Below are 57671 nucleotides of genomic sequence, written 5' to 3' on the forward strand. Positions count from 1 at the left end.
TGGCCGGTCGGCTTGCAGCCACGTAAAATAATTCGCTAAAGGGCCGTTGCTGAAAAGCCGGTTTTAAGCGTCAACTACCGGTATAACCAGCGAGATCACCATGCCAATTCGTATTCCAAATGCCCTTCCAGCCAAAGAAGTTCTGGTCAATGAAGGCGTGATGGTGATGGATGAAACAACGGCATCGCGTCAGGATATTCGCCCGTTGCAAATTGCTCTGCTCAATCTCATGCCCAATAAGATCAAGACTGAGACACAAATTGCACGGCTGATCGGCTCAACACCTCTGCAGGTGGATTTGACCTTGGTGCGCATCGGCAACCACGTCGCCAAGAACACTTCGGAAGATCATTTGCTCTCATTTTACAACACTTGGGAAGAGATTAAAGACCGCAAATTCGACGGCTTTATAATCACAGGTGCCCCGATAGAAAAACTTCCCTTTGAGGATGTTAACTACTGGTCTGAATTACAGGAAATATTTGACTGGACGACGACCCATGTGCATTCCAGTTTCTTTATCTGCTGGGGTGCAATGGCGGCTATCAATCATTTTCACAATATTCCCAAGCACACACTGGAGAAAAAAGCTTTCGGTGTTTACCGCCACAAAAACCTTAATCCGGCATCTCCTTATCTGGCTGGTTTTTCCGACGACTTTTCAATTTCGGTATCGCGCTGGACGGAAGTAAGGCGCGCAGATGTACCGGCAGATAGCGGATTGGAAATTCTGATGGAATCGTCAGACACCGGTCTTTGTCTGCTGCATGAGAAATTTGCCAACCGGCTCTATATTTTCAACCATATTGAATATGATTCAACGTCACTGTCCGATGAATATTTCCGTGATCAGGAAAGCGGAACACCTGTTGATTTGCCTGCAAATTATTTTCCCAATGACGATCCGACGACAACGCCGCAAAACCGCTGGCGCAGCCATGCCTTTTTGTTGTTTGGCAACTGGATTAATCAGGTTTATCAAACAACCGAGTTCGACCTTAATGACATCGGGAAAGACCGCTAATGAGCAACGAAGTTACAGTTCGCCGGATTAAAAAGGCTGATTTTGAGGCCTGGAAAGCGATGTGGACCAAATATCTCGAATTTTATAAGTCGAGCGTAAAGCCGGAAGTCTATCAATCAACGTTTGACCGCTTTTTTGAGAACGGAGAATTTGAACCCAATTGCTTTGTCGCCGTTCAGGATGATCAGTTGGCTGGCTTGGTTCACTTCATGTATCACCGGCACAACTGGCACATTGCCAACACCTGCTATTTGCAGGATTTATATGCCGATGAAAACCGGCGTGGCACTGGCATTGGCCGTAAGCTTATTGAAGCTGTCTATGAACAGGCAGACAAAGACGGTGCGGCCTCTGTTTACTGGAACACGCAGGATTTCAATACCGAAGCACGCAAACTGTACGACCGGATTGCCAAACTGACACCATTCATCAAGTATCAGCGCTGATAGTAGCGCTTATTGCCCTTGGCACATCACGTCATAATTACTATGTGACATGAAACGGCGAGGGAAAAATGACGAACGCACCGACAAAAGATGATGTACAAGGCGCATTGGCGGCCATAAAGCTCCCTGACGGGTCAGCGCTGGGCGGCTCAGACAACCTCTCGGATATATTTATCGCAGACGGTAAAGTCTTCTTTTCGATTTCCTGTGATGCGGCAGATGCGCAAAAGTTTGAGGCTGTCCGTGTTGCCGCAGAAGAGGCCGTCAAAGCACTGCCCGGTGCAACCGGTGCAATGGTTGCGCTGACTGCGGAAAAAAAGGCAGGCACACCAAATCCTGCGCCTAAACCGGCACCAAAGCCAAAACCGCAAGCCGGACCGCAAAATTCACCTAAAGCAGGTGTCGAAGGCGTCAAACAGATTATAGCGGTTGCCTCAGGTAAAGGCGGTGTCGGCAAATCGACCACAGCCATCAATATTGCTCTTGGCCTTCAATCTACCGGTCTTAAGGTGGGGGTTCTGGACGCCGATATTTATGGCCCTTCACTGCCAAGACTGCTTGGCATTACCCATAAGCCGGAAACGATTGACGGACGTATATTAAAGCCGATTGAAAAGTTCGGCTTGCAGGTGATGTCCATCGGCTTTCTGGTTGAAGAAGACACACCGATGATTTGGCGCGGACCAATGGTGATGTCCGCGCTGACACAGATGCTGCGCGAAGTTGCATGGGCAGATATTGATGTGCTCGTCGTCGATATGCCCCCTGGCACAGGCGATGCACAGCTAACAATGGCGCAGCAAGTGCCCCTTGCCGGGGCGGTCATTGTGTCGACACCGCAGGATCTCTCCCTGATTGACGCGCGCAAGGGTCTGAACATGTTCCGTAAGGTTGATGTCCCTGTGCTCGGCATTGTTGAAAATATGAGCTACTTCATCGCGCCGGATACACAAGTACGCTATGATATATTCGGGCATGGCGGCGCAAAGGCGGAAGCCGAAAAGCTTGGCCTGCCCTTCTTAGGCGAAGTGCCCTTGGTGATGAAAATCCGCGAGCTTTCAGATGCGGGGACACCAATTACGGTTGAGGAGCCCGACGGCCCTCATGCCGAGGCCTATATAAACATTGCAAAAGCAGTTTATGATGAGATGAATAACGGAGCCGGCAAACGCGCCGCACCCAATATCGTGTTTGAATAAACCAGACGCAAAAACGGCGACCCGATGGTCGCCGTTTTTGGTTTTAGAACTATCGTCTTCGTTCCGGTATTAAACCCTGCGGTGCAAATCGCAGCACCAGCAACATAATGACACCCATCGCCATGAGGCGAATATGCGCCGCGCTATCCAAAAGGTGCAAGCGAAGCGGATTGCTTTCATCCATGGAAGACGTGATCAAATCCATGAACCACAGCCCGATTGGCTCGGCCTCGACCCAGAAGAACCAGATAATGAAGCCGCCCAGCACAGCGCCCCAATTGTTGCCCGACCCGCCGACAATAACCATGGCCCAAATCAAAAACGTAAAGCGCAGCGGCTGGTAGGATGACGGCGTAAATTGACCGTCAATCGTTGTCAGCATAGCGCCCGCAATACCAACCACGGCCGACCCAAGAATAAAGACTTGCAGGTGACGCCCTTTGACGTCCTTACCCATCGCTTCAGCAGCCGTTTCATTATCGCGGATAGCGCGCATCATACGGCCCCAAGGGGAGCGCAGCGCGGTTTCAGACAGATAAAGCACAATCAGCAGCACAATCGCGAAAAGACCGGCATAGCTCAGCTTCACAACCATTGATGACAGCTCGATAATCGACATGCCCCAATCAGCCGCCAACTCCTGAAAATAAGCAGATTGCTGAATGTCCACCTCATAGGGAACAGGGCGCGGCAATCCGATTACGTTTTTCACACCGCGTGTCAGCCAGTCTTCGTTCTTCAACATCGCAATGATGATTTCGGAAATGCCAAGCGTGGCAATCGCCAGATAGTCAGAACGAAGGCCTAGCGAAATCTTGCCGACAATCCATGCTGCGCCGGCAGCAAACAAACCGCCAATCAACCATGCAAAGATGATCGGCATTCCAGCGCCGCCCAGAAAGCCGGTCGCCGCCGGGTCCACCGCTTCGATGGCATCAGCAGCAGGGTCCCAAAATGCACGTGTGGCAAAATAACCGGCCACAGCGACTATTGCGATCAACACACGGCGTTTGGTGCCGCGCATGTCATAATAGCACCAAACGATAAGTCCCACGGTCAGCGCTGCAATTAAAAGCCCTACAAGCAGGTTCCCGCCGCCGACAGACCATGCAGCGGCAACAGGAGGCGAAGACACCAAAACGGCCGCAAGACCGCCCAATGCGGCAAAGCCCATGACACCCACATTTAATAGCCCCGCATAGCCCCACTGGATGTTCACACCGAGCGCCATGATTGCGGAAATCAAACAAAGATTGAGAATGGAAAGTGAAAGCGACCAGCTTTGAACCTGGCCGACAATCACAAACAACAAGGCTGTTACGGCAAACAAACTGATATTGCGAATACTAATGGTCATATTGTTTGCCCCTTAAATATACCTGTCGGTCTGACAAGCAGAACAACCACAAGAATGGCAAATGAAACGGCGAACTTGTAGTCGGTCGACAATAGCTGCACCAGTCCGTCAGGCACCCAATCGCCCGGCGTAAGATAGCCAATGACCTTCTTATAGGCGAAAGTTACCGCGATTTCCGAAAACGCGATAATAAATCCGCCAACGACAGCACCAATAGGACTGCCCAATCCGCCCACAATCGCGGAGGCAAAAATCGGCAGCAATAATTGCAGATAAATGAACGGCTTGAAGGTTTTGTCCATGCCATACATTGTGCCGGCAATTGTTGCCAGACTTGCGGCCAGAACCCAGGCGATGACAACGACCCGCTCGGGGTTCACACCGGAAAGCAAAGCAAGGTTTTCATTGTCTGAATAAGCGCGCATGGATTTTCCGGTCTTGGTCTTATTCAAGAACCAGAACAGCGCCGCCACACACAAAATCGCGACAAGAATAGAGATGCCTTGCGTTGTACGGAACGCGATACCTTCATCAAGGCCGGACCATCTTTTGAAATCTCCGGCTGTAAAGATAAACCGAACACCATCTGCAACATTTTGGTCTTCCGGCCCGATCACAAAGCGGATCAAACCATTATAAAAGAACATCACAGCCAATGAACCGATCAGGAAAATAACCGGCGGTGACTTTTGCTTACGGTAAAATTTATAAACAAGTCTGTCGGTTCCCAGCGCCAGCAATACGGCGACCAAAATACCGACCGGCATGGCGATAAGCGCCGTTGGCAAAAAGCCGCCGGTAATACCAACGCTCTGTAGCATCCACATAACAAGTATTGTTGTCATGGTGCCGAAAGCCATCAACTCGCCATGCGCGAAATTTGAAAACCGCAGAACGCCGTAAACGAGTGTTACGCCAAGAGCGCCGAGTGCAAGCTGGGAACCATAGGCCATTGCAGGAATGACAAGAAAATTAAATAAAACCGCAAGCGCGTTTAAAATATCCATATCACCCACCCAAAAACGCTTTGCGCACGTCCGGGTCTGCAAGCAATGCTTCGCCCGTATCCGTGTAAAGATTACGGCCCTGTGCCAGCACATAGCCCTTATCTGCAATATTCAGTGCTTGTTTTGCATTTTGCTCAACCATCAAGATGGCAATCCCCGTGCGGGCAATTTCAATAATCCGGTCAAACAACTCATCCATGACAATAGGCGAAACACCCGCTGTCGGTTCATCCAACATCAGCACTTTAGGCTGTGTCATCAAAGCGCGGCCCACAGCAACCTGCTGGCGTTGTCCGCCGGATAATTCACCGGCCGGCTGATTGCGTTTTTCCTTCAAAATAGGAAAGAGATCAAAAACCTGCGCCATCGTGCCGGAGATATCATCATTGCGAATAAACGCCCCCATCTCCAAATTCTCTTCCACGGACATGGAAGTGAAAACATTGTGCGTTTGCGGCACAAAGCCCATGCCTTTTTGCACCCGTGCCTGCGGCGTAAGCGCTGTAATGTCCTCACCATCCATGGTGACATTGCCTTCGCGAATATTCAGCATACCGAACACGGCCTTCATCGCGGTGGATTTACCAGCGCCGTTCGGCCCGACCACAACTGCCACTTCGCCCTTTTCAACGCCGATAGTGCAATCATGCAAAATATCAGCGCCGCCATAACCACCGGTCATGTTTTTTCCTAAGAGAAAGCTCATGCGTTCACCTCTTTGGCCGGTTTGTTTTTCAAACCTGTGCCCAAATAAGCCTCAATGACTTCCTCATTATTTTTGATTTCTTCCGCAGTGCCCTGAGCAAGCACACTGCCCTCGGCCATACAGATAACCGGATCGCAAAGGCGCGAAATAAATTCCATATCGTGTTCAATCATACAAAATGTGTAGCCGCGCTCTTTGTTAAGGCGCAAAATAGCATCGCCAATTGTGGCCAGCAGCGTTCTGTTCACGCCTGCGCCCACTTCATCCAAAAACACGATTTTTGCATCAACCATCATTGTGCGGCCAAGCTCTAGAAGCTTTTTCTGGCCGCCGGAAAGATTGCCCGCAAGCTCGTCGGCTACATGGCTGATTTCCAGAAACTCGATAACGTCATTGGCTTTTTCGCGGATTGCCTCTTCTTCGCGTCTGACGACGACGGGCTTCGTCCATGCCTGAATAAGGCTTTCGCCCGACTGGCGCGGCGGAACCATCATCAGATTTTCACGCACGGTCAGAGTTGAAAATTCATGGGCAATTTGAAAAGTGCGTAGCAAACCTTGCGAAAAGAGCTCATGAGGACTGAGGCCCGTAACGTCCTCACCATCCAGAAGAACCCGTCCGGATGTCGGCTTCAATGCACCGGCGATGACATTAAAAAGAGTCGTTTTGCCCGCCCCGTTTGGGCCAATCAGTCCGGTAATGGAACCGGTCTCAATGGTTAGCGATGCGCCGTTAACAGCGCGAATACCGCCAAAATGTTTGTGAATATTCTCTACAACGATCAATACAGCGCTCCCCAGACCAATGCGCTAGATACAAGAAATGCCCGGGCTTTCACCCGGGCAATTCCAATGAGTAAAAATACGCTTAGCGGTATTTTTCAGTTGTAATTTTTTCGCCATCAACGAGGATCTGACGGAAGCTACCGCCGCTCTCGCCGTTGCCGATAAACTCAACAGCAGTCGCGCCCACATAGTCGATGTCGCCGCCTGAAGCCAAAATCTCAAGCGCTTTGTCAAGTTCACCAGGAAGGATCTTTTCGCCCGGTGCGTTGGCAACGTCCATTACCTTGTCTTTGAAGTCAGCGCTTTTTGCAGACTTGGCAGCTTGCATTGCAAGCATGATCAAAGCCGCGGCATCATATGATTCAGCTGCATATGTGTCCGTTTTAACGCCTGCGTCTGTCGCAAGCTTCTGGAACATTTCCGCGCCTTCGTTTTCAGAGCCCGCGATTGTACCGTAAGAACCGTTCAAAGGTGCGCCGATTGCTGCTGGCAATGAGTCGCCAACCATACCGTCAGGCAAAACGAATGTTTCAAATGCACCGGCGTCCAAAGCACCTTGAATGATGCCTTTACCGCCTTGGTCGAGATAGCCCGCCACGATCAGCACGTCACCGCCAGCCTGTGCCAAAGCACCGACTTCAGCAGAATAGTCGCCTTTGCCGTCTTCATGCGCAGCTGAAATAGTGATCGAGCCACCCTTCGCTTCAAAAGCAGCCTGAATGCTGTCCGCAAGGCCTTTGCCGTAATCGTTGTTTGTGTAGGTTAGCGCAGCTGATTTAACGCCTTTTTCAACCAGCACGTCGGCCAAAACATCGCCTTGGCGTGCATCTGAAGGCGCTGTGCGGAAGAAAAGACCATCATCTTCAGCATCTGAAAGTGCAGGTGATGTTGCAGAAGGTGAAATCATTACGATGCCGTTTGCACGCGCAACGTTTTGCAAGATAGCGCCCGTCACACCTGAACAGTCAGCACCCATGATCGCTGTTACACCTTCAGCAGTGATCAAACGTTCAGCAGCAGCAGAAGCGGCAGCAGAATCGATACATGTTGAGTCAGCACGTACCGGCATAACTTCGGCACCTTCAAGAAACTTGCCGCTGTCTGTTACTTCTTTCATTGCAAGCTCGGCGCTTGCCGCCATTGTTGGCGTCAATGATTCAATCGGGCCTGTAAAGCCAAGGATAACACCGATTTTAACCGGGGAATGTGCTGCTGAAATCGCAGCAGATGTCATTAGAGTTGTTGCAGCGAGTGCCGCCAAAATCTTTTTCATAATTAGTCTCCCAATATGCAAGCGTTATAAAAACAAAGAGCGGCTTGCTCGCCCAAATCCTTCCAACCAAGTTGCCGCTTTCTTACACATTTCATTTTAATTGAAACGCATTTTCGCACGGCACTTAAATTAGTATACAATATTATTCCTGCATTTAATCAACACAGAAAATCTATAACTGCATAAAAATCTAAACCAAAGACCACATTATGCAAAGAGCTACTATGTGATTTGGTAAACGGCACAAATAACATCAAAACATTCATTCAAAAACGACCAACCCCGCTTCTGTGACAAAGCGGGGTTCGGTATTTAAGTTGCGAATAGTATTATATCTTTAACTGGAAACGGACTGCTCCGCTTCACTGCCAAGGTGTTCTTGGCGCCGTTTACTCAATAGTATCGCGGCAATGACAAGCACGGCACCGGCAATATTTGCCGCCCAGTTTAAAGGCCAGTAGCTACCGACCGCACCTAAAATAATAAGCCCATAGAGCAATGGATTGAGCGGCCCTTCTGCGTAGCGCTGAATAAGCGCGTTGGTTGCATAAATGCCAAACAGCGCAAAGAAGCCAATTTGCAAAATCTCAAGCAGTGAGCCGGAAATGAGCGGTGTATAGGCAAACATCAGCGGCACAATGTATAAGCCTTTGGCGATTTTCCAGCTTTCAAAGCCAGTGGCCATTGGTTTGGAACCGGCAATACCAGCGGCCGTAAAGGCTGCCAGACAAACAGGCGGCGTAACATTACTGTCCTGGCTTAACCAGAATATGATCAGATGCGCGGTGAGCAGAAATGTCGCCTGCATAGCAGGATCAACCAGCAGCGGACGCACTGTAATTGCCAGTTCGAACGGCATCGCTGACATCAGGGCAACGGCTTCCTCATGCAGCATGCCGGTCGCAACCTTAGCCGCGTGCGGGCTGTCAACCAGCATGAACATGGCAGACTTTGCCGGGTCGGCAATGCCTTGAACGAGCTGGTCAATAATGATGCTGTCGGCAAGAATACCTGCCAGAGCCGGCGCTGTTAGAATAGCCAGAATAATATAGGCAGCCGTTACCGGCAGCCCCATGCCAAGCACAAGAGAAGCAAGGCCGATCAGCAAAATCGCAATCACCAGCGACCCGCCGGACCATTGCGCGATCATCAGCGAAAAGCCGTTGCCAATACCGCTTGTCACAATTGCGTTGTTCATAATGCCGATAGACACCAGCAGAATACCGGTCATGATTGATGAGCGTATACCGATCAGCAATGCTTCTGAAATTTTCGCAGGTCCCATATGGACCGGCTCAAAATTAGCCCGTCCGAATATGCGTGCCGCAAGAGAGGTAAACCACGAGACCACAACCAGCGCTGCAATAGCCCAGCAGGCAGCATAGCTCGGCGTCACCCCTGACATAAGCAGATAGATCATCACGGTTAGCGGTAGAATAAAGGCCAAGCCGCCGGACAGTAATTTGGCGCGGTTTACAACCAGATCCACACCCTCTCCAACCTGATGCTTCACCGCTTCAATGCGCACGATAAAGGCAACCGACAGGAAATATAGAAAGGCCGGAATGATCGAAACAGAGACGATTGTTGCATAGGGAATGGACGTATAGCTTGCCATGACAAACGCTCCCGCCCCCATTATTGGCGGCATAAGCTGACCACCTGTTGAAGCAGATGCTTCGACACCGGCGGCAAATTGCGGACGAAACCCGTTGGACTTCATCAAAGGAATCGTGATCACGCCCGTGGAAGCCGTATTGGCAATTGCGGAGCCGGATATTGTTCCGGTCAGTGCTGACGAAAGCACTGCCACAAACGCAGCGCCGCCGCGTATGCGTCCGGCCACAACTTTTGATAATTCAATTACGAAATCGCTTGCGCCGGATGCGACCAGAAAGCCGCCAAAAATCATAAACAGCGTAATATTGGTCGATGAAATATCGGCCAGAATACCGAACATGCCTTCATCATTATACATGGTTCTGAAAAGCACGTCATTGACAGGAAGACTTGCCGCGCGAAACACGCCCGGCAAATACCCGCCAAGAAACAAAATATAGCTTAACGAAATGATGATCAGAATCGGAATCACCCAGCCCGATACGCGGCGCGAAAGGTCGAGCGCGGCAAATATAAGCAAAAAGCCTGCAGCCCAGTCCATTAAAGTAAATTGCCATGACTGCCCTGTCACAGACAGTGTTCGCTCATAGACCCCGTTTTCCGCACCGGCAACCCATAAGGCCGCGGATGCAACCAGCAAGCCATAGGCAAAATCCGCAAATATAGCCCAGCTTCTATCGGCATATTTGCCAAAAGGGCTAAGCGTTACAGATGCCAGAAAAGCAAATCCGGCAAAGTGAATAGCGTTCTGCCATTTACCTGGCTCGTTCAGATAAATATTCGTTGCGATGTGCCAGAGCGCGAACAGAACCGCAAATCCCACTACGGCATAGCGCAGCACGCTTTTATCTGTATTTTCAACAGTCAGCCAGCTTTCACGGCCCTGTAAATTGACAATAGGTTCCTGAATATCAGTTGGGTTTGCCTGACTCATGACCAATACTACTTTCTAGATTGCAGATGCTTTAAAAAAGGCGGAGTCATGCACTCCGCCTTTTGCGTCTCAAACCGGCTTATTGAGCCATTAAGCGCTCTGGAATTTCCAGACCAACTTCTTTGTAGTAACGCGCTGCACCCGGATGAAGCGGCAATGGCAGACCGGCCAAAGCTTTTTCAATCGCCATCGCTTTTGTTGCCGGATGGATTGCGGTCAGAAAACCGAGATTTTCGTACATTGTTTTCGTCAGCAAATAGACGTGATTTTCATCAACGCTATCATTCACAGCAAGAATATTCGGCTGGGCAATTGTGTTGATGTCTTTTTCCTGACCGGGATATGTTCCCGCAGCAATTGTATAAGGCACCCAAAGGTCACGGCCGCCATCCATTTTCGCAAGCTCTTCTTCTGTTACATCAAGAACAGTAAACTTGCCTTCATTGGAAGCCATAAGCTTGGTGATAGCGCCTGTTGGCGGTCCGGAAGGAATACCGGCAACCGCAACTTGACCATTGGCCATCGCATCGGCTGTCGGCCCGTAGCCGGCATACACAAGCTCGAAGTCTTTTTCGACATCAATGCCAAGACCTGAAAGCAGAACGCTGTTGGAACCCAGTGTGCCGGAGTTTTGGCTGCCCATGCCTGCGGACTGGCCTTTTAGTTCGATAATATCGCTAACCGTGCCGGTTTTGGCGTTATCAACGGCTACAACAAATTGTTCAACATTCTGCCAAAGCATCGAGACTGAACGCAAATTTGTTTGAGGTTCTGTAATTGGGCCGGTACCAGTCGCAGCGTAAGAGCCGTACAAGCCCTGTAGAATCGCAAAATCCGCTGTACCCGAACCCATCGCCTGAACATTGGCGCCCGAACCTGCGGAGTTCACAGCTGTCAGGCTGAACTTTTCTGTCGGTAACAGTTTCACTTTCGTCAGCGTGGAAATGGCTGTTCCCACAGGGTGATATGTACCACCCGTTGAAGCCGTATTTAACACATAATCTTTTGTATCTTGGGCGATAGCGACACCGGCAGTAACGGCGATCGCGACACCAGCAAGAATTGCTGTAATCGATTTCATGAATTTTCCTCCAAAAAGATAGCTTATCCCAAAGCTTCACCACTGATAGCGGCCACGTCAGGCTACAGCTATGAAGAAAAATGCGCAAACCGCTGTTAAACCCTGCGGTAATCCGCAGGGTTAAGTTTTCTCCAGAATATCGCTTTTATTCAGTCCCAGCTTCACGATCTTCTCATTCAGCGTGCGCCTGCCAATACCCAGCATTTGTGCTGCGTCATCCATTTTCCCGTCGCTGGATTTTATCGCTTTGGCTATTAACTGCGCCTCAAAAGCAGCAACCGCCTCGCGCAGCGTATCAGGATAGGTTTTATCGTCGTCAACAGCGCCCGACAAAGCCGAAGCAAATGAGCCCCCACCGCGCCGCGCCATCAATATACGCCGTTCACACACATTGCGTAATTCACGCACATTGCCCGGCCAATCATGGCGCATCAGTGCGGAAAAATCTTCCGCTGTGCTCACCGGCACGTCGATTTCATAACTATTGGCGAAGTGATTTAGAAAATGTGTGTACAGCAATGAAATGTCATCACTGCGTGCGCGAAGCGGCGGCAATGTTATCATCACCGTATTCAGCCTGAAGAATAAATCTTGCCGGAACGCGCCGCTCTCTACAGCATCGTCGAGTTTTTCATTGGCGGCCGATATTATTCTGAAATCCGACTTTCTGGTCTCAGTTGACCCGACAGGCGTGAACTCTTTTGTCTCAATAACGCGTAGCAATTTGGGCTGGAGAGGCAGCGGAATGGCACCAAGTTCATCTAAAAACAATGTCCCGCCATCGGCGCGGTCCAGATAGCCCGGAGTACCATCAGACAGACCAAACAATGCTTCCTCAAACTGGGCAGGTGCCAGAGCAGCACAGTTCAGTGTGATAAAAGGTTCAGATGCCCGACGACCCAAATCATGCAAGCCATGCGCGGCCAGTTCCTTGCCGGTGCCGGTTTCACCAATGATCAGCACATTGCTGTCCACATGGCTCAGATCAAACACATCATTGCGCAGACGCTGGATCGGTTCGGACTCTCCTATCAAAATCTTGTCGAGGCCCGTCAATTTGGACAGCCGCTCTTTGAGCCGGTCATTGTTCAGCGTTAATTGGTTGAGTTTTGCAGCATTGCCAAGCACACCCAGCAAACGGCGTGGATCAAACGGCTTTTCCAGAAATGTATAAGCGCCATCCTGAACGGCACTAACAGCCATTGAAATATCACCATGGGCGGACATCAGCACAATCGGCACTTTGGAAATTGGTTTAAGCAGTTGCTGAAACTCTAGACCGCTCATGCCCGGCATTCGCACATCGCATAAAATTACATCAAATTGCTTTTGGCGCAGCGTATCCAATGCCTGCTGTGCATTGGATATCGTCTCAACCTGAAAACCACCGGAGGTGAGCAAATCCCTCAGTGAACTCCGCATTTCACGGTCATCATCAATAACCAGAATATTGCTGTTCAAACTCATGATTGATCGCCCGTATCGCTGTGCGGCAGGTAAATACAAAACACGCAGCCACCTTTACTTAGGTTTTCTGCAGTCATCCGGCCATTGTGATCTTTGACGATCTCCGCTGAAATAGAAAGTCCGAGCCCCATACCTGTGCCCGAGGCGCGTGTCGTGTGAAACGGCTCCTGCAGTTCATCAAGCTTCTTGATACCGATCCCGTGCCCCATGTCACGAACAGAAACCACAACGTCACTGTCGATAATTTCAGTATTTATATTCAAAGCTTTGTCTTCAACACCATCCATAGCCGCGATACTGTTTTGAATGAGATTTACAACAACCTGCTCCAAGCGCAATTTGTTGCCGAAGACCAAAGCTTTTTGACCGCTTGAAGAGCAATCCATTTTAATGCCCGCGGCATCGATATCGTGCCCGACCAGCGCCATAGCACCGTCGATGACATCGCCAATGTCAAACTGCTCGAATTTCTCCATCCCCGGCTTGATAAAAAGACGCAGCTGTCTGGTTAAATTATCCATACGGTCGATGACATTTGAGAAATTGAGCAAGGTTTTCTCGGATGTTATGTGCCCGCTGATTTCCGCCGCAGCCAGATAATTCCTAAGCGCTGATATTGGTTGACCCAACTCATGCGTAACCGACGCGGATAACTGGCCAAGCGCGGCAAGCTTACTGGACTGCGACAGTTCTTTTTGCGCGTTTCGCAGCTCCTTGTTGGCAATGATCAGCTTATGCCGGTCGGACTGCGACACAGCCAATGCCTGCCGGATACGTTCGGAGCGTAAAAAGACGGCAAACACCAGAAGCAGCACAATAAACAAGCCGAAAATACCGGAAACAAGTGCAGCGCGTTCATATATGCGCCGCTCGTCCTGAAAGAAATGAACATCCCATCCTAGACGGTCGGCAGCGCCCGTTACATGAATAAAGCGCTGGTCACCAATATAGGCCGAATACGGATCGGTTTTCTTCCAATCAAGCAAGTCGAGCGGCTGATTACCGAACTGGCGTTTATTCATAATATTGATGCGCTGCTCCGGCGTAAGCGCAACCAGTGTTTTGTAAAGCCATTGTGAATGCGAGGTCAAAACAACGATACCGGCATCGTTGGACACGATTATCTTTTCACCGGCATCAACCCATGCGCGTTCCAGCCCGCTCATGTCCAGCTTGATCACAATGACCGCGACAGCCGCACCCCACGCATCCAAAATCGGCTCTGATATAAAATAGCCGGGTCTGCCCGTTGTCGTGCCAACGCCAAAAAATTCACCCGTCTGCCCGCGCATCGCTTTGATATAATAGGGACGGAAAGCGTAATTCTGACCGATGAAAGAGCTCTTAGTCCCAAAATTCGAGGCAGCAATTGCAGTGCCGAAACTATCAAGTAAATACACAGCTTCCAGCTTGGCTTTTTCGGCAAAGCCGCGCAATCTCACATTAAGCTGGTCAAGCCCTATTCCCCTTGCGCCTTCGATCACTTTTGCATCGCGCGCCAGCACATAGGGCAAATGTTGAAACCGCTCCAATCCATCGCTGAGTGATTTTTCATACAAGGATAAGCGATTACCGGCCTCCTGTATTTCAATAGAGCGAAAATAGGAAACGGCACCGAGAAACAAAAGCATCGTGGCAGCAACAACAACGACGATCAAAGTGTAATAAACACTTTTTCGCGTCGTGCGTGCAATCTGCATATCGGGGCTGGGAGCCTCACTCACGTGTCACCTGTCATTCACATTGATGAAGACTAGTAAGTGAGCATTTTACCAGCCTTGTAAACACAAGCGCGATGTAAGCCGCTTTTTGTCCTGCGGTTTTCCGCAGGACAAAACATAATCAATCGAAAATTACAGTCAGGATGAATAGCGCTCTAAAATAGCCTTGGCACGCAGTAACATCGGCCGGTCCACCATATTGCCTTTATAAAGCGCCGCGCCGGTCCCGTTGGCTTCAGCCTCTTCCAGCGCTTGAACTACGCCTCTTGCCCAGCCTTTTTCCGCACGGCTAGGCATGAACCCGTCATTAAGGAACGGTACCAGATCGGGGTGAATGGCCGTTGCGCCTTCAAATCCGAATTCGCGTGAACGGGTAATCAGCGCTTCGCGCCCGTTTTTATCCATATTAGCAACGCTATCGAGCAGGCCAAGGGGCGCAATCCCTGCCGCCCTTGCAGCAAATACAATACGCTGGCGCGCATAATGAAGATTTTCCGGTTTTGGCAACATCCCGCAAGCAGTGGCAAAATCCTCTGATCCCAACGACAGCCCTGCAAGGCGCTCGTCGGCAGAGGCGATCTCAAATGCCGCTTCAAGCGCGGCAGGTGTTTCGATAAGTGCAATCAGTCGCACACTACCAACGCTCATTTGCCGTTCAACCTCAAGCTCTTCCACAATCGCAGCATATTGGCGCACCATTTCAGGGCTGGTCACTTTGGGCAGATAAAGCGCAGATAGTCCCGGCTGGACAGCCATTTCCATATCGCGGATGGCACGGCGCAAATCTGCATTGATGCGTACAATCAAGTCAGAGGGTCCGGCTTTCAACTGAGGCCAGTAAGTGGAAAGCGTGCGGCGCGCTTCATCTTTCAAACTATCCGGCACGCTGTCTTCCAGATCAAGAATGATGGCATCAGCATCACGGTTTTGAGCCTTATCTAGAAAGCGCGGAACATTAGCCGGAACGTAAAGAAGAGAGCGCCACATCACGCAACCACTCCCTTGGCACGCAGACGTTCAATTGCTTCTGCCTCAAAGCCGGCATCGGCAAGAACCGTATCCGTGTGCTGGCCAAGCGCAGGCGCGGCTGAACGCAGACCAGCCGGTGTTTTTGAAAGGCGGGGAACAGGCGCATGAATGGCCGCTTGTCCAAGCTCCTCATCGGGCACTTGCGTGTAAATCCCTCTTTCAACGAAATGAACATCGTCCGTGATATCAGAGATATCATAAAGCGGGGCAACGGTGACGCCCGCTTCAGTCATGATGCCCATGACCTCATCACGCGAGCGGCAGGCAAACCATTGACCGACAATTTCATCGACCTCACTACGGTTAGCCACACGGTTTTCATTTTTGGCAAAGCGCGGGTCTGTAATCATGTCCTCACGCCCGATTGCACGGAACAGACGTTCGGCCATGGATTGCATGGAACCCGATACAACGATCCAGTGGCCGTCAGAGGTAACATAGGCATTGCGCGGTGATGAAGTGTTCGAGCCGTTTCCAACACGGGGCTTTGGTTTTCCACTTAAAGAAAAATCAAGCGCTTCCGGCCCAAGCACAGAAGTCATTGCATCCAGCAGTGACAGGTCAATGACCTGCCCTCCCCGTCCGGCATTTCGCGCGTGCAAAGCCATGGAAACCGCATTAGCGCCATATAGACCGGTAATCATGTCGGCAAGCGCCAATGGCGGCAACAATGGTTCGCCGCCCGCCGGACCGTTACGCGCGGCAAAGCCAGACATGCCTTCGATCAATGTTCCGAACCCCGGCCGATTGGCGTAAGGGCCGACCTGCCCGAAACCGGAAACACGTAATATAATGAGATCAGGATAGCGCTTGAGCAGATCATTCGGGGCAAAACCCATTTTCTCGAATGTGCCCGGTCTGAAATTCTCGATTACAATATCGGTGGAGGCAATCAGCTTTTCCAGAACGGCTGTGGCACCTTCCGCTCTAAAATCGAGCGCCAGCGATTGCTTGTTTCTGGCATAGGCTTTCCAGAATGTGGAGACACCTTGCTGCCGCCAAGCTCGCAGCGGGTCACCGGACGGCAATGGCTCTATTTTTGTCACTGCTGCACCAAAATCTGCCAGTTGCAGCGATGTCATATTACCGGCCACAAGCCGCGAAAGATCAAGCACCTTCAAGCCGGAAAGCGGGCCGTTATTATCTTTGCTCCACTGCGTATTCTGCCAACTCATGCCAACCGCTCGCCGGTTTGCGCATCAAACACAAATGTTCGTTCTGCCTGAATGTGAAGCCCGACTTTGTCTCCTGGCTCCAATGCGGCATCCTCAGGTAAAACAGCGACGATATCGTGTCCCGCAAATGACAGCGTCGCTTCAACGACTTCACCGGTTGGCTCAACCAGAACAACTTCAGCGGGCATTCCATTCGGATCGAGCATGATTGTTTGTGGTCTGACACCATAGGTCACCGCTGTGCCTTCAGGCAGATCGAGCGGCTGGGCAAGCGGCAATTGCGTACCATCCTCAAGCACAACATGGTTCGCCGTTTTCCCTGTCGTTTTTGCTGCAAGAATATTGATTTCAGGTGAGCCGATAAAGCTGGCAACAAATTGCGAAACCGGCTTTAGATAAAGCTCTTTCGGGGTGCCAACCTGCGCAATACCGCCTTCGTTCAGAACAACAATCCTGTCGGCCATTGTCATCGCTTCTGTCTGGTCATGGGTAACATAGATCATCGTTTTACCCAGCCTTTGATGCAGCTTTTTAATTTCCGAACGCATGCGCACACGCAGCTTCGCATCAAGGTTGGACAATGGTTCATCGAACAGAAAAGCTTCCGGATCACGCACAATGGCCCGCCCCATGGCAACACGCTGGCGCTGACCACCGGACAGTTCACGGGGCAAGCGGTCCAAATAATCCGTCAGGCCCAATATATCTGCGGCGTGGTGCACTTTTTCAGCGATTTCTTTTTTGCTGGCTCCGGCAAGCCGCAAGGCGAAGCTCATATTGTCCGCAACCTTCATATGCGGATACAAAGCATAAGACTGGAAGACCATCGCAAGGCCCCGCTGTTTGGCAGGGATACGGTTCGCGACCTTGCCATCAATAATAATCCGGCCTTTGCTGATGTCCTCAAGCCCCGCAATCATACGGAGCAATGTGGACTTGCCGCATCCTGACGGACCGACAAGCACCACAAATTCTCCCTCATGAATTTCTAAATTAATGCCAGACAGAACTTCGGCCTTGCCGTAACTCTTACCGACATTGTCGAATGTAATCTGGCCCATTTCTTAGCTCTCCATGATTTCAAAACGGCGACAGGACATTTTGCCCGCGGCACCGATACGCAAGCCGGCCATCCCTCTTTGGTGACGCTGATCAGTGGCGTTCAGTATGGTTTTACCGTTGATAGACAAAGACAGTGCGTCGTCGATTGCGGATAATGACAATGTTAACGAAGCGTCAGGCGCGGCATCAAAGTCCGCTTTCGCCAGATAGGTCGTGCCAAAGTCCTCCGCGATAATCACCGCCTGACCATCCACAATACCGCCCGCATAATAACGCGACGTTCCGCTGGCACGCGCAACAACCAGATGATGGCTGCCGGAGATCGGTGTGATTTGTGCGCTCACGGATTGATCGGTTGCGAAATGATGACCGGTCCACAAATCCGCATCACTATCGGTTTCCCCGATAATGCAACCGTCTTTTAATGACCACTTACCGCGATTGAATGTAAAACGGCTGATGCTGCCCCATTCTTCCGCCTCAATAGCAGGGTCGATAATTGTATGTCCCGTCCCTTCAATCCGCAGACGTTGCAGCTCTACATACATCAATGTGCGCGTATCGCCCTGCTGGCATAATTTGATACCAATCTCGTCAATAGCTTCATCGCCTTCAGGCAAAGTGAAGTTGATATCCTGCCAGTCATCGGGAAGCTCTGCCCAAATGCCAAGCTCTTCCTCAAGCCCGGACATAGCGCGCCGGATATAGGGCACAAACTTTATACTGCGCGGACCTTCTATCGGCTGTGAACCGCGCAGCGTCAGTGTTACTGACTGGCCGCTGGCTGTTACAGGTGAGAGCATTGGCCGGTAGCGGTTATCATCAAAATCGGATTCCCGATAAAACGGCTTCCAGAACACACGGCCTTTATCAGTTCCGGCCCATCTGTCGATCTGAATAGAGAGAGCATTCGCACTCAAGCCTGGCATTGTGCGCAAACGGTGAGAACCTTCTGCGCGAATGCCATGCGATGCACCCGGCAATGAAAAATCAAAATCAATGCCGCGAAGATAAGCCAAATCGTTCCAGTTTTTCGGCACGCTGTGTCCGCTTTGCCGCAATGCGAGCACCGTCAGGTCACGGGCAAAGCTTGGCATATCGACAATGTTCATAGCGCCGGTAACAGCGGAGGTGATCAAAATATCATTGATAGGCCGGCGGTATTTGTCCCAGTCTTTTTGAATACCCTGCAAAATACCCGCGATACTGCCCGCATTACCGGCATTACAATCGGTATCCCAGCCGCACATCGTTGTGATTTCAATCGTGCGGGGCATATCGCCCTGGCCATAAAGCAGACCAAGACAAACAACGCCCGCATTCGGGATGACATGGCAAACGCCTGTCCATTTATCGTAGCCAAAGTCCCGCTCGAGCATGGCAAAACACGAGCGCCAGTCATCAGGATGCTCCTTATGCCACGCGGTTACCGCATCAAGGACACGGGCATAGGCTGTCCCATCGTTTACATAAGAACGGGCCACATTATGCACGTCATGAATATCTGCCTGATCAAAAGCGGCGGCAGTGGCGGCGGCGACATAGGCCGCGCCTTCAAGCGCTTCGCCATCATGGGAAACACTTGCAGCAATCTTTGCCATCTTGGCAGCTTTGGCCGGAGCACCGGGATTGACCCAGCCCCAGCAATCGCTGAAAATCTGGCCGCCGATCTGCTCGGCTGAAATTATTCCGTTACGTTCAATCGAGCCGGTTTCAGGTGGCACAATGCCTGCTTGTAAATGTTCATACGCAGTTTGCTCTGTAGAAATGCCAAAGCCGCCCCACCACAACATGCCATGTCCGTCAGCAATGTAATTAAGCCAGTTTCGTCCGGCACTTTCGGGCGTCAGCTCCCCCTCATCCCATAAAGGACGCACAAAATAGAACGGCCCGTTCGTGTCATCATCCGCCGCAAAATTCCGGTAGTCGCGCACATAGCCGGTCAACTCACCATAAGTATCGCGAATACGGTCATGGTCCCAAGCCGTTGGCTCAACAGGCGCACCCAATCGAACCCCTGCGGCTTTTCCTATTATTCCTGCATAGATTTTTTCGCGCAGTTGATCCGGTGTCATTCGGCAGCCTTTTGTGTTTGTTCATTTAGTCGGCGGCGTGTCATTGCGGTTTGCTCCGCACGCGCCATGTCTTTACTGTGAATCTGAATCACAGCTTGCGTAAACTGGTCGGACAGATGTTTCAGGTTCATCTTATTTGCAGAATCAAGCAGTGCGGCATCTTCTGCATCAATAATGGTTTCGCCATGCAAAGCGCCCAATATTGAACCGGCCATCACGCCGATGGAATCCGTATCACGACCGGAGTTGATACCGTCTTCGACAGCCTTTTTGAAATTGCCGCCCGTCGTTATGCAAAACCCTAAGGCAAGCGGCAGTTCTTCGATCGAGAAAAGCCGTGATGGTTGGTAGGCGTGGCTGGCGCGGCCTGCCTTTTCCGGCTTATGCACAAGATCATCGCCCATAGCGGAGAATGGCGCTATACAGGATTGAAATTCGGCGGTCACTTCGTCCGCATCAGCACCCTTGCGGCGCAGATTTTCCGCTGCATCGGCAATGGCAGCGATAGCATCCCGCGTACCGTCATGGGCGTGGTCATGTGCCACGCGCACAATGTCTTCAACGGTTGTTCCCGGTATAAAAGCCTGAGCGATTGCGGCAGCTAATACACCGGCTGCTTCAAGCCCGTAGCTTTGCTGATGTCCCATGGCAAAATTGATAGCTTCATCATAGGCCGCTGTGGGATCACCGGCATTAACGATACCGATAGGCGCGATATACATCGCCGCACCGCAGTTCACCATATTGCCGACACCGCCCTGGCGGGGATCACAACCTGACAATTGGTGGCGCTGGAATATCCACTTTTCCGGATAGAACAACCGCTCGATCAACGGTGCCTCACGTTGTAATTCAGGCACCCAATAACGCTCCCAAGTTATTTCACGAACCATACCGTTGCCCATGTCCCAGGCATCCAGATGCCGCAACTCACGTTGGTAAATCCGCATCAAGGCAAGTGTCATCGCTGTGTCGTCTGTGACAATGCCGTTACCGCGAACACGTCCCTGCCGCGCCGCTTCGCTTTGCCCGTCACGGTGCCACTTGGTGCGCAACGATGTCACTCTGCCATAACGTTCACGGATCTGGGCCGCCGAGAGCTTTTCAACAGGTGCGCCCAAGGCGTCGCCATAGGCGACCCCATGGACGACTGCGCGGACACGGCCCCGCAACGCGGAGCCGTTCTGATTTTCAGTCACATTCATTTAAGTGCCTCTCGAGCATATTCAGTCATTGCCTTACCGCCTGCATCCATCCAGCCTTGAACAAATGCGTCCCAGTCTGTTTCTGTGGAAAGCTCGCCGGACACGAACCGGAAAACGGATGTGCGGTAATAGGTTTCAGCACCGTCGACTGCCGCGGCCAATTCTGCAGGCCACACAAAGGCATTGTCCGGACGGAAATGTGTAACACCCTGATCCAAGGCTGACTGGGCCAACGGTGAAAGCGCATTGATCGGAGGTGTATATTCTGAAGGATCGGAAATGATAAAGCGCGGATACCATGCACCGAATTTCTCGGTCGCTGTCAGCGTATCACCCTCGCGCGTGTAATGCGTGCCTTCAAATCCGAGGCGATCAAGAAATTGACCATCAGGGCTGGCCACAAAATCAAGAAAGGCCATCACAGCTTCAGTCTGTTCGGTAGTTACCGGAATGGCAAAACCGCGGCTTTCTTTGGACACGTCCACGGCCTGCAAACCGGCTGCAGGTTCCAACAAGGTCAGTTCCGCACCGGGGTTAACCTGCGCCATTTTGGTTTCATAGATTCCGATAACCGGACCGGCTGTGCCCATCACGACACCGACTTGTCCGGTATAAAACTTATCTTCTTTGACTTCCCAGTTTGATGTCACAAATTCCGGATCAAGAATGCCATCGGCAAACAATTTTGAATACCAAGCCAGTTTCTCGCGCTCGGCATCGCTGACACGTGAGTTTATCCATTCACCGGCATCATTCTTCATCCATGTTGCTTCGACACCGAAAGCAGGGTCAAAAACAGCATCCAATTCGCTTGTATTGTTCGGCGCGATAATGCCGTATTTTACAGTTGTGTCACCGATTTCAGTACCCGGAATAGCGCGCAGCAACGCGTCCCAGCTTTCCAGATCGGTTGGCGCAGGCTTGCCTGTAGCCGCCAGCAAATCCGCCCGCATGACCGCTGCTTTGGTGCGTGGCGGGTAAACATAAAGAAGGTAAGGATAGTTTGCCAAACGCGCTTCATTGTGCGGCCACAACGCATCTTTTAGATATGTTGTTTTCTCAATCAGCGGGTTCAGATCCTGCAAAACACCTTGCTGCGCAATTTGCTCGTCACCGCCCTGAAAATAAATCAGATCGGGAATATCGCCGGACAGCAGCATAAGATTAAGTTTCTCGGCATATCCTTCTGATGGTAGATCAACAATTGTAATATCGATATCGTGGCCCTGACTGCGAAGGCCCTCTTCAATTCTTTCAATGTGTGCAACATCTTCCGGATTGGATGTCAGCAAATCCTTCATCACAATTCGTATATCGCCACTGGCTGCAAACGCTGCAGACGGCAATGCGGCAAGCATTGATAAGGTGGAGATCGCAGCCAGCAAAGTGCGGCGTGTTAATTTGAATTTTTGCATCTTGGTTCCTCCCTTTGATGCGGTTACTTAACGGCGCCGGACATGGTGCCTTTGGTGAAATAGCGAAGAATTAAAGGGTAGATCGCAAGCACCGGCAGGATGGTGAAAAGGATCATGCCTGCGCGAAACGACTTGAAATCAATCTGGCTTGCGCCGGTGTAATTGTTCATGGCCTCCAGCCCGACAATCGCGGCCTTATCGCCAACCAGAACGAACTGGCGCAGAACCACCTGCAACGGCCATTTGTCCTGATCATTGAAATAGATCATCGGGCGCAGGAAATCGTTCCAGTGATAGACGACGTAGAAAAGTGTGATTGTTGCCAGTGCCGGCTTTGCCAGTGGCAACACAACACGCCAGAAAATCTGGAACGGATTGGCGCCATCCAGTTCGGCCGCTTCAATCAGTTCATTTGGAATTTCTTCAAAGAACCGGATGAGAATAATCAAGTACCATGCGTTCACCATTTTAAAAATGATCACCGCCGCATATTCATCCAAAAGGCCCAGCCTGCGCATGACGAAATAATCAGGAATGATGCCCGGCTCAAAGACGATCGTCACAAGCACCAAAATGAAAATGGTTCGGCGAAAAGGCAGGTTTTTGCGCGACAGTGCCCATGCCATTAACGCGGTACACGTCACATTGAGAACCGTTCCTGTCAGCGTAATAAAAAAGGAATTGATCAACCCGCGCTGCACGGCTGGATGATTTGCAAGCAATGTCCAAATATCAAATGATAAGCCATCGGGAATGACCGCAAGGCCGCTCATTCCCGGTGCATTGGCCGGCTCGGTTAGCGATATTGCCAGAAGGTTTAATATTGGCTGGACAGTGATCACGACCAGTGCCAGCAACACCGATACGATGATGACACTTTCCGCGCGTTCCAGACCTGTACGGTTTTGTGATGCCATTACCAGACTCCTTTTCCGGTAAGACGTTTGGACAGAAAATGAGCACTCAGCATCATGACCATGCCAATCACGCCTTTAAACAAGCCTGCCGCGGTCGCCAGACTGAACTGGCCACCCGTGATGCCAAGACGAAAGACGTAAGTGTCGATGATATCGATTTTGTCCTGAATGGCGTCATTGGTGAGGTTGAAAACCTGATCGAAACCGGCATTCAGAAACAGCCCGACATTTAAAATGAAAAGCGTTGCGATGGTCGGCACGATACCCGGCAAAGTGATGTGGCGCATTTTGTGCCAGCGGCTGGCACCATCCATTTCCGCAGCCTCGTAAAGCTGAGGGTCAATGGACATGATCGCGGCAAAATAAAGTAGTGAATCCCAACCGGCACTGCGCCAAGCTTCGGACCACACAAGCACCCAGCGGATAGAGCCGGAATCGGTCATATAGCCACGGCGTTCCAGACCAACCAGATCCCGCAGATCATTGATCGCACCGTCAGCAGGCGATAACGCGCCAATAAAGATGCCGGCTATCACAACCCATGACAGAAAATGTGGAAGATAAATCACCGACTGCACACTTTGGCGAAAACGGGGACTGCGCACTTCATTGATCAACAGCGCAAGCAATATTGGAAGCGGAAATACGAAAGCGATCTTCATCGCCGAGATGATCAGCGTATTCAGCAACACTTCGACAAATGCAGGTGACGCAAAAAGCTGAACAAAATGCTTCAGGCCAACCCAGACATTCGGACCAATAATGCGTAAATCCTCAAAAGCTAACTTGGCCTCCCAGATCGGGAGATAATGGAATACCGCGAAGTAAATCAGTCCCGGAGCCATCATAAGATAATAAGGCCACCACTTTTGAAAGTTATCCTTAAATTCGGCAGTGCGCGGCTCGCGGAAATCATCCGACCAGTCTTCATTGAGCGCACTGCCTACAGCCGAAACCACCCGACTGGGAACCTTCCCATGATGCGGCGAATTTATTTTGTCATAGGTGTGCTGCGCCATAATAGTTTAATCCATCAATGCCGGTTGTGGCTCGTTTACACGTGCAGGCAATGTACCGCGCTCATAAAGCGTGCAAGGTAAAGTCATGCGATCGCCCTGCCCGCCTTCAATGCGCTGCATCAGCAGGCGAAACGCTTCATCACCGATTTGCCGCGAAGGTTTAGCAACTGTGGTAAGTGCCGGCGTGGTCACCTCGCCGGCGGCAATGCCGTCGAAACCCAAAACAGCGACATCATCCGGACAGCTCAAACCTTTGTTACGTAAAGCCTGCATGGCACCAAGCGCCATCAGATCATTGGCTGCAAAAACGGCCCTTGGCACGGCATGTGTCGCCAGAATGCGTTCAAGCGCCGCGCGGCCGCCATCAACATTATACTCGCCATTCTCGACAATAAGACCACTGCAATCAACATTACGCTTGGCAGCCCAGCGCCGCACCGCCTGCAAGAATCGCTCGCTCGCACTTCGCTCATTGTCGCCAACAAGAAAAACAGGCAGCCCAAGCCCGCTGGATGCCAAACGATCCAAACCGAGCGCCACCCCCTGCTCAATATCACTGGACACAGACGCCATATCAGGAAACCGGCTTGCCGAAGACCCGATAAGAACAATCGGGAGATTGAACTGTTCGATATCCTCCAGCCCGTCACGCACAGGATTTATGATTGCGCCATCAACCCGCGACTTTACAAGTGCCTGCAAATGCTGTTTCTCGCGCACAGGATCCCAATCAGAGCTAAAAATCAAAATCGACGTGCCTTCGTTGACAGCAGCATCCTGCGCGCCGCGCGCTACATCGGCCCAAAACGGGTTAGCTATATCAGGGATCACAAGTGCCACCACGCCAGTGCGGCCGGAGCGCAAGCTACGGGCTATCTCGTTGCGCTGATAACCGGTTTCGGCGACAATCTCCGCCACTTTCTTTTTGGCATTTTCAGAAATATTCGGTGCGCCCGACAACACACGCGACACTGTACTCTTTGACAGGCCGGATAGACGTGCGACGTCTAAAATTGTCATATTTTGCGGGCGTTTCGTCATGTTTTTCTGAGCCCTCCCCGAACTCGATGCACCATCGTTAGCACATCTATGGGAAGGTTCCCAGTCTTTTTTACAATTTTGTCACATTCCAATCTGCAGACGCCTCTGCGCCCTTATATTTATACCTAAATAAGAACCGGAATTTCTAAAAAACACTGGCATCAGCCGCTGCAAAACATCGCTTCAATGAAAGCAACATCTTGCCAATTGTCATGAAAAGTCTAATGCTATTGTCATGACAGACTGGCCTCCTTTAAAATCAAGTTTGAAGCGCCCGCACTACCGTTCGCTCATGAGCGCCATCGAAACAGCGATTAATAATGGCGCTCTTAAACCCGGTGAACGTTTACCCACACATCGTGAATTATCCTATCAATTGGGCCTTAGCGTACAGACGGTGAGCCGTGCCTATGCACGGTTGGTGGAAGCCGGACAGATTGTCGGTGAAGTCGGGCGCGGAAGCTTTGTAAGGCGCGCCGAGGGCGACGATCCGCTTCCGTTTCCATCGCAGCGTGTTATGCGCGGCACGCTTGACTTGGCATTGCTTAGACCGGTCGTTGGCGACATTCACAAGGCCGCGATGAAAACTGCTCTTCGCAGTTTGGCAAGGGACATGCCGGAAGAGTTTCTTGCGTCATTTCGCGCTTCAACGCTTGTAAGCAGGCACACGGCCATAATGGACAATTGGCTGTCTTTGTGCGGAATAAAAAATCAGGATCAGGTTATTATCCCTACAAATGGCAACACCTCGGCGATGACAGTTGCATTGATGAGTGTTGCACGCAGCGGCGACTTGATCGTTACGGAAAAAATGGGGCACCATACCCTGCCCGCACTATGCCGAAGCTTGGGCCTGCGCCTTGCCGGACTTGAAATGGACGAACAGGGCATCATACCGGCGGCACTGGACGCCGCCTGTCAGGCCGACACTGTAAAAGCCCTGTATATCATGCCAAATACGGGCGTTACCGCCAATTTTATGAGCGAAGAAAGACGCCGCGTGCTTGTATCAGTAGCAAGACGCCACGAAATATCAATCATTGAAAATGACGGCTGGGGGCCGCTTAATATGTCCGCCGTGCCGCCTCTTGCAACCCTTGCCCCCGAACGCTGTTTCTATTTTACAAGCCTGACCAAATGTCTTGTTCCCGGCCTGCGTGTCGGCTTTCTCGTAGCCCCCAGACAAATTGCAACATTGGTCGAAGAACGGCACATGGTGACCAACTGGACGGCGACCCCTTTAATGCTGGAAATCGCTGCATTGTGGATACGCGAAGGCACGGCCCTGACGCTTTTGGAGTGGCAGAGAAACGCTTTGATGGCACGCGGCCAGATTGCACGAAATGTATTGAGTGACTTTGATATCAAGATTGCACCATCATGCCTGATGGCATGGTTGCCATGCGCAGATATCGGCTCTGAAGCACGCCTTGTCGAAGGGGCCCGCAATCTAAATATTCACATCGCGCCAGGCTCAACCTTTTCAATCGGGCCCCTTGCCTCAAAACCGGGTGCACGGATTTCACTTGGCTCAAAAAGCCCCGAAGAATTGCGTCGAGGTCTCGAAATCTTGAGCGGTCTACTCTCGTAAATAGTGACCGGCCTTACAAAATACTCACATTGTAATGATTTAATATAATCATTGACTCTACTTTGTAATGATATCACCTTCGCCTGAAGTGCCCTGCCTTAACGGCATGGGCTTCTTAAATTCGAAAGTGAGGAATTATTAAATGCGATTGAACCAGAAAGCCGTTATTGCAGGCATTACCCTTTTTGCATCTGCGAGCACAGTTCACGCAGATACTTGGCGCTATGCACACGAAGAAGCCGCTACTGAAGTGCAAGGCGTGTTTGCTCAAAAATTCAAAGAAGAAATCGAAGCGAATTCCGATCATACATTACAGTTGTTCCCATTTGGCACACTTGGCGAAAGTGCGGACATCATGGAACAGGCGCAGGCCGGAATTTTGCAATTCGTCAATCAGTCACCAGGCTTTACAGGTGCATTGATTCCCGAAGCGCAGGTATTTTTCGTCCCTTACCTCTTGCCGCAGGATGAAGAAACGCTTCAGGAATTCTTCCGCAATTCCAAAGCCATCAATGAACTTTTCCCGCCTCTATATGCCGAGCAGGGCTTGGAACTGCTCACAATGTATCCGGAAGGCGAGGTCTGCATGACCACGAAGGAACCGGTACGTTCTCCTGCAGATCTGGAAGGCGTGAAGTTTCGCGTTATGACCAACCCTCTATTGGTTGAAAGCTACAGCGCCTTTGGCGCCACGCCGACACCACTGCCTTGGGGCGAGGTCTATGGCGCAATGCAAACGGGCATTATTCAAGGTCAGGAAAACCCGCGTTTCTTCCTTGATTCAACAAAAATGTATGAAGTCACAGACGTGATTACATGCATCGGCCATAACAACTTCACCACTGCCGCCATGGCAAACAAGGAGTTTTATGACGGTCTGAGCGATGAAGATAAGACAGTTATTCAAAACGCCGCAGAGGCCGCTTTTGAATACATTCTGGATTATCAGCAGGAATTGGGCGAAAAAAGCTTCGACAATATCCTAGCCGCAAAGCCCGAGATGGAAATCAACATTCTGTCAGAGGAAGAGCGCAAGCCATTTATGGCAACGTCCGAACCGGTTGAAGCCGCTTATATCGAAATGACAGGCGACAAAGGCAAGGAAATTCTCGAACAGATGAAGGCTGATTTGGAAGCTGCTGAGGCAGCGGCAAAATAACCAGCACGCCGGACTGTTAAAAAGCCAAGACACAGGCCGTTTTCAAATACGGCCTGTGTCCTTCACATCTAAAGAGTCATAGCACTGGAATTGCCCGTGAAGCAGGAACCACAAGCACCGAATCAAGATCAAATCGGTATCAGCAGTGTGGATGTCGAGCCCGATGTTCTGGCCGACACGACCTCAGCACTGCCCGGTATTTTGGGCGTTATAGATATTGGTATAGCCCGTCTGGAAGCCATAATGTTGGCAACAGGTGTTTTGTTGATGGCTGCCAATACAGTCGCCAATGTTATTGGACGTGTATTTTTTGAAAGCCTGTACTTCTCGGAAGAATTAAACCGTATTCTGATTATTCTGATTACCTTTGCCGGTATAAGCTATGCCGCACGTCACGGCCGCCACATTCGAATGTCGGCGATATATGACACGCTGCCACCCAAACCGCGCAAAGCACTGACAATTTTTATCTCGGTCATTACCGCTATTTTTATGCTGGGCCTTGCCTGGTACTCATTACAATTCTTACTCACAACATTCGGACGCGGAAGGCTTCTTTCGGCGCTTCAGATTCCCGTATGGATTACCCTTTGCTGGGTGCCATTGGGCTTTTTGCTGACAGGGCTGCAATACATTCTAACGGCCATTAAAAACATCATTGAGGATGACATTTATCTTTCGACCAATGTGCTCGAAGGATACGACGACGACGAGCGGGAGGTTTAAACCATGGCACTAACAGTATTTGCCGTCATGATTGTGCTGCTTCTGCTGGGTTTTCCGATGATGATCCCGCTTCTTGCCGGCACATTAACAGGCTTCCTGATGATCTTTGGCGACTTCAGCCAGATTGAAACTGCCGTCCAGCAGATAATCGCCGGTATTCGTCCGGCTTCGCTAATTGCGGTACCCATGTTCATTTTCGCCGCTGACATTATGACGCGCGGACAATCAGCTGGCCGTCTGATCGATATGGTGATGAGCTTCGTCGGCCATCTAAAAGGCGGTCTTGCCGTCTCCACGGCCACAGCATGTACAATGTTTGGCGCGGTTTCAGGCTCCACACAGGCAACCGTTGTTGCCATCGGCTCTCCCTTACGTCCGCGCATGTTGAAAGCCGGTTATAATGACAGCTTTATTCTGGCTCTGATCGTTAATTCGAGTGATATTGCCTTTCTAATTCCGCCATCGATTGGCATGATTATTTATGGTGTCGTTTCCAACACCTCTATTGCCGAATTGTTTATTGCCGGTATCGGTCCGGGACTTTTGATCCTGCTGTTGTTTTCGATTTTCTCGGTGATCTACGCGATCCGCAACGATGTGCCGACCGAACCCAAAGCTGCATGGGCCGCCCGTATTAAAGCCGTGCAAAAAGCGCTTTGGCCAATGGGCTTTCCCGCCATCATCATCGGCGGTATTTATGGCGGCATCTTCTCGCCAACAGAGGCCGCCGCAGCCTGTGTGCTCTATGCACTCTTGTTGGAAGTCGTGATTTTCCGTTCATTGGATTTGAACGGCGTTTATGAAACAGCGAAGTCGACCGGCTTGATTACCGCAGTTGTGTTTATTCTGGTTGGTGCCGGTGCGGCCTTCTCTTGGATCATCTCATTTGCTCAGATTCCGCAAGCTGTTCTGGGTGCTGTAGGAATTGACGAGATGGGCAGCATAGGCGTTTTGTTTGTGATCTCTGTCGCATTCTTCATTGGCTGCATGTTTGTCGACCCGATCGTTGTAATTTTGGTCCTTGTGCCGATCTTTGCGCCGGTTGTTGAAGCCGTTGGCCTTGATCCTGTTCATGTCGGCATCATCATCACGCTGCAGGTTGCGATCGGGTCTGCGACGCCGCCGTTTGGCTGCGATATTTTCACCGCCATTGCTGTATTCAAGCGGCCTTATATCGAAGTCATTCGCGGCACGCCTCCATTCATCATCATTCTACTTTCAGTATCGGTAGCGTTAATCTTCTTCCCGCAGATCGCATTGTTTCTGCGTGACCTAGCCTTCAATTGAGGTTTCCATGTTTTCGAAAATTCTGCTCCCCTTCGATGGATCCGTTCAATCCGAAGCCGCGCTTAACAAAGCCATTGAACTGGCCAAACTGTGCGGTGCAAAGCTGATGATTTTGACGGTCTACAGGCATCATTCGATGCTTGAGGCATCACTGTCGATGGTGCGCGGCGCAGAGCACGACACCCCGGACAAAGCGCTTGAGGCCAGTGCAAAGGAAATTGCAAATTATGGCCGTAAGGTTGCCGTTGATGCCGGACTGGAAAAGACGCGGGCATTTGTGCGCTCAGGCCAGCCTTCGCGCGCAATTGTCGCCTTTGCAGACAAGCATGAAGCTGATTTGATCGTGCTCGGCTCTCGCGGCAATGGCGCCATTGACGGCTATCTTCTTGGTAGTGTTTCACACAAGGTAACAGGATTAGCTAAACAGCCAGTGCTCGTGATTTGACGAAAGAAGAGGTTAAACTATGTCACAGATAGAAATTCTGTCGCCTCAATGCTTTTCATCAAATTCAGATATACCGCGATTGGGTATAATTGTCCTTGCCACTGATCTGACAGTTGAGCGTGATGCCCGGCAATTAATTGCACCGGATGAAGCGGTGGTGCATGTCTCGCGTATTCCGTTTGAAAACCCGACAACGCCTGCCAGCTTGCAGGCAATGGGTCCAAACCTGACCGCCGCAGCTGATTTGCTTGTGCCGGGTGTGGACTTGGCGGCAATTGCATTTGCCTGCACATCCGCCTCGGTGACGATCCGCAATGAAGTCGTCAGTCAGGCCATTGCAAAAGCACGCCCGCACATCCCTGTTGTCACACCGTCATCGGCAACCTTGGCTGCGTTTCAGGCACTTGGCGTGCGCCGCATTGCCTTGCTGACCCCCTACCTTGTCGAAACAACCGCACCCATGGTCGGCTATTTCGAGGAGCAAGACATACAGATCGAAAAAGCGGCCTGCTTTAATATGGCGGACGACCGCGAGATGGCGCGCATTGATGATGAAACAATGATTGAAGCGGCCGTTTCAATTGACAGTCCGCAGGTAGATGCTGTGTTTCTGTCCTGTACCGCTTTGCCGGCACTTAATGTCATCAATGCCATTGAGGCCCGTATCGGCAAACCTGTAGTCAGTTCCAATCAGGCGACACTATGGGCACTGAGGGGGCTAGTCGGTTTGCCGCCTCCAGAACCGAGAATTGGCAGACTTTTTGACAAGTCCTGGCCAAAGAAAGTCAACGCGCCATGACCAATCCATTTGTAACACTGGCCGATATTGAAGAAGCTCACGCGCGTATATACAAACGCATCCGACGAACATTTACCAACACATCCCAATCTCTATCAAAGAAAATTGGGCACCCTGTTTACCTCAAATTAGAACATCAACAAATCACCGGTAGCTTCAAGCTGCGCGGCGCGACGAATGCTGTTTTGTCACTAAGCGAAGAAGAGCGCGCACGTGGCATTATCGCCGTTTCAACCGGCAATCACGGGCGCGGATTGGCTTATGCGGCAAAATCAGCCGGCTCAAGAGCGACCATCTGCATGTCTGAACTTGTGCCGCAAGCCAAACTCGATGGCATTGCCGCTCTGGGCGCGGATATTCGCATTATTGGCCGCTCCCAAGATGAAGCACAAAATGAAGTTGATCGGCTGGTTGCCGAAAAAGGTATGACGATGATTCCGCCTTTTGATCATCCTGCCGTGATCGCAGGACAAGGCACGCTTGGCCTCGAAATACTTGACGATGCTCCCGATGTCGAATGCGTACTTGTGCAATTATCAGGCGGCGGCCTTATTTCCGGTGTCGCCGCAGCCATAAAAGCAAAACGGCCTCGAACACGCATTATCGGCATTTCAATGGAGCGTGGTGCCGCCATGCACGCATCACTCAAAGCCGGACACCCTGTCGAGGTTGAGGAGCTGCCAACGCTGGCAGATTCTCTTGGCGGCGGCATTGGCCTCAATAATCGCCTGACCTTCGCAATGACACGCGCATTGGTTGATGATGTCATCACATTAAGCGAGGCGGAAATCGCCGATGGTATTCGTCACTGCTACAGTCAGGAAGCGCAAATTGTGGAAGGGTCGGGCGCTGTCGGAGTCGCCGCAATCCTCGCTGGAAAAATCAACGCCGCCGGACCAGTGGTCACAATTCTCAGCGGCGGCAATATCGATCTGGCCCATCATCAACGCATCGTTTGTGGAGGAGACAATGAGTAATATCGCTATACTTCACGAAGAAGAGTTACGCGCCGCTGTCGATATTAATTTAGAGACAGTCGACTGTATCGAAACCGCCTTTCGCACGCTCGGCACCGGCAGCGTGGTCATGCCGCCAGTGCTATCCATGCACCTGCCGGACGTAAATGGCGAAGTGGATATTAAAACGGCCTATATACCCGGCTTTTCCGGCTTTGCCGTTAAAGTGTCGCCGGGCTTTTTTGATAATCCCAAACGCGGACTTCCATCAACCTCTGGCTTGATGATTGTCTTTTCAGCAGTAACAGGACAGGTGCAGGCTGTTCTTCTGGACAATGGCTATCTGACAGATATTCGCACTGCCGCCGCTGGCGCAGTTGCTGCCCGTTCCCTTTCAAGAGAAAACAGCGCTCATGTCGCTATTTTAGGCACCGGCGTACAGGCGTTGTTGCAATTGCGCGCATTGTGTCTTGTTCGCCCCATTCAAACAGCAACAATTTGCGGACGCTCCCAAGAAAAAGCAGAAAAGCTTGCCCAAACCGCTTCAAACTTGCTCGGGATAAAAGCCACCGCATCATCTAACTTTGAAGCATCTGTATCCAATGCGGATATAATCGTGACAACGACCCCGGCGACAGAGCCGATTATCAAAGCCGAGTGGCTTCGGCCTGGTCAGCACATTACAGCGATGGGATCAGATCAATCGAATAAAAACGAACTTGAAGCCGCTTGTTTGAGCCGCGCGGATATCTATGTGCCTGACCGCCTTTCCCAATGCCGTAAAATGGGTGAACTGCGCGCCGCAATTGAAGCAGGCGCGGTAAACGACGATCGGGAAATTGCAGAGCTCGGCGACCTGCTCGTTCGCGATACGCCCGCGCGCGCCAACTCAAACCAAATCACAATTGCAGACCTGACAGGTATGGGCATTCAGGACACTGCGATAGCAACACTAGCCCTTACAGCATTAAGAAAGGAATCGGTTGTCACATGACTACTTATGAAAAGAATTTTACGACTGCCGAATATCAACGGCGTATCGTCAAAACCCGTCGCGCAATGGATGCTGCAGGCCTTGATGCGATCGTCATTTGCGATCCGTCAAACATGTCATGGCTGACCGGCTATGATGGCTGGTCATTTTATGTGTATCAGGGTGTTGTCCTGACAATGGAAGGCGAGCCTGTCTGGTGGGGCCGTGCGATGGATGCTCTGGGGGCGAGACGGACAGTCTTCATGGAGAATGACGACAATATTCGCGGCTACGACGACACATTTGTCCAAAATACTGAAAAGCATCCCATGGAAGAACTGGCACGTCTGCTGTGCGAGTTTGGACTGGAGAAAGCCAAGATCGGCGTTGAGATGGATAATTATTATTATTCAGCCACGGCGCATTTGAAATTACTGGAAGGTCTGCCCGACGCGAAAGTCACGGACTGCTCCGGACTGGTCAACTGGCAGCGCGCTGTAAAATCTGAGCGCGAAATTGAATATATGCAGCGGGCGGCCAGAATTGTCGAAGCTATGCACGAAACCATTCGCGAAATGGCCGAACCCGGCATGCGCAAGAATGATCTGATTGCTGAAATTTATGCCACCGGCATTCGCGGCGCGGATGGCTATTGGGGAGACTATCCGGCGATTGTCCCCATGGCCCCGTCAGGCTTGGACGCGACAGCCCCGCACTTGACGTGGGACGACCGGCCAATGGAAGTCAATGAAGCCACATTTTTTGAGATTGCCGGTGCGCACCGCCGCTATCAATGCCCGCAATCACGCACATTGTTTCTTGGCGAGGTTCCCGCAAAATACCGCAAAGCCGAAAAAGCTGTCCTCAATGCAATAGAAGCCGGACTGGCACAGGCAAAACCGGGCAATCAGGCGCAGGATATCGCCAATGCGTTTAACGCCACCTTGAATAAAGCCGGTTTTGAAAAAGACAGCCGCTGCGGCTATGCAATCGGTATAAGTTATCCGCCGGATTGGGGCGAGCGGACAATCTCCTTCCGGCGCGGCGACACCACAATTTTGGAACCGGGAATGACATTCCATTTCATGCCCGCCCTATGGCTGGATGATGGCGGTCTGGAAATCACTGAGCCGATTTTAATCACCGAAGACGGGCATGAATGTTTCTGCAACACACCGCGCGAAATATGGGTGAAGAAATGACGACTAATCCGATTAGCGCAACTGTGCCGTTTGATCAGGACGGCATTCATCACGGATTCCTGCGCTTGCCGTATAGCCGCAATGATAGTGCGTGGGGATCGGTTATGATCCCCATCACGGTGATTGCAAATGGCAAAGGCCCGACCGCACTGTTAACCGGCGGAAACCACGGCGATGAATATGAAGGTCCGGTGGCCTTGCAGGAATTGGCCGCATCACTTCGACCCGAACAAATTACAGGTCGTGTCATCATTTTGCCGATGATGAACCAGCCCGCCTTTTCTGCCGGCTTGCGTTGCTCGCCGATTGACGGCGGTAATATGAACCGCAGTTTCCCCGGACGTCCCGATGGTACAGTGACGCAAAAAATTTGCCATTACATCGCCAGTGAACTGGTGCCTTTGGCTGATATTGTACTGGATTTTCATTCAGGCGGTAAAACGCTGGATTTCCTCCCTTTCGCAGCCGCGCATATTCTGGATGACAAAAGACAGGAAGATGATTGTATGGCCGCAATGCAGGCATTCAACGCCCCCTATTCTGTACGGATGCTGGAAATCGACAATGTCGGCATGTTCGACACGGAAGTGGAGACGCAAGGCAAGGTTTTCGTTACCACAGAACTTGGCGGGGCAGGCACATCAACGGCCCGCAGCGTGGCAATTGCGAAAAAAGGAATTCGTAATCTGCTGATCCATGCCAAGATTATGGCAGGCAATCTCGACATTAGCGACACAATCCAACTGGATATGCCTGATGAAAGCTGTTTCGTATTTGCTGAAAAAGCGGGTCTTGTGGAATATCTGGTTGACCTTGGCGATACGGTGGAGAGCGGGCAGCCAATTGCGCGGGTGTGGGCAAGTGACCGCACCGGCACCCAGCCCGAAACACTCATAGCGAAAAGGGATGGCATTCTGACAGCGCGCCATGTTCCGGGCCTCATCAAAATCGGTGATTTTGTCGGCCTTGTTGCAGTTCCTTTATGACTGCTTTGCGGAGCCGCTAACTTAGCGGCTCCGCCTCCGGTTAGACACTGCCGGCCGTTTCAATCACCAAAGCCCGCACAGGACCATCGGGATGTGCGACATGCTCATCACCGTCTTCGGCATGGAAAATGTCACCCACTTTCAAGCGCAGTATTTCTTCTTTTCCCTCACGGCGCACATGCATATCGACTTCACCATCCAGAACGACGAAAACTTCCGGCCCGTCATTGATGTGCCACTTGTATGACTCGTCGGTCCAATGCAGCCGAACAGTTGCATCCTTGATATGCTCAATATCGAGTGCGTCCCATGCGCGCGCTCCGGTGAAGTCTCCAGCAACGATCTTTTTCATTTTTCTTCCTCTGCAAATATGCGCTAATATTGCCCCAACAGCGCGGCGCGGAAAACTTGCGATCCGACGTAATGAAATTGCAAAACGCAGGAATTCACATTGGATCGGACCGATAAGAGAATATTGGGCTTGCTTGGCAAGAATGCGCGGATGAGCTTTGCGGCGCTCGGGCGCGAAATCGGCTTGTCGCGTACAGCAGTTCAGGACCGCGTCAACAGACTTGAAACCACCGGTATTATCCGCAGCTACGATACAAATTTTTCCATACATGACGCAGGCATGATAAGCGCGCTTCTATTTATTAAAATTGCAGTGCGCCCTTGTGATCAGGCGCTGGAATGGCTCGCATCCTTGGAAGACGTTCATGAAGTGCTTTCGCTTTCAGGGGAAATTGACGCTGTCGCCCGATGCGTCGTCGCTTCGACAAATGATTTAACCGCGCTGAATGACAAGATCGGAGCAAGCCAATTTATTGCAAGTTCCACATCAAGCTTGGTCTTGGCCAGACGTTAGCGCTGGGCTGCCGAAGCTTTAAGCTCAATCATGCTTTTTGAATGTGCGTTTAGTTGAACGCTGACCTTTCACCCGCATGGCAAGTTTGACGAGCCGCCTGAACGACTCGCATTCCATGTGAGAGGGCGCGGGACAGTCGGCCACATGGCGCAGTGTATCGCGTAACGCAGACAATTTCTTGATCTGGGCATCCAGTTCATCAGCTTTTTGATGCAGCTCCGCGCGCGGCAATTCCGGTTTGCCTGTGCTGGAAAACATTTTTCCTATTTCATCGAGTGAAAAGCCCGCAGACTTTCCCATGGAAATGAGAGCCAGTTGCAGCAGCACATCAGACGAAAACTGCCGCCGCAGCCCATGCCGCCCGATAGAAGATATCAGTCCTGTTTCATCATAATAACGCAAAGTCGATGGCGGAACTCCGGTGCTGGCAGACACTTCTCCAATATCCAAAATTTTCATACTTGACCTCAACTCAACTTGAATTCGTATCCTGCTGCTTAGCACAAGAAATTGCAAAGGAAACGAGAGATGGCAGACGAACAAATTACAGCATCAAAAGACACTGATTGGCCGTCTATTGTCACGCTTTCGCTTTCCATTCTCACGGCGTCGTTAGGAACAACGATTGCCAATGTCGCATTGCCGACATTAACGCAATATTTCGCGGCGCCATTCCACCAGATACAATGGATTGTTATCGGCTATCTTGTCGCCATGACCATTACAGTCGTGCTTGCCGGAAGATTGGGCGATCTGTTTGGCTTAAAACGCATGCTTGTTCTGGGCATGGTTATCTTCTCCGGCGCGTCTTTGCTGTGCGCTCTAGCGCCCGATCTTTGGCTACTGGTTGGCGCCAGAATGTTGCAGGGCATTGGAGGCGCCTTCATGATGACCTTGACGGTCGCACTTATGAGCCAAATTGCCAGCACCTCAAGCATAGGCCGGGCCATGGGCTTGCTCGGAACGATGCTGGCCGTCGGCACGGCACTGGGGCCGTTGCTTGGCGGCCTGCTTATCCAGACAACCGGTTGGCGGGCATTATTTCTTGTATTGCTGGGCCTCGGATTGTTGGCAACAATGATGACTATCTATTGCCTGCCTCCTCAAGAAGAGCGCAAAGACGGAAACACACCGGACAGAAAATCAAAATGGTTCGATCTACCGACAACAGCCATCATGCGAAATCTTGCCAACATCGTTGCAAACGCGGCAGTTGCCGCGGTCATGATGACAACACTGGTTGTCGGCCCGTTTTACTTAGGGTTTTCGCTCGATCTATCAGAAGCGATTATCGGGCTGGTTATGGCCGTAGGTCCGGTCATTTCAATCTTTAGCGGCGTTCCATCAGGAAAACTGGTGGACGTGCTCGGCACGCAGTCCGTTCTGACAATTGGGCTGAGCACCTTGATTCTCGGATCGACAATCTTTGTCATTGTCCCCGACGGGCCCAACATCGCCTTTTATTGCCTCGCAATCGCAGTTCTGGCGGTCGGATACCAATTGTTCCAGGCCGCAAATAATACCGCTGTCATGGTGAATATGCCGCCTGATGAGCGCGGCACAGCTTCGGGATTATTAAACCTCTCGCGCAATATCGGATTAATCTTTGGCGCATCGGCTATGGGTGCAATATTTGCATTCGGTGTTGGCTCTGGTGCCATTGAAAATGCAACGCAGCAACAAATCACTGATGGCTTGCAGTTAACCTTCGGGCTGGCCGCTGCAATGATAATCATGGCCTTTTGGATGGTATGCAGACAGCGATCGAGACAACAGGCTCATTAGGGCTGAAGTAAAATTTTGCCATTTGCGCCACCGCTTGCCATCAATTCCAGCGCATCGGCAGCGTTGGAAAGTTGGTAGGTTGCGGCGGTGAGAGTATCAAAATCAATTTTGCCTGATTCAATGAGTTTCACCGCTTCCTCAAACTCCTGATTGAACTGGAATGATCCCACCACAACAATCTCTTTGAGCATAATCAGATGTAATGCAACTTCTGCTTTTGATAATTGTATATTACTTAAAATCGATACGGTCCCTTTCTGCCGTATCGCGCGCAAAGCCATATTGAATGCCGGAATCGCGCCGCTTGCTTCAATGACAACATCAAATTGACGGTCGATATCACATTCATCGAATTGGCCGACAACCAGAGCATTCTGAGCACCGGCTTTTACGCCGACATCGGCTGCCTCCTGCCTGATATCACTGCAAGTGACATTGGCTCCCCTTGCGGCCGCGCCCGCAATTGCCAGTAACCCCATGGGCCCGCAGCCGGTGATTAGAACCTTATCGCCTTTGGAAACACCTCCCTTGTTGAGCGCGTGCAAGGCACACGCCAAAGGCTCGGCAAATGTCAAATGGTTGGGATTGATCTCTTTGGCAACTGGGCGACATTGCGCAACAGGATGATCAAACTGTTCGCGGAAGAAACCGTCTAGATGCGGCACGGTGGTCGCAGAGCCGGGAAATTTCTTGGCCGTACAAAGATTGACTTCGCCGCGCTTGCAGGCCCCACACTGACCGCAATTCATGATCGGATTAAGAGCAACAAGCTGCCCTGTTTGTAAATCCGATCCATTGGCGTCCACCACATAGGCACAGGCTTCATGGCCCAGCGTAACCGGATTTTGCAGTTTGAAGCCGGCATTTGAAAAATGCTTGAAATAATGAAGATCGGTTCCGCAAAGGCTGGCAGTTGCAAGCTTCAATCGCACGTGACCGTCCTCAATCGTCTCGGGCAGGCTCGCATTTTGAAGTTCAATCGTTTGAGCCGATGTAAGCTTTGTCGTCAGATAAGTCATAAAGGGCTCCTAGAATCCAATTGCATAGCCGCCATCAACGGGAATATTGACGCCGTTAACATAGGCTGCCTGCGATGAGCCGAGAAAATAAACGGTGTTTGCGATGTCTTGCGGGGTTCCAAACTTGTGGGACGGAATACGCCCTTCTATTTTTTCCCGTCGCGCAGGATCTTTGGCCAGCACCGCGCGCGTCATATCCGTATCGATAAATCCCGGACTGACAGCATTGCAGCGAATGCCATATCGTGCGGCGTCCACTGCGACGCTTCTCGTCAAACCAACCACTGCTGTTTTGGCTGTCACATAGGCGGCGGCAGAAGGAAGCGCCATCAGCCCGCCCATAGATGAGATATTAACGATGGCCCCGCCGGTATCCTTGTGTAGATCAACATAGCGCCCGCACGCTAAAAACATCGCATTCACATTGAGGGAAAGAACCTGATCAAGCTCTTCAGCTTTTACATCCCACACCGGCTTTTTTAGATGCATACCGGCATTGTTGACGAGTACATCAATGACACCAACATCCTCATAGATTTTGTCGATATATGATGCATCCGTGTCAGCGCTCAAATCACACTGGTGAAAGACAACATCTTTATCCAGCGATCCGAGTTCTCCTTCACTACGGGCAACTACATGGACTTGATAACCTGCCTCTAAAAAGCGTTTGGTCTGAAACAAGCCCAGCCCTTTATTGCCTCCGGTGACTACTGCAATTGCCATATTATTTTCCCCCAACATGGTGGCGATATGCTTTGTTCAAAGCATCCAGACACCAACTGTTTGATTTGTTCTTTTCAAAAAATACGGGCATGATCTCGCAAGCATCATCCACAAAGCCTAAGAACCAAGGATCACGCGGGCGCGTCCATGCATTATCAATTGTTGAAAATGCGCCTTTTAAAAAACCGCTATATTTCGGATCATTTTGCAGATTGAGCCATGTGTGGCGGTTCGCAGGTTGCCCTTCATTTTCGATGTAAACGCCCGACTGCACGTCTTGCGAGGAAATCCACTGGGCAAATTTGATAGCTTCCTCTGCGTGCGCGGTTTTCGAAGACACGCCAATGCCCGCACCGCCAAGAATGGCCCGCCGGGCCGAGGCTCCCAAGCTTACCGGCATATCAAAATAGCTGAGTTGCTTGTCTCTAAATCCGGGCCGTGCATAATTGATATAGCCGAACAGACAAGGCGAACAGGCGAACTCGTCTGTGGTGCTTAAAACCTCCATCACCTTGATAGGATTCCATTGGCTCGCTTCAGCGGGGCCTAAATTATAGAGCGCACGCATAATCGAAAGAGCATATTCGCCGTTATCATCAGAGACAAAATTGTCAGAGCTGTAGGGAAGCGCGACTTCTCCTTTTCCTGCCACCAGTGTCATCAGCATATCGAAGGCATCGACGGGAAGAAGCGGCGTCACAGCACGAAACTTTGCCGCGTCGTCTCTTAAAAAATCTTCCCAATAAATAGGCGTCGTTGCGCCCAAATCCGTGCGCCGGACAGCCATTTGGCAAGAAGCATCTATTGCATAGGACCAGCATTTGTCGTTCCAGAAATAGCTTTCGGCAGAACCACCCAAAGAAGCGCTTGCATCTTCACGCTTGGGAAGCGGGAGCAAAGAGCCCGTCTCTGATATTTGCCCCACATGCGGATGATCAAGAACAATGAAATCATTGGCTTCGGCAAGCGCTTCAATGGAAGCATCGGCAAATGCCTGAAGAGACCTTTTTGACCACTCGATTTCGACTGCCGTCAGTTCCGCATATTTTTCAGAAGCCGCGACAACACAATCATATCCGCGCGGATGATCCCAAGTTATCCCTTTAAGTTTAATGCTATGGCTCACCATAAATTCCCATCATTTAGTCAGATTTTCCAGCCTGATGCGCGGCTGTTTTCATCATTTGCTCACTTGCTTTGATTTTCAAGTGTAAAAATAACTTTGAAATTTGCAAGTAAAATGTTAGATACCGGCTCAGGCAAATTTGTCAAACATCAAAATTTGCAGACTTGTGAATGAAGAGAGCAAAACATCCATCGGGAGGAACACCATGCTCAAAACAACCAGAAGAACTTTAGCCAAAGGCGTTTTGGCGGCCTTGTTTGCCGCATCAGCAAGCGCAACGGCACTGGCCGCCGATTATGAGATTCGGATTGGCCACGTAACATCGGATAAGGAGCCGGTGCATCAGGCAATCGAGCAGTTTTCCAAGAATGTCGAAGAAATGACTGACGGGCGCGTTACATTTCAAATTTTTCCGAACGCGCAACTTGGCAGCAATCCGGAAGTTTATGAGCAAATGCGTGCAGGCGCACCGATTATTACGGTTTCGGACCCGGGTTATCTGAGCGACTTTGTAGCGGATTTCGGCGTATTGGGCGGCCCTTACCTGATGGAAGACCCGCGCGATTTCTCCAAGCTGATCGCTTCCGATCTCTACGCGGACATGAAGGATAGTTTGCGCGCTGAATCGGATATCGAACTGCTGTCATTGAATTGGCTGTTCGGTTCACGTCATATGCTTTCTGACAAAGCCATCAGCAATCCGGAAGACATTGCCGGCATGACTTTCCGCACACCGCCAAATGCGATGTGGGTGGAAACCTTTGATGCAATGGGCGCACGCCCGACACAATTGGCTTGGGCAGAAGTATATTCAGGCTTGTCCGCCGGTGTTGTCGAAGGTGCTGAAGCACCGCTGCCATCTCTATATGGCGCAAAGCTTTATGAGGTGAAGAAAACCATCTCTCTGACCGGTCACTTCAAGGGCTTTACCGGCCTTGTCATCAACTCAGGTTACTTCAGTACATTGCCCGAAGATATCCAGAAAATTCTATCTGAACAGGCTATTGCCGCAGGAGAGTTCATGACAGATTTAATGCTAACATCGGAAGAAGAGTGGATTGAAAAACTGGAGGCTGAAGGCGTAACGTTCAATCGCGATGTCGATGTTGCCGCCTTTCAGGAGAAGACAGCCGAGGTTTATACCAAGTTCCCAGACTGGACACCCGGACTATATGATGAAGTCCGTGCCATTCTGGACAACTAAACGCTCATAGCCCCTGCTGAACTGTCAGGGGCTGCTTTTGGCTTGGGAGCAGCAGAATGAAGTTACTGACACGCATATTTTTGACCGCAGAAGAATACATTGCCTATTGCGCAATGACCGTTCTTGTTTCTTCGGTGCTATGGGGAGTACTGACCCGTTATGTCACCGAAAAACCGGCCGTCTGGACGACAGAATTGTCCGGCATTGTGTTCACTTGGGTCGTTTGCTTGGGCGCTATGGCCGCTTTCAGGCGCAACCAGCACATACGTGTTACTTTACTCGTCGACGAACTGCCCCCGCTTGCCGGAAATATCGTACGCTTTATAGCCAATATTGCGATTTTGCTGTTTCTCCTCAGCGTCACATATTACAGCTATGAAATGATGCTCAAAGGAGCCTCGCGCCCCTCGCCCGTTTTACGGATTCCATTTTCTTATGTCTATTTGGCCTCGCTCATCGCATTTGGCGTAATGTCAATCACATGCCTTTTACAGATTCTGGGCTTTGCCAAAAACACGGATGACGGCCAAACTGTACAGGATGTGGTATGATGGATCTATTACCGCTCATTGTGCTTTTTATTGCAATCGCTATCGGTGTGCCGGTTGCGCTTGCTATCGGCATGGCAGGAATGACATTTTTCATGTTTGCGGGTGCCATGCCGACTGAATTGTTTGTACAGCGCATGATCGCCGTTACACATTCATTTCCCCTGTTAGCAGTGCCCTTATTCGTCATGACAGGCGTTGTGATGAATTTCGCTGGCATCACTTCTCGCATGATGGCTTTTGCAGAATCGCTCACAGGACATTGGATTGGCGGCTTGGCGCAGGTAAATGTCCTGCTCAGCACGCTACTGGGCGGTGTGGCAGGTTCAGCCAATGCCGATGCGGCCATGCAGGCAAAAGTCCTTGTTCCGGAGATGAACAAGCGCGGTTATGACACGGCCTTTTCATCAGCAGTAACAGCGTCATCAGCCATCATCAGTGTGATAATACCGCCTAGCATCGGGCTCATTCTTTATGGCTTTATGAGCGATGTTTCCATAGGTCGCCTGTTTCTGGCCGGCATTGTACCGGGCATAGTCTTGTGTGTGTCAATGATGGCTTTGGTCGCCTTTATGGCCAAACGCCTGAACCTGAAACCAGCCCTTGATGTTAAAACAACTTGGGGCCAGCGGTTGGTCGCATTTCGCGGTGCAAGCCTAGCGCTCATGGTGCCGGTCGGCATTGTCGGCGGCATACGTTTCGGTTTTTTCACACCCACAGAAGCCGGCGCGATGGCCGTTGTGTTTTCAATCTTTGTCGGCATTCTTTATGGCGAATTGAAACCGCACCACTTCAAGCCGATTATGGAGCAAACCATTCAGGCGACCGCAATCGTTTTGCTGGTAATTTGCATGGCCAGCACTTTCGGCTTCTTCATGACATGGGAGCGCATTCCGGTCATTGTCGCAGAAGCAATGTTGGCGCTGACGGAGAACCCTTTTCTGCTGCTGCTTATGATCAATGTTCTTCTCATCATTGTCGGTATGTTCATTGAGGGCTCGGCATCGCTTATTTTGCTTACCCCCATTTTGGTGCCTGTCATTGCAAGCGTTGGCATTGATCCGGTACATTTCGGTATTGTGATGGTTCTCAATCTGACTATTGCGGGCATCACACCGCCGCTTGGCACAATCATGTTTACCACATGTGCTGTGACGGGAATTTCAATCGGTGCATTTGTCCGCGCAGCGCTTCCGTTCTACGCACTGCTGTTTACCATGCTATTGATATTGACCTTTATACCTGCCATTTCCTTATGGCTGCCAAACCTTCAATTTAACTAACTTGCCGCGGAGTTTATATGTCTGACAACAATGGTGAAGTCCGGTTTGAAACCCTTGGCAAGAATGTCGGGCATATCATTATTGACCGGCCCAAAAAACACAACGCGCTAACGCCACTTATGTATCGGCAGATCGGTGAAGCGTGTGACAGAGCCAACAAGCTTGACGAGGTCCATGCCGTGATCTTTTCCGGTGCGGGCGAAAAAGCCTTCTGTGCCGGTTCGGATACCGCTGCATTGGACGAGTATGAAGACTTTTGGGCCTGGCGGAACCGCTATGATTATATCCCGCCGATCAGAGCATTGCGTAAACCGGCGATTGCCGCAGTAAAAGGATGGGCGCTGGGCGGCGGCCTTGAAATTGCATTGGCTTGCGATTTGCGCGTTGTTGCAAAGTCTGCTCAGTTCAGCGCGCCGGAAGTCGCCTTGGGCTGGAACGGTGCCGGCGGTGCCGCACAACATCTAACCCGCATGTGCGGCTATGGTCAGGCAATGAAATATCTTCTGACGGGCGAGCGTTTTAATGGTGAGGAAGCACACCGGATAGGCATGGTGGAATGGCTGGTCGAACCCGGCGAAGAAATGGCAAAAGCGATTGAAGTAGCGCAGTTGATTGCCGGACATTCAAGCCCGGCAACACAAGCGGTCAAATCCAGTGTGCGCGCTGCGATGAACACAAGTGTGGACATGGGCTTGCAAATCGAGAACGAATTGATGTCACTGTGCTTTGCAAAAGTTGAGCAGGCTAAAGGCAAATAGATGGCGACAAAACACCCGATACCCGACGATGACACTTCGGTAGAAAATGGCCGTAAAAAATCAGCGGTGCCCTCTGTCAGCAAAGCACTCGACGTCCTCGAGCTTCTCGCCGAGGCTCGTCCCGGATTAACGATGAACGAAATCGTTGCGGCGCTTAACAGAACGATGGGTGAGATTTACCGGATCGTTGTTTATCTCAGCACCCGTGGTTACATCGAGCAGGATGAAAACACCGGCCGCTATGCACTGACTCTGCGGCTGTTTGAACTGTCGCACAAATACGATCCGACCGAACGTCTGATTAGCAATGGTGTACCCTTGCTGGAACGGATCGCAGCGCGCACCGAACAATCATGTCATTTGGGTGTAAAAAACCGGAATTCGATCCTGATACTAGCATCCGTTCACAGCCCGCGCCCTGCCGGATATTCTGTGCGTACAGGCGCAGTCTTCGATTTGGCCAACACCAGTACCGGAAATGTCATAACGGCATACTCATCGGAAAGCGAACAGAAGCGCTATTTGAGCAAACTGGACAAAAGTGAGCGCGATTCAGCCGTCGAGCGATTGGCCCATATAAGAGAACGTGGCTATGAAGACCGGATGAGTGCACTGGTCAAAGGTGTCAGGAATTTAAGCGTACCAATATTTGATAACCGCGGCATCGTCGCTGCGATTACTTCAGGTTATATCGAACAGGTTGATGCACGATTTACACCGGAAGATACCTTAAACGAAATTATCAGTGCTGCGCAGGAATTATCGAAGTCACTGGGCAGCGCGCCCAAAGATTAGCGGCCGCGCCATCCTTTGCTTAAAATCATATTGTCCTGCCCCAATCGAGGCGCAGCAGAGCTTGTCTTATTCTGCTCGCCATCAATGCGCATCGGCATCGACATCGCTTTGATGTTCAACTCGCCGCGCTTGACATCCTGCAGCATGCCCATGCTTTGCAATACGCCTGAGTTAAGCGTTTCATCCCAGTCCATAACAGGTGCCGCCCAAATATCGGCAGCAATCATTGCTTCCATCCAGACTTCGGTGTCGCCCGCTTCCAGATGCGCCGACAGTTCAGCTTTAATTGCCTCACGGTGTTTAAAATTATCCATTTCTTGAAAGGAGGCTTCGAGCTTGAGGCAGTCGGCCAGCTTCGTCAGATCGTTCATCGCGATCGCAAGATGCCCGTTTCTGGTCCGGTAAACACCATAAGGTGCGGCAAGGAAAGCGTGAGCAGGCGCATTATGTGGCCGCTCCGGCATCTTGCCATCGCCATTCATAAAAGTACTCAACAATTCAAACTGGAGGTCTGCAATCGCCTCTATAAGGCTGGTCTCAATCAACCCGCCCTCGCCGGTGCGCTCACGCCGGAACAATAATGCCAACAGACCTTGGGTTAAGGCGGCACCGGCAAGAATGTCGGCAATCGGCAAGCCGATGGCAACCGGTCCATCATTGGCACCGCCGCTTAACCACATAATGCCGCTGCGCGCTTGCGCCAAAAGATCTTGGCCCGGCAGCTTTTCCCAGGCATTTCCAACGCCATAACCACTAACCGAACCATAAACGATATCCGGCTTGCGCTTCTTTACAGCATCATAGCCAAATCCGAGCCGCTCAATCACACCCGGCCGGAAGTTTTGGATAACAACATCAGCCTCATCAATTAGTGCCCAGACCTGTTCTTTATCGGCGTCGCTTTTTAGATCAACTTCAACGGATTTTTTATTGCGGTTGATTGCGTGAAAAATTGTGCTGTCACCGTCTATCACAGTATCAGAGACATAAAGATATCGCGACAGATCGCCCGTACCGGATTTTTCGATCTTGATCACATCGGCACCGAGGTCTGCCAATCTTAGCGAGGCATAGGGGCCAGCCAGAAACTGGCTGAAATCCAGAACTTTGATACCGCTGAGTGGATTGTTTATCATATTTATTGTCGTCCGCTTTTTCTATATTACCTGCAAAAGGCAATCATGCTGAAACAAGCTTACATCATTTTAGGCTTGCATCATATATAAAACTGAATATCATATACAAAATAATTGAATTTTAGTACTTACTTTTGAAGTCTTCGGATTGCCTACGATGGCCTTAACCGATCCATATCAAAGTACAGATGGAACTGGCTATTATGACGCAAACCCGGGTTTTCATCAGTGGATGTAATAATCCTACGGGCTATTTTGCGTCTTCAAACTCGCCCGGAATTTCCCTGTTTGCGATCGACTTTGAAACGTCAGATGCTGAACTGGAAACACAGTATGAAGACGTTCAAAACCCGACCTTTATGACGGTTCATCCGCAAATCGGGCGCATCTATGCAACCAGTGAAATGCCGCAGCTTGCTGAAGGCTCTGTAACGGCTTTTGATGTAAGTGACGATTGCAAAAAGCTTTTTCGACTTTCCACGCAGTCATCAGCTGGTTCAATCACGGCGCATGTCAGCCTGGATAAATCCTTAAATTATCTGCTCGTTGTCAATCATGGGTGGGACGAAGATTTAGGCGGCCGCGATCAGGCCATGGCGACAATCGCACTGGATGCGCAAACCGGACTGGGGGAAATCTCCGCGACAGTTAAGCACGACGGTACCGGTCCGCAATTGCCCCGCCAGCAACGCTCTCACCCGCACGCCGTGTTGGCAACGCCTGACAATCGCTTCCTGATCGTTACAGATTTGGGTGCCGATGCGATGATGGTATACCGCTTTGATGCAGCGAACGGCTCTGTGCAACATGTCCAGACCACGGCATTAAAACCCGGCTGCGGACCACGGCACTTTGCTTTCTCGCACGACGGCGAACGTGTCCATGTATGCGGAGAATTGGATTCAACGGTTACCACGCTGGCGCTTGATAAGGATAGCGGACATTTATCGGTAATAGGAACGTGCACCACACGCGCGGAATGTGCAAAAACAAGCAACTACCCGTCTGAAATATCACTTAGTCCGTTGGGCAAACACATCTATGTCGCCAACAGAGGTGACGATACTCTCGCACGCATCAACATTGATACAGAAGACGGTGTGCCCAAGTTTGTCGAAACTGTCGACGCTCAAGGCCAAACACCGCGCCATTTCGCCGTTGATCCAAGCAGTCAATATTTATTGGTCGCAAATCAGGACAGCGACCGCGTGAACAGTTTTAAGATTGGCGCCGACGATCAACTTATCCCAATGGATTTCAGCATCAATATCGGAACACCAACCTGCATCGCATTTTACAGATAGAGACCGGTTTCAGGATCAAGTCAGGTATTTACAACTTTATATAAATAGCGGCAAACAGTTTTATATGTGAAACAATGAAGGGCTACCGCTCGATGAAGACGAACACAAAAACCGAAAAAAATGTGACCTATTCAGCACCGGCACTTTCCAAAGGACTGGACATAATCGAACTGCTTGCTTCCAATGCCGAAGGTTTGCGCAAAAGCGATGTCGCCAAGGCGCTGGACAGGTCCATCAGTGAAATTTTCCGCATGTTGGCTGTTCTCACAGATCGGGGATATGTCTCTTTTGATTCAGTGACCGACCGATATTCGCTAACAACAAAAATGTTCGAGATAGCGCATCGCCATCCTCCTATTAGACGACTGTCATCGGTCGCTATTCCAAGCATGCAAAATCTGGCATTGTCGCTCAATCAGTCTGTCCATATGGCTGTTTTGCACAATGACGACATCTTGATCATAGCGCAGGTCGATGCGCCCGGAAACAATGTCACGAGCGTGCGCTTAGGTGCCCGTGTGCCTTTATTTCAAACAGCATCAGGAGCAGCCCTTTTTAATGCTGTGCCAAAAGACCGCCAAGAAATACTCTTGAAAAAAGCAGATCAGGAAATGCCTGATATGGTCGGCTTGTTCCGGCAGAACGTCGATAGCATTACAGCGCATGGATATTGCGAAAGCCGGTCTTCGGTTATCGAAGGCATCACGAACATTTCTGCGCCGATTTACGATTATTCGTCACAAGTCATTGCTGCTTTGACAATTCCCTTCCTGAAGCGCTTGCGCACCAGTCATTATGTTGAACCGCAGGAAAGCCGCAAACAGCTTGTCGAAGCGGCGCAGCATATCTCTCAGCTGCTGGGCGCAGGCACTTTTTCAGAAGATCAAACCAATTAAAAAGCGAAAGAAACCGGGGGAACATGACTGCTAAAACTATCCTTAAAGGAATGACCTGGTCTGACCCACGCGGCTATGATCCTATGGTTGCAACATCGGCGGAATTCTCACGGAAGAACCCAGATTTCGAGATCGAATGGGATAAGCGCTCATTACAAGATTTCGAATCTGTGCCTGTTGAAGAGCTTGCCCGCAAATATGATTTGATGGTGATTGATCATCCTCATTTAGGTTCTGTCGCTAAAAAGAATTGTCTCTTGGCATTTGATGAACATCTAACATCTGACCAATTTGAATCGCTATCTGCCGAAAGTTTGGGACGTAGCTTTGCAAGCTATAACCTTGGCGGACATCAGTGGGCGCTGCCAATTGATACAGCCGCCCAGGTTCAGGCATTTCGGCCCGACAAAACCAATTCGGCAACGACATGGGGCGAAGTGGTAAAGCTGGCGGAAAACGGTGCGGTGGTTTGGCCGCTGCGCTCCCCCCATTCATTGATGAGTTTTTTCACACTGGCAGCCAATCTTGGCACTCCGTGCGCAACAACACCAGGCGACCTGATTGAGCAAAATGCAGGAATGGCTGTTTTGAAAAAAATGCTGGCGGTCACTAGCCACCTCGATCCTGCATGTTTTGAGATGGATCCGATCGCGTCGCTTGATGCGATGGCGGAGGATAGCAGGTTTATCCTCAATCCGCTTACGTATCTGTACAAAGGATATTCCGAGAAGAATTACCGCAAACATATCTTGCAATTCTGCGACATTGCAGCAGCCGGGAAGATTGGTCCGTCGGGGTCAACATTGGGCGGCACAGGCATCGCCATATCAGCGGAGACAAGCTCTCCTGAAGCCTGCGTAAAATACGCATTTTGGATCGCGAGCCGTGAGTGTCAGGAAGATTTATATGTGGCCTCAAACGGACAGCCCGCCAATATAATGGCATGGAACAATCACGCCGTGAACGCTTCTGTAAGCGATGCTTATTTTAATACCCGCCTTACACATGAGGCGGCATGGCTACGTCCGCGTCATGACGGATATATGGAATTTCAAAGCGAAGGTTCGGACATTCTTGAAAGTGCATTCCGCGGCAAGCTGGCACCCGCCGCGGCAATCAAACAGCTCAATAGCCGCTTTGCTCAGAGCTTTAAATAAAGCCTGTTATATCGACGCCATTGCTATCAGTCAGCGATCACATCTTGGCGCTGGCTGCCAAGACCGGCAATGCCAAGCTCGACCACATCGCCTGCCTTCAGGTAACGGGGCGGTTTAAAGCCCATGCCCACACCCGGCGGCGTGCCTGTGGAAATAACATCACCGGGGTGAAGCGTGAAAAACTGGCTGAGATAGCTTATGACATGCGCAACACCGTAAACCATCGTTTTCGTTGAGCCGTCCTGAACCTTTTCGCCATTGACTTCCAACCACATGGATAGATCTTGCGGGTCTGCAACATCATCAGGCGTAACCAGCCAAGGGCCAATCTGGCCGAAATTGTCGCACGATTTTCCTTTGGTCCACTGCCCTGCCCGCTCGGTCTGAAAGGCACGCTCGGAAACATCATTGATGACGCAATAACCGGCGACATGGCTGAGCGCATTGTCCTGATCGACATATTTGGCTTTCTTGCCGATCACCACACCCAGTTCCACTTCCCAGTCGGTCTTTTCAGATCCTTTAGGAATAATGATCGGGTCATTGGGCCCGCAGATAGCGCTCGTTGCCTTCATGAAGATTACCGGCTCCGGCGGCACTTCAAGGCCCGATTCGGCAGCATGGTCGGCATAGTTCAAGCCGATACAAATGAATTTTCCCGTACCGCCAACACAAGGACCGATACGCACAGAACCGTCAACAACCGGCAAACTCTCCGGCTTGATCTTAGCGGCAAGATCATCGAGATTTTCCAGGACAGAACCGGACAAATCATCAACGAGTTCAGAAATATCCCGAATGGTTCCGTTGTCTTCCACAATACCCGGCTTTTCCTGACCGGGCTCTCCATAGCGAATAAATTTCATTCTTTTTTCCTAAGTTACATTGTCCAGCCGCCATCGATGACGTGCATTCTTCCTGTTGTAAAAGCCGATTCTTCACTTGCCAGATAGGCAGCAAGGGCAGCGATTTCTTCCGGTTTTCCCAACCGGCCCATAGGCTGACGGGCGAGAAATTCTTTGCGTGCCTTTTCGTAGTCTCCAAGTGCATGCAAGCGCTCTTCAAGGGAAGGGCTTTCAACCGTACCGGGGCAAATTGCATTACAGCGCACACCCTGATTGATGAAGTCGGCGGCAACGGACCGCGTTAGCCCGCCAACCGCCGCTTTGGTTGCCGTATATATAAATCTGTTCGGCGCGCCGTTGATTGGCCCCAGTACAGATGAAACATTCACAATGGACCCGCCGCCATTTTCAATCATCTTGGGCAGCACGGCCTGAATTGTATGAAACATCGATGTCACATTAAGCGACCACGCAAAATTCCATTCCTCGTCAGTGGCATCCAGAATGGTTCCCGCATGCACAAAGCCTGCGCAGTTAAACAGCACATCAACCGCGCCAATTTCCGCCGCAAGCGCTTTAATGGCGTCTGTATCGGTCACATCAAGCTTACGGGCGATAATATTCTCATTATCTGCAACATCATTGAGCGAAGCCTCATTCAGATCGGTCGCAAATACTTTTGCACCTTCCGAAGCAAACCGCAGCGCGGCTGCCTTGCCTATGCCTTGGCCGCAAGCTGTTGCTAAAACTGTTTTTCCTTCAAGTCGCTTCATAATCTCTACCTTTATCCAATGTCTGCGGGATGCAAGCCGTCCAAGTGGTTCAGCCGGCTTAAATGATAAAATAATTACGTGATGACCCTACGCTGCCGATCAAGTTGCGGTCGGTGATGCCTCGAAGACCAGCGCGCAGTTCGTCTGTATGACACGCGTCAGCCTTGGCTTTCCTTCATTTCAACAAGCAGTATATGATCGGCGGCAAGGACGGTCTCATCTTTTTGGTTGATGACTTCACAACGCTCGATCACTTGCCCCATGCCCTCACGTTTCGGGTCGGGATACTTATCCGAAATTGTCACTCTTGTTTTTATGGTATCGCCGATAAAGACAGGCCGTATAAAGCGTAATTTGTCATAACCATATGAAAATGCGACCGGATTGATGATGCTGGCGGTTAAGCCAATGCCAATGGAAAACACCATCGTGCCGTGCGCTATGCGCTGGCCAAAGGGCAAAGTCTTGCAAAATTCAGCATCAAGATGGTGCGGGAAAAAATCGCCCGTATGTCCGGCGTGTACAACGAAATCGGTCTCTGTAATCGTGCGGCCGACCGTGGTCCGCGACGCGTCCAGCGCATAATCTTCAAAGTAAATTGTCTCTGTATGCATTTCAGTCTCTTTTTGCGATCGGTGTAGAAGGCAGGCTACTGCTCAGATATGCTGCTTCGACCAGCGCCATCGTGTCCCAACCGTCTTGAACATTTGAAATTAATTGCTTTTCTTCACCCGTTGCAAACCGTTGAAGCTGTGCCATGCGGTGGGTAAAGGCATCGGGAAACCACGCGCCGTGAAGCGGCACCTGTTGCCATCCCTCACCGCTATTGAGCCAAAGCTCGTCCGGTTCACCGTGCGGGTAATCAAGGTTGACACCCAGCTTCACATAGGCTGCGCCTTTAGTGCCGCAAATGCGGAACTCACAGGCTTGAAACTGGCGTCCAAATGAATGGTTATGATTGATTGACAAGGCGCAACGTTTTTCATCACCGTAATCCAGAATAGCGGACGTCCGTGTCTGTGCAATTTTGGATGATGGATGCCCCATCGTCTTGGCATGAATGCCCTGAGGGTTTCCAAGCAAACTGCGGATGAAATCCAGATAGTGAATTGAATGCAAAGAGAGTTCGACCCGTGGAGATTTCAGCAAAAACTCCCACAAATGCCAAGGCGTATCCAATGCGAGCCAAGCGTCAAAGTCGACAATATCGCCCAAAAACCCTTTATCGGCGGCATCTTTTAACGCGAGCATCATAGGCGAAAACCGCAGTTGAAAATTCACCGCAGCGCGAATGTTTTTGTTCTCGCAGATGCTGACTATCTTGCTGGCTTCGTCAAGATCATTACCCATCGGTTTTTGCAGCAGGGCGGCAGCGCCATCGGGAAGTTTTTCCAAAATGCCAAAATGGGCTTGCGGCGGTGTCGCAAGATCAAAGAGCGCGTCCTCTTGCGCTATAGCCTCGTCAATATTGGAATAGGCAAATATTCCCCACTCTTGCGCAACCTTCTGCGCCTTTTCCAGATCAGGATCATAAATTCCCCGAACCGGAAAACCACCATTTTTATAAGCGGGCAAATGCGCATCCGTGACAATCGACCCGGCACCAAAAATGACAATGGGCATCAGGTTGGACGGCTTGGGCCAAGCTTGGCGAAGGTCGGATAATTTCAGCTGATCAGTCAAGATGGAACACATCCTCCATCATTGCCCACCATTCGCCTTGCTTGCGTGTTTCGAGCGGCGCCTGGCAAGGCATACACACATCCCACCAGCGTTGTGTTTCAGGATCAGCAGCCATCTTTGCCGCATCAGCCTCAAAATCATCACCGTGATATTCCCAATAGCCGACCAGAAGGTTTTCAGGCTCGCGCAGAAAAATGGTGTAATTTGAAATATTACAATCTTTTATCTTCGACAGAACGCCCGGCCAAACATCCGCATGAAGCTTTTTATACTCGGCAATTTTCTCTGGCTTTAGGCCGATAACCATTCCCATCCGTTGCATAGCAGCTTCCTAACTTTTTATTTCCGAAGTCAGCCCCTCAACATGCTGACTTTTGATTGCGTCCCAATCCCAAGAAATACCCAGACCAGGCTCCTTACTCGGATAGGCCCGCCCGTCTTTCATCTTCATGCCTTCGCACGTTACTGTGTCGAGCTGAGGGATATATTCAAGCCAAGGCGCATTGGGCACAGCGCATACAAGGCTCACATGAAGCTCCATGAGGAAATGCGGGCAAATCGGCACATTATGCGCTTCAGCCATATGGGCTACTTTGATCCAGGGCGTGATTCCGCCAATACGTGCAACATCGGCTTGCACGACAGACGCACCGCCCAGTGTCAGATAATCCTTGAACTGGCTAAGCGAATACATGCTTTCGCCGACAGCAATCGGCACAGAGGTACTCGCAGCCAGACGCACATGTTCGACAACATCATCGGCAGGCATCGGTTCTTCGAACCAGGCAATGTTGTGACGCTCTAAAATTTTGGCGCGCCGTGTTGCCTCTGCCCGGCTGAAGGCCTGATTGGCATCGGTCATTATCTCATAGCTGTCGCCCACGGCTTGCCGCACGGCAGAAAGCCTTTCAGCATCATCCGCCATATGGGGGCGGCCAATTTTAACCTTAGAACCGGAGAAGCCTTGTTCTTTCGCTTTGACCGCATCATCAACCAGCGCCTGCGTTTCGATATGCAGCCAGCCGCCTTCGGTGGTGTACATCGGCACACTGTCTTTGGCACCGCCAAGCATTTGGCTCAAAGGTAGTTTTGCCCGTTTGCACCGCAAATCCCAAAGCGCTGTATCAATAGCGGCAAGAGCCAATGATGTAATCGCGCCCACTGCCGTGGCATGTGTTGAGAAAAGCAAATCGCGCCAGATGCGCTCAATGTCCTCAGCATCGCGGCCAATCAACCGCGGCGCAAGCGTATCGCGCAATAATGACATGATAGCCGGGCCACCCTGCCCGATTGTGTAGCTATAGCCTGTGCCTGTAGCACCATCACTGTCAGTGATCGTCACGAACGGTGTTTCCTGACTTTCAAAAGACTGGATTGCATCCGTGCGCCGAACCTTGGGCTTCAGGTCCACCATGCAAAGTTCAATGCGTTCAATTTTCGCCATTAGATTAGTCCAAAACCATTTCACTTTGCGCATCGAAGACATGGCATTTTTCCAGATCAATCTGGAAGGTCAGCTTTTCGCCGGGCTTCACAATGCGGGGATTTAACATTTTAGCTTGCACCTGCGTGCCGCCGATTTCGCCAAACAGGAGTGTTTCAGCGCCCAAAGGTTCGGTAAGCGTGACGGTCATATCAATCTCAACGCTCTCATCGCCCTGAGGCAGCGTGTGTCCTACCGGCATGATATTGTCCGCGCGGAAGCCGAAGATAATGTCTTTGTCTGCATATTTTCCGGCAAGACGGGACGGCATCGCAACATTAACACCATCGTCCAGCGTGATGTTCTTGCCGCTGTTGTCCGCGCGGCCGTGAAGCAGATTCATCGGCGGAGAACCGATAAATGTCGCCACAAATGTGTTGACCGGCTTCTCAAAGACTTCAAGCGGCGTGCCCTGCTGCTCGATATATCCGTCGCGCATGATCACGATACGATCGGCAAGTGTCATCGCCTCAACCTGATCGTGCGTTACGTAAATGATGGTTGTCTGCACTTTTTGATGCAGCTTTTTAATCTCCACCCGCATCTGGGCACGCAGTTTCGCGTCCAGATTGGAAAGCGGTTCGTCAAACAGGAATATATCCGGATGGCGCACAATCGCTCGTCCCATTGCTACACGCTGTCTTTGCCCGCCCGACAATTCTCCCGGTCTGCGGTCCAGATAAGGATCAAGGCTTAAAATAGCCGAGGCTTCCGCGACCGCCTGATCAATTTCACTTTGCGGTTTTTTGGCAATGCGTAGCGTAAAGCCAAGATTTTCGCGCACTGTCATATGCGGATAGAGTGCATAGTTCTGAAACACCATTGAGATGTTGCGCGCGCGTGGCGGCAGTTCATTGACCACACGGTCACCGATGCTGATCTCGCCGCCGCTGATTTTTTCCAGACCGGCAATCATCCGCAAGGTTGTGGATTTACCGCAGCCTGACGGCCCGACAAACACAACAAACTCGTTGTGATCCACGTCAAGGTTTATGCCGTGAACGACTTCAAGACTGCCATAATTTTTGACAACATTTTTGAGTTTGACATTCGCCATGATTATCCTTTGACGCCTCCGAAGGTGAGGCCTGCGATCAGGTGTTTTTGTACGATAAAGGTCAGAATGAGCGCCGGAATGATCATCACCACTGCGAGTGCTGACATACCGCCCCAATTCAGTGTGAATTCCGATGTGAAATCCAAAAGCCCTACAGGCATGGTTTTGGAATTAACCGAGCGGGTAAGCTGGCTTGCCAGCGCATATTCGTTCCACGAGGTCAGGAATGCGAAGATACCGGCAGAGGCAATACCGGCTTTCGCGACCGGAAATTCAACTTTCCAAAATGCCTGCCAGCGTGTGCATCCATCAATTTCTGCAGCTTCAGCCAGTTCCTTTGGCACTTGGCGGAAAAACCCGTCAATCAGCCAAATCGTAAATGGCACATTCATCGCCACATAAGCCAAAATCAAACCGAAATGGGTATCGATAATGCCAACACGGGCAAAGACGATAAATAACGGCAATGACAGTGCGATGCCCGGCACGGCGCGTGTAAGCATCATACCCACAAAGATCGCCGCTTTTCCTTTAAAGCGGTAGCGCGCAAAGGCATATCCGCCGGCCATGCCAACCAGCAATGCGATCAAGGTCGATGTTACAGAAATAATAAGCGAGTTTGTGAAGTAGCGCACCACCGGAATACCGCCCTCACCGACAGCGCCAAACATAGCTCTGTAATGATCAAGATTAAATTCGGTCGGTATCCACACTGGCGGCTTGGCCATGATTTCCACCGTTGGCCGGAAAGAGTTTACCACAACCCACAATCCGGGAACGCAGATGATACACATCGCAATAAAGAGCGCGATTAGATGACCGGCTTTAAGAAGTCGGTTTTTCAAACGGTGCTTGTCGTTGATATCCATTGCCATCAGTCTGCCATCCCCAGAATTTGCCGAGAAGCATTGAGCTTGCGGAAGAAGTAAACGGTGAAGAATATCGCCAGAAAGATCGATATATAGCCCATCGCATTGGCCAGCCCCATTTTGGCGTCGACATATCCGGTCCGCGCCAACTGGGTCCAGATCAGTTCTGTCCGGTTCGCAGGCCCGCCATTGGTCATGATTTTTACGATGTCATAGGCGCGCGCCACATCCAGACTGCGGATCGCCAGAGCGATATAGATAAACGGCATGATGAACGGCAAAGTTATATGGCGGAAAGTTTGCCACGGCGTACAGCCGTCCACCTTGGCCGCTTCAAGCGGATCCTGGGGCACGGCAAACAAGCCGGCCAGAATGAGAATGGCAAACACAGATGTCGACATCCAGACTTCAGCAAAGATGATCGAGAACATCGCAAGCCCGCCATCAACAAGCCACGGAATAGCTTGATCGGTTAGCCCCAGAGACTGAAGCGCGTTGTTCATTAATCCGATATTGTCGTTGAAGATGAATTTGAATTGAAAGCCCACCAGCACCGGTGAGAACATCATAGGAAACATCATAATCGTGCGCAGTCCGCGCTGTCCCCATGTGACCTTATTGACGAGCAAGGCCAGCCCGAGCCCAAGCAGCATTTCAAGATTAAGCGCTATGGTCAG

Annotated in this window: 56 protein-coding genes and 1 riboswitch (1 of these 57 running past the window's edge); of the genes, 23 read left to right on the forward strand and 33 right to left on the reverse strand. The window is 50.9% G+C overall.

Translation table 11 applies throughout. The features are described from left to right. Positions 1-59: riboswitch (SAM riboswitch) on the forward strand. This riboswitch is flagged as partial in the annotation. 41 nt (positions 60-100) lie between these two features. The 3 genes from metA to SU32_RS11285 all read left to right on the forward strand — a co-directional run bounded on the left by metA (position 101) and on the right by SU32_RS11285 (position 2669). Continuing rightward, complete coding sequence (gene metA / locus SU32_RS11275; RefSeq protein WP_053999479.1) at positions 101-1024, forward strand: homoserine O-acetyltransferase MetA; 924 nt, start codon at positions 101-103, stop codon at positions 1022-1024. Beyond that, positions 1024-1470 (forward strand): GNAT family N-acetyltransferase, encoded by a 447-nt coding sequence (locus SU32_RS11280; RefSeq protein ID WP_053999480.1) that lies wholly within the window; start codon positions 1024-1026, stop codon positions 1468-1470. The genes metA and SU32_RS11280 overlap by 1 nt, the downstream gene beginning before the upstream one ends. A gap of 68 nt (positions 1471-1538) precedes the next feature. Continuing rightward, positions 1539-2669, forward strand: a complete 1131-nt coding sequence (locus SU32_RS11285) for an Mrp/NBP35 family ATP-binding protein (RefSeq protein ID WP_053999481.1) — start codon at positions 1539-1541, stop codon at positions 2667-2669. Positions 2670-2718: 49 nt separating this feature from the next. On the opposite strand, the gene SU32_RS11290 is transcribed toward SU32_RS11285, so the two are convergent. From SU32_RS11290 to SU32_RS11375, 18 genes are all read right to left on the reverse strand, one after another. Then, positions 2719-4026 (reverse strand): branched-chain amino acid ABC transporter permease, encoded by a 1308-nt coding sequence (locus SU32_RS11290; RefSeq protein WP_053999482.1) that lies wholly within the window; start codon positions 4024-4026, stop codon positions 2719-2721. Next, on the reverse strand, positions 4023-5033 hold the full coding sequence (locus SU32_RS11295; protein WP_053999483.1) for a branched-chain amino acid ABC transporter permease: 1011 nt from the start codon (positions 5031-5033) through the stop codon (positions 4023-4025). The genes SU32_RS11290 and SU32_RS11295 overlap by 4 nt, the downstream gene beginning before the upstream one ends. A gap of 1 nt (position 5034) precedes the next feature. After that, positions 5035-5739, reverse strand: a complete 705-nt coding sequence (locus SU32_RS11300) for an ABC transporter ATP-binding protein (protein ID WP_053999484.1) — start codon at positions 5737-5739, stop codon at positions 5035-5037. Beyond that, positions 5736-6524, reverse strand: a complete 789-nt coding sequence (locus SU32_RS11305; RefSeq protein WP_053999485.1) for an ABC transporter ATP-binding protein — start codon at positions 6522-6524, stop codon at positions 5736-5738. Before SU32_RS11305 ends, SU32_RS11300 begins: the two co-directional genes overlap by 4 nt. Before the next feature lie 82 nt (positions 6525-6606). Next, the gene (locus SU32_RS11310; protein ID WP_053999486.1) at positions 6607-7797 is read right to left on the reverse strand and encodes an ABC transporter substrate-binding protein; all 1191 of its coding nucleotides are present in this window, start codon (positions 7795-7797) and stop codon (positions 6607-6609) included. 337 nt (positions 7798-8134) lie between these two features. Next, positions 8135-10351: a TRAP transporter permease gene (locus SU32_RS11315; protein ID WP_053999487.1), complete on the reverse strand. Its 2217-nt coding sequence runs from the start codon at positions 10349-10351 to the stop codon at positions 8135-8137. Between the two features lie 79 nt (positions 10352-10430). Continuing rightward, entirely contained in the window at positions 10431-11432 is a 1002-nt protein-coding gene (locus SU32_RS11320; protein ID WP_053999488.1) for a TAXI family TRAP transporter solute-binding subunit, read from the reverse strand. Between the two features lie 120 nt (positions 11433-11552). After that, the gene (locus SU32_RS11325; protein WP_053999489.1) at positions 11553-12899 is read right to left on the reverse strand and encodes a sigma-54-dependent transcriptional regulator; all 1347 of its coding nucleotides are present in this window, start codon (positions 12897-12899) and stop codon (positions 11553-11555) included. Then, on the reverse strand, positions 12896-14623 hold the full coding sequence (locus tag SU32_RS11330) for a sensor histidine kinase (RefSeq protein WP_144421113.1): 1728 nt from the start codon (positions 14621-14623) through the stop codon (positions 12896-12898). Before SU32_RS11330 ends, SU32_RS11325 begins: the two co-directional genes overlap by 4 nt. 135 nt (positions 14624-14758) lie before the next feature. Continuing rightward, entirely contained in the window at positions 14759-15607 is an 849-nt protein-coding gene (locus tag SU32_RS11335) for an HpcH/HpaI aldolase/citrate lyase family protein (RefSeq protein ID WP_053999491.1), read from the reverse strand. Further along, positions 15607-16824 carry a CaiB/BaiF CoA transferase family protein gene (locus SU32_RS11340; protein ID WP_053999492.1) on the reverse strand — a complete coding sequence of 406 codons (1218 nt, stop codon included), beginning with the start codon at positions 16822-16824 and terminating at the stop codon, positions 15607-15609. Before SU32_RS11340 ends, SU32_RS11335 begins: the two co-directional genes overlap by 1 nt. After that, complete coding sequence (locus SU32_RS11345) at positions 16821-17885, reverse strand: ABC transporter ATP-binding protein (protein ID WP_053999493.1); 1065 nt, start codon at positions 17883-17885, stop codon at positions 16821-16823. The genes SU32_RS11340 and SU32_RS11345 overlap by 4 nt, the downstream gene beginning before the upstream one ends. 3 nt (positions 17886-17888) lie before the next feature. Further along, positions 17889-19961: an ADP-ribosylglycohydrolase family protein gene (locus tag SU32_RS11350; RefSeq protein ID WP_053999494.1), complete on the reverse strand. Its 2073-nt coding sequence runs from the start codon at positions 19959-19961 to the stop codon at positions 17889-17891. Beyond that, positions 19958-21166, reverse strand: a complete 1209-nt coding sequence (locus SU32_RS11355; protein WP_053999495.1) for an ADP-ribosylglycohydrolase family protein — start codon at positions 21164-21166, stop codon at positions 19958-19960. The genes SU32_RS11350 and SU32_RS11355 overlap by 4 nt, the downstream gene beginning before the upstream one ends. Next, positions 21163-22581: an extracellular solute-binding protein gene (locus tag SU32_RS11360; protein ID WP_053999496.1), complete on the reverse strand. Its 1419-nt coding sequence runs from the start codon at positions 22579-22581 to the stop codon at positions 21163-21165. The genes SU32_RS11355 and SU32_RS11360 overlap by 4 nt, the downstream gene beginning before the upstream one ends. A gap of 23 nt (positions 22582-22604) precedes the next feature. Continuing rightward, positions 22605-23498 carry a carbohydrate ABC transporter permease gene (locus tag SU32_RS11365; RefSeq protein ID WP_053999497.1) on the reverse strand — a complete coding sequence of 298 codons (894 nt, stop codon included), beginning with the start codon at positions 23496-23498 and terminating at the stop codon, positions 22605-22607. Continuing rightward, the gene (locus SU32_RS11370) at positions 23498-24517 is read right to left on the reverse strand and encodes an ABC transporter permease (RefSeq protein WP_082376666.1); all 1020 of its coding nucleotides are present in this window, start codon (positions 24515-24517) and stop codon (positions 23498-23500) included. The genes SU32_RS11365 and SU32_RS11370 overlap by 1 nt, the downstream gene beginning before the upstream one ends. Positions 24518-24523: 6 nt before the next feature. Next, on the reverse strand, positions 24524-25558 hold the full coding sequence (locus SU32_RS11375; RefSeq protein WP_053999498.1) for a LacI family DNA-binding transcriptional regulator: 1035 nt from the start codon (positions 25556-25558) through the stop codon (positions 24524-24526). Between the two features lie 235 nt (positions 25559-25793). On the opposite strand from SU32_RS11375, the gene ehuR reads away from it, so the two are divergent. The 10 genes from ehuR to doeB all read left to right on the forward strand — a co-directional run bounded on the left by ehuR (position 25794) and on the right by doeB (position 35682). Further along, on the forward strand, positions 25794-27149 hold the full coding sequence (gene ehuR / locus SU32_RS11380; RefSeq protein WP_053999499.1) for a MocR-like ectoine utilization transcription factor EhuR: 1356 nt from the start codon (positions 25794-25796) through the stop codon (positions 27147-27149). 142 nt (positions 27150-27291) lie between these two features. Further along, entirely contained in the window at positions 27292-28308 is a 1017-nt protein-coding gene (locus SU32_RS11385; RefSeq protein WP_053999500.1) for a TRAP transporter substrate-binding protein, read from the forward strand. A 96-nt stretch (positions 28309-28404) separates the two neighbouring features. Further along, positions 28405-29034, forward strand: a complete 630-nt coding sequence (locus SU32_RS11390) for a TRAP transporter small permease (RefSeq protein ID WP_245625527.1) — start codon at positions 28405-28407, stop codon at positions 29032-29034. A 3-nt stretch (positions 29035-29037) separates the two neighbouring features. Then, positions 29038-30321, forward strand: coding sequence for a TRAP transporter large permease (locus SU32_RS11395; RefSeq protein ID WP_053999501.1), 1284 nt, complete (start codon positions 29038-29040; stop codon positions 30319-30321). 7 nt (positions 30322-30328) lie between these two features. Continuing rightward, positions 30329-30766: a universal stress protein gene (locus SU32_RS11400; protein ID WP_053999502.1), complete on the forward strand. Its 438-nt coding sequence runs from the start codon at positions 30329-30331 to the stop codon at positions 30764-30766. 19 nt (positions 30767-30785) lie between these two features. Continuing rightward, the gene (locus SU32_RS11405) at positions 30786-31565 is read left to right on the forward strand and encodes an aspartate racemase/maleate isomerase family protein (RefSeq protein WP_082376668.1); all 780 of its coding nucleotides are present in this window, start codon (positions 30786-30788) and stop codon (positions 31563-31565) included. Continuing rightward, positions 31562-32542 carry a hydroxyectoine utilization dehydratase EutB gene (gene eutB / locus SU32_RS11410; RefSeq protein ID WP_053999503.1) on the forward strand — a complete coding sequence of 327 codons (981 nt, stop codon included), beginning with the start codon at positions 31562-31564 and terminating at the stop codon, positions 32540-32542. Before SU32_RS11405 ends, eutB begins: the two co-directional genes overlap by 4 nt. After that, complete coding sequence (locus SU32_RS11415; RefSeq protein ID WP_053999504.1) at positions 32535-33515, forward strand: cyclodeaminase; 981 nt, start codon at positions 32535-32537, stop codon at positions 33513-33515. Before eutB ends, SU32_RS11415 begins: the two co-directional genes overlap by 8 nt. After that, complete coding sequence (locus SU32_RS11420) at positions 33512-34696, forward strand: M24 family metallopeptidase (RefSeq protein WP_053999505.1); 1185 nt, start codon at positions 33512-33514, stop codon at positions 34694-34696. Before SU32_RS11415 ends, SU32_RS11420 begins: the two co-directional genes overlap by 4 nt. Continuing rightward, entirely contained in the window at positions 34693-35682 is a 990-nt protein-coding gene (gene doeB, locus SU32_RS11425) for a N(2)-acetyl-L-2,4-diaminobutanoate deacetylase DoeB (protein WP_053999569.1), read from the forward strand. Before SU32_RS11420 ends, doeB begins: the two co-directional genes overlap by 4 nt. Before the next feature lie 40 nt (positions 35683-35722). Here doeB and SU32_RS11430 read toward each other — a convergent pair whose 3' ends face one another. After that, positions 35723-36034, reverse strand: a complete 312-nt coding sequence (locus tag SU32_RS11430; protein ID WP_053999506.1) for a cupin domain-containing protein — start codon at positions 36032-36034, stop codon at positions 35723-35725. Positions 36035-36133: 99 nt separating this feature from the next. Here SU32_RS11430 and SU32_RS11435 point away from each other — a divergent pair, with 99 nt between their 5' ends. Continuing rightward, positions 36134-36547 (forward strand): Lrp/AsnC family transcriptional regulator, encoded by a 414-nt coding sequence (locus SU32_RS11435; protein WP_082376670.1) that lies wholly within the window; start codon positions 36134-36136, stop codon positions 36545-36547. Between the two features lie 24 nt (positions 36548-36571). Here SU32_RS11435 and SU32_RS11440 read toward each other — a convergent pair whose 3' ends face one another. Next, positions 36572-37006, reverse strand: a complete 435-nt coding sequence (locus SU32_RS11440) for a helix-turn-helix domain-containing protein (RefSeq protein WP_053999507.1) — start codon at positions 37004-37006, stop codon at positions 36572-36574. 69 nt (positions 37007-37075) lie between these two features. Between SU32_RS11440 and SU32_RS11445 the strand changes: the two genes are divergently transcribed. Further along, positions 37076-38332, forward strand: a complete 1257-nt coding sequence (locus SU32_RS11445; RefSeq protein WP_053999508.1) for an MFS transporter — start codon at positions 37076-37078, stop codon at positions 38330-38332. Here SU32_RS11445 and SU32_RS11450 read toward each other — a convergent pair. From SU32_RS11450 to SU32_RS11460, 3 genes are read right to left on the reverse strand one after another with little or no spacing between them, the layout of a single operon-like run. Next, positions 38329-39351 carry an alcohol dehydrogenase catalytic domain-containing protein gene (locus SU32_RS11450; protein ID WP_053999509.1) on the reverse strand — a complete coding sequence of 341 codons (1023 nt, stop codon included), beginning with the start codon at positions 39349-39351 and terminating at the stop codon, positions 38329-38331. The two genes, SU32_RS11445 and SU32_RS11450, sit on opposite strands and share 4 nt — an antisense overlap. A gap of 9 nt (positions 39352-39360) precedes the next feature. Further along, entirely contained in the window at positions 39361-40077 is a 717-nt protein-coding gene (locus tag SU32_RS11455) for an SDR family NAD(P)-dependent oxidoreductase (protein WP_053999510.1), read from the reverse strand. Between the two features lies 1 nt (position 40078). Continuing rightward, positions 40079-41206, reverse strand: a complete 1128-nt coding sequence (locus SU32_RS11460; RefSeq protein ID WP_053999511.1) for an extracellular solute-binding protein — start codon at positions 41204-41206, stop codon at positions 40079-40081. A gap of 202 nt (positions 41207-41408) precedes the next feature. On the opposite strand from SU32_RS11460, the gene SU32_RS11465 reads away from it, so the two are divergent. Genes SU32_RS11465 through SU32_RS11485 form a run of 5 tightly spaced genes read left to right on the forward strand, consistent with a single transcriptional unit; the run spans position 41409 to position 45791 of the window. After that, positions 41409-42407 carry a C4-dicarboxylate TRAP transporter substrate-binding protein gene (locus SU32_RS11465; protein ID WP_053999512.1) on the forward strand — a complete coding sequence of 333 codons (999 nt, stop codon included), beginning with the start codon at positions 41409-41411 and terminating at the stop codon, positions 42405-42407. 56 nt (positions 42408-42463) lie between these two features. Then, positions 42464-42958 (forward strand): TRAP transporter small permease, encoded by a 495-nt coding sequence (locus tag SU32_RS11470; RefSeq protein ID WP_053999513.1) that lies wholly within the window; start codon positions 42464-42466, stop codon positions 42956-42958. After that, positions 42955-44238 (forward strand): TRAP transporter large permease, encoded by a 1284-nt coding sequence (locus SU32_RS11475; protein WP_245625528.1) that lies wholly within the window; start codon positions 42955-42957, stop codon positions 44236-44238. Before SU32_RS11470 ends, SU32_RS11475 begins: the two co-directional genes overlap by 4 nt. 17 nt (positions 44239-44255) lie before the next feature. Next, complete coding sequence (locus tag SU32_RS11480) at positions 44256-44996, forward strand: enoyl-CoA hydratase/isomerase family protein (RefSeq protein WP_053999514.1); 741 nt, start codon at positions 44256-44258, stop codon at positions 44994-44996. Further along, a complete protein-coding gene (locus SU32_RS11485) occupies positions 44997-45791 on the forward strand; it encodes an IclR family transcriptional regulator (RefSeq protein ID WP_053999515.1) in 795 nt (264 codons plus the stop codon). Here SU32_RS11485 and SU32_RS11490 read toward each other — a convergent pair. Then, entirely contained in the window at positions 45788-46927 is a 1140-nt protein-coding gene (locus SU32_RS11490; protein WP_053999516.1) for a CaiB/BaiF CoA transferase family protein, read from the reverse strand. The genes SU32_RS11485 and SU32_RS11490 overlap by 4 nt on opposite strands. A 203-nt stretch (positions 46928-47130) precedes the next feature. Between SU32_RS11490 and SU32_RS11495 the strand changes: the two genes are divergently transcribed. The 3 genes from SU32_RS11495 to SU32_RS11505 all read left to right on the forward strand — a co-directional run bounded on the left by SU32_RS11495 (position 47131) and on the right by SU32_RS11505 (position 50284). Beyond that, positions 47131-48231, forward strand: a complete 1101-nt coding sequence (locus tag SU32_RS11495; RefSeq protein ID WP_160316310.1) for a lactonase family protein — start codon at positions 47131-47133, stop codon at positions 48229-48231. A gap of 92 nt (positions 48232-48323) precedes the next feature. Beyond that, positions 48324-49127 (forward strand): IclR family transcriptional regulator, encoded by an 804-nt coding sequence (locus SU32_RS11500; RefSeq protein WP_160316311.1) that lies wholly within the window; start codon positions 48324-48326, stop codon positions 49125-49127. Positions 49128-49150: 23 nt separating this feature from the next. Then, positions 49151-50284 carry a type 2 periplasmic-binding domain-containing protein gene (locus SU32_RS11505; protein WP_082376674.1) on the forward strand — a complete coding sequence of 378 codons (1134 nt, stop codon included), beginning with the start codon at positions 49151-49153 and terminating at the stop codon, positions 50282-50284. Positions 50285-50310: 26 nt separating this feature from the next. Here SU32_RS11505 and SU32_RS11510 read toward each other — a convergent pair whose 3' ends face one another. The 9 genes from SU32_RS11510 to SU32_RS11550 form a co-directional block, all read right to left on the reverse strand. After that, positions 50311-51150, reverse strand: a complete 840-nt coding sequence (locus SU32_RS11510; protein ID WP_053999520.1) for a fumarylacetoacetate hydrolase family protein — start codon at positions 51148-51150, stop codon at positions 50311-50313. Between the two features lie 14 nt (positions 51151-51164). Continuing rightward, positions 51165-51905 carry an SDR family oxidoreductase gene (locus tag SU32_RS11515; RefSeq protein WP_211097759.1) on the reverse strand — a complete coding sequence of 247 codons (741 nt, stop codon included), beginning with the start codon at positions 51903-51905 and terminating at the stop codon, positions 51165-51167. A gap of 155 nt (positions 51906-52060) precedes the next feature. Then, positions 52061-52516, reverse strand: a complete 456-nt coding sequence (locus SU32_RS11520) for a MaoC family dehydratase (RefSeq protein ID WP_053999522.1) — start codon at positions 52514-52516, stop codon at positions 52061-52063. Between the two features lies 1 nt (position 52517). Then, positions 52518-53585: a Gfo/Idh/MocA family protein gene (locus tag SU32_RS11525; RefSeq protein WP_425394275.1), complete on the reverse strand. Its 1068-nt coding sequence runs from the start codon at positions 53583-53585 to the stop codon at positions 52518-52520. Beyond that, complete coding sequence (locus tag SU32_RS11530; protein ID WP_053999524.1) at positions 53578-53907, reverse strand: L-rhamnose mutarotase; 330 nt, start codon at positions 53905-53907, stop codon at positions 53578-53580. Before SU32_RS11530 ends, SU32_RS11525 begins: the two co-directional genes overlap by 8 nt. 9 nt (positions 53908-53916) lie before the next feature. After that, positions 53917-55029, reverse strand: coding sequence for a mandelate racemase/muconate lactonizing enzyme family protein (locus tag SU32_RS11535; RefSeq protein WP_053999572.1), 1113 nt, complete (start codon positions 55027-55029; stop codon positions 53917-53919). Positions 55030-55033: 4 nt separating this feature from the next. Continuing rightward, positions 55034-56125: an ABC transporter ATP-binding protein gene (locus tag SU32_RS11540; protein WP_053999525.1), complete on the reverse strand. Its 1092-nt coding sequence runs from the start codon at positions 56123-56125 to the stop codon at positions 55034-55036. A 2-nt stretch (positions 56126-56127) separates the two neighbouring features. Beyond that, positions 56128-57000, reverse strand: coding sequence for a carbohydrate ABC transporter permease (locus SU32_RS11545; protein ID WP_211097756.1), 873 nt, complete (start codon positions 56998-57000; stop codon positions 56128-56130). After that, positions 57000-57671: the 3' portion of a carbohydrate ABC transporter permease gene (locus SU32_RS11550; protein ID WP_053999526.1), read on the reverse strand. 225 nt of this gene lie beyond the right edge of the window; 672 of the gene's 897 nt are visible here — the last part of the coding sequence; its start codon lies off the right edge, out of view; it ends in the stop codon at positions 57000-57002. The genes SU32_RS11545 and SU32_RS11550 overlap by 1 nt, the downstream gene beginning before the upstream one ends.

The organism is Ahrensia marina (assembly GCF_001293565.1).
Lineage (GTDB): Bacteria > Pseudomonadota > Alphaproteobacteria > Rhizobiales > Rhizobiaceae > Ahrensia > Ahrensia marina.

Bases quoted from the DNA above. Each gene is read 5' to 3' on its own strand.
- metA (WP_053999479.1), top strand. From the start codon at position 101: ATGCCAATTCGTATTCCAAATGCCCTTCCAGCCAAAGAAGTTCTGGTC.
- SU32_RS11280 (WP_053999480.1), top strand. From the start codon at position 1,024: ATGAGCAACGAAGTTACAGTTCGCCGGATTAAAAAGGCTGATTTTGAG.
- SU32_RS11285 (WP_053999481.1), top strand. From the start codon at position 1,539: ATGACGAACGCACCGACAAAAGATGATGTACAAGGCGCATTGGCGGCC.
- SU32_RS11290 (WP_053999482.1), bottom strand. From the start codon at position 4,026: ATGACCATTAGTATTCGCAATATCAGTTTGTTTGCCGTAACAGCCTTG.
- SU32_RS11295 (WP_053999483.1), bottom strand. From the start codon at position 5,033: ATGGATATTTTAAACGCGCTTGCGGTTTTATTTAATTTTCTTGTCATT.
- SU32_RS11300 (WP_053999484.1), bottom strand. From the start codon at position 5,739: ATGAGCTTTCTCTTAGGAAAAAACATGACCGGTGGTTATGGCGGCGCT.
- SU32_RS11310 (WP_053999486.1), bottom strand. From the start codon at position 7,797: ATGAAAAAGATTTTGGCGGCACTCGCTGCAACAACTCTAATGACATCT.
- SU32_RS11315 (WP_053999487.1), bottom strand. From the start codon at position 10,351: ATGAGTCAGGCAAACCCAACTGATATTCAGGAACCTATTGTCAATTTA.
- SU32_RS11320 (WP_053999488.1), bottom strand. From the start codon at position 11,432: ATGAAATCGATTACAGCAATTCTTGCTGGTGTCGCGATCGCCGTTACT.
- SU32_RS11325 (WP_053999489.1), bottom strand. From the start codon at position 12,899: ATGAGTTTGAACAGCAATATTCTGGTTATTGATGATGACCGTGAAATG.
- SU32_RS11335 (WP_053999491.1), bottom strand. From the start codon at position 15,607: ATGTGGCGCTCTCTTCTTTACGTTCCGGCTAATGTTCCGCGCTTTCTA.
- SU32_RS11340 (WP_053999492.1), bottom strand. From the start codon at position 16,824: ATGAGTTGGCAGAATACGCAGTGGAGCAAAGATAATAACGGCCCGCTT.
- SU32_RS11345 (WP_053999493.1), bottom strand. From the start codon at position 17,885: ATGGGCCAGATTACATTCGACAATGTCGGTAAGAGTTACGGCAAGGCC.
- SU32_RS11350 (WP_053999494.1), bottom strand. From the start codon at position 19,961: ATGACACCGGATCAACTGCGCGAAAAAATCTATGCAGGAATAATAGGA.
- SU32_RS11355 (WP_053999495.1), bottom strand. From the start codon at position 21,166: ATGAATGTGACTGAAAATCAGAACGGCTCCGCGTTGCGGGGCCGTGTC.
- SU32_RS11360 (WP_053999496.1), bottom strand. From the start codon at position 22,581: ATGCAAAAATTCAAATTAACACGCCGCACTTTGCTGGCTGCGATCTCC.
- SU32_RS11365 (WP_053999497.1), bottom strand. From the start codon at position 23,498: ATGGCATCACAAAACCGTACAGGTCTGGAACGCGCGGAAAGTGTCATC.
- SU32_RS11370 (WP_082376666.1), bottom strand. From the start codon at position 24,517: ATGGCGCAGCACACCTATGACAAAATAAATTCGCCGCATCATGGGAAG.
- SU32_RS11375 (WP_053999498.1), bottom strand. From the start codon at position 25,558: ATGACGAAACGCCCGCAAAATATGACAATTTTAGACGTCGCACGTCTA.
- ehuR (WP_053999499.1), top strand. From the start codon at position 25,794: ATGACAGACTGGCCTCCTTTAAAATCAAGTTTGAAGCGCCCGCACTAC.
- SU32_RS11385 (WP_053999500.1), top strand. From the start codon at position 27,292: ATGCGATTGAACCAGAAAGCCGTTATTGCAGGCATTACCCTTTTTGCA.
- SU32_RS11395 (WP_053999501.1), top strand. From the start codon at position 29,038: ATGGCACTAACAGTATTTGCCGTCATGATTGTGCTGCTTCTGCTGGGT.
- SU32_RS11400 (WP_053999502.1), top strand. From the start codon at position 30,329: ATGTTTTCGAAAATTCTGCTCCCCTTCGATGGATCCGTTCAATCCGAA.
- SU32_RS11405 (WP_082376668.1), top strand. From the start codon at position 30,786: ATGTCACAGATAGAAATTCTGTCGCCTCAATGCTTTTCATCAAATTCA.
- eutB (WP_053999503.1), top strand. From the start codon at position 31,562: ATGACCAATCCATTTGTAACACTGGCCGATATTGAAGAAGCTCACGCG.
- SU32_RS11415 (WP_053999504.1), top strand. From the start codon at position 32,535: ATGAGTAATATCGCTATACTTCACGAAGAAGAGTTACGCGCCGCTGTC.
- SU32_RS11420 (WP_053999505.1), top strand. From the start codon at position 33,512: ATGACTACTTATGAAAAGAATTTTACGACTGCCGAATATCAACGGCGT.
- doeB (WP_053999569.1), top strand. From the start codon at position 34,693: ATGACGACTAATCCGATTAGCGCAACTGTGCCGTTTGATCAGGACGGC.
- SU32_RS11430 (WP_053999506.1), bottom strand. From the start codon at position 36,034: ATGAAAAAGATCGTTGCTGGAGACTTCACCGGAGCGCGCGCATGGGAC.
- SU32_RS11440 (WP_053999507.1), bottom strand. From the start codon at position 37,006: ATGAAAATTTTGGATATTGGAGAAGTGTCTGCCAGCACCGGAGTTCCG.
- SU32_RS11445 (WP_053999508.1), top strand. From the start codon at position 37,076: ATGGCAGACGAACAAATTACAGCATCAAAAGACACTGATTGGCCGTCT.
- SU32_RS11450 (WP_053999509.1), bottom strand. From the start codon at position 39,351: ATGACTTATCTGACGACAAAGCTTACATCGGCTCAAACGATTGAACTT.
- SU32_RS11455 (WP_053999510.1), bottom strand. From the start codon at position 40,077: ATGGCAATTGCAGTAGTCACCGGAGGCAATAAAGGGCTGGGCTTGTTT.
- SU32_RS11460 (WP_053999511.1), bottom strand. From the start codon at position 41,206: ATGGTGAGCCATAGCATTAAACTTAAAGGGATAACTTGGGATCATCCG.
- SU32_RS11465 (WP_053999512.1), top strand. From the start codon at position 41,409: ATGCTCAAAACAACCAGAAGAACTTTAGCCAAAGGCGTTTTGGCGGCC.
- SU32_RS11470 (WP_053999513.1), top strand. From the start codon at position 42,464: ATGAAGTTACTGACACGCATATTTTTGACCGCAGAAGAATACATTGCC.
- SU32_RS11475 (WP_245625528.1), top strand. From the start codon at position 42,955: ATGATGGATCTATTACCGCTCATTGTGCTTTTTATTGCAATCGCTATC.
- SU32_RS11480 (WP_053999514.1), top strand. From the start codon at position 44,256: ATGTCTGACAACAATGGTGAAGTCCGGTTTGAAACCCTTGGCAAGAAT.
- SU32_RS11485 (WP_053999515.1), top strand. From the start codon at position 44,997: ATGGCGACAAAACACCCGATACCCGACGATGACACTTCGGTAGAAAAT.
- SU32_RS11490 (WP_053999516.1), bottom strand. From the start codon at position 46,927: ATGATAAACAATCCACTCAGCGGTATCAAAGTTCTGGATTTCAGCCAG.
- SU32_RS11495 (WP_160316310.1), top strand. From the start codon at position 47,131: ATGACGCAAACCCGGGTTTTCATCAGTGGATGTAATAATCCTACGGGC.
- SU32_RS11500 (WP_160316311.1), top strand. From the start codon at position 48,324: ATGAAGACGAACACAAAAACCGAAAAAAATGTGACCTATTCAGCACCG.
- SU32_RS11505 (WP_082376674.1), top strand. From the start codon at position 49,151: ATGACTGCTAAAACTATCCTTAAAGGAATGACCTGGTCTGACCCACGC.
- SU32_RS11510 (WP_053999520.1), bottom strand. From the start codon at position 51,150: ATGAAATTTATTCGCTATGGAGAGCCCGGTCAGGAAAAGCCGGGTATT.
- SU32_RS11520 (WP_053999522.1), bottom strand. From the start codon at position 52,516: ATGCATACAGAGACAATTTACTTTGAAGATTATGCGCTGGACGCGTCG.
- SU32_RS11530 (WP_053999524.1), bottom strand. From the start codon at position 53,907: ATGCAACGGATGGGAATGGTTATCGGCCTAAAGCCAGAGAAAATTGCC.
- SU32_RS11535 (WP_053999572.1), bottom strand. From the start codon at position 55,029: ATGGCGAAAATTGAACGCATTGAACTTTGCATGGTGGACCTGAAGCCC.
- SU32_RS11540 (WP_053999525.1), bottom strand. From the start codon at position 56,125: ATGGCGAATGTCAAACTCAAAAATGTTGTCAAAAATTATGGCAGTCTT.
- SU32_RS11545 (WP_211097756.1), bottom strand. From the start codon at position 57,000: ATGGCAATGGATATCAACGACAAGCACCGTTTGAAAAACCGACTTCTT.